The organism is Gloeocapsopsis crepidinum LEGE 06123, assembly GCF_015207655.1.
Lineage (GTDB): Bacteria > Cyanobacteriota > Cyanobacteriia > Cyanobacteriales > Chroococcidiopsidaceae > Gloeocapsopsis > Gloeocapsopsis crepidinum.
Map to the genome: position 1 here is coordinate 57,672 of NZ_JADEWN010000002.1, position 57,671 is coordinate 115,342.

Annotated in this window: 54 protein-coding genes (2 of these 54 cut by a window edge); 28 read left to right on the forward strand and 26 right to left on the reverse strand. The window is 41.3% G+C overall.

Features of this window, described 5'->3' with window-relative positions:
* Positions 1-106, forward strand: the 3' end of a protein-coding gene (locus IQ230_RS01180) for a serpin family protein (protein WP_193930048.1). Its footprint begins 1,178 nt before the window's first position; 106 of the gene's 1,284 nt are visible here — the last part of the coding sequence; the start codon falls outside the window, past its left edge; the stop codon is at positions 104-106.
* Positions 107-181: 75 nt separating this feature from the next.
* On the opposite strand, the gene IQ230_RS26320 is transcribed toward IQ230_RS01180, so the two are convergent.
* From IQ230_RS26320 to IQ230_RS01195, 4 genes are all read right to left on the reverse strand, one after another.
* Positions 182-541: a CAP domain-containing protein gene (locus IQ230_RS26320; RefSeq protein ID WP_228054480.1), complete on the reverse strand. Its 360-nt coding sequence runs from the start codon at positions 539-541 to the stop codon at positions 182-184.
* The gene (locus IQ230_RS26325) at positions 480-803 is read right to left on the reverse strand and encodes a hypothetical protein (RefSeq protein WP_228054493.1); all 324 of its coding nucleotides are present in this window, start codon (positions 801-803) and stop codon (positions 480-482) included. Before IQ230_RS26325 ends, IQ230_RS26320 begins: the two co-directional genes overlap by 62 nt.
* 166 nt (positions 804-969) lie before the next feature.
* Positions 970-1,128: a hypothetical protein gene (locus IQ230_RS01190; protein ID WP_193930051.1), complete on the reverse strand. Its 159-nt coding sequence runs from the start codon at positions 1,126-1,128 to the stop codon at positions 970-972.
* A gap of 6 nt (positions 1,129-1,134) precedes the next feature.
* Positions 1,135-1,395, reverse strand: a complete 261-nt coding sequence (locus IQ230_RS01195; protein WP_193930053.1) for a hypothetical protein — start codon at positions 1,393-1,395, stop codon at positions 1,135-1,137.
* A 264-nt stretch (positions 1,396-1,659) separates the two neighbouring features.
* Between IQ230_RS01195 and IQ230_RS01200 the strand changes: the two genes are divergently transcribed.
* A complete protein-coding gene (locus IQ230_RS01200) occupies positions 1,660-2,241 on the forward strand; it encodes a Uma2 family endonuclease (RefSeq protein ID WP_193930055.1) in 582 nt (193 codons plus the stop codon).
* 203 nt (positions 2,242-2,444) lie between these two features.
* On the opposite strand, the gene mnmE is transcribed toward IQ230_RS01200, so the two are convergent.
* A complete protein-coding gene (gene mnmE, locus IQ230_RS01205) occupies positions 2,445-3,821 on the reverse strand; it encodes a tRNA uridine-5-carboxymethylaminomethyl(34) synthesis GTPase MnmE (RefSeq protein WP_193930057.1) in 1,377 nt (458 codons plus the stop codon).
* 216 nt (positions 3,822-4,037) lie between these two features.
* Between mnmE and IQ230_RS01210 the strand changes: the two genes are divergently transcribed.
* The gene (locus IQ230_RS01210; RefSeq protein ID WP_193930060.1) at positions 4,038-6,194 is read left to right on the forward strand and encodes a Tex family protein; all 2,157 of its coding nucleotides are present in this window, start codon (positions 4,038-4,040) and stop codon (positions 6,192-6,194) included.
* A 1-nt stretch (position 6,195) separates the two neighbouring features.
* Here the strand turns inward: IQ230_RS01210 and IQ230_RS01215 are convergent, their stop codons facing one another.
* Positions 6,196-9,225, reverse strand: coding sequence for an EAL domain-containing protein (locus IQ230_RS01215; RefSeq protein ID WP_193930062.1), 3,030 nt, complete (start codon positions 9,223-9,225; stop codon positions 6,196-6,198).
* Positions 9,226-9,916: 691 nt separating this feature from the next.
* Here IQ230_RS01215 and IQ230_RS01220 point away from each other — a divergent pair.
* Positions 9,917-10,432 carry an SET domain-containing protein gene (locus IQ230_RS01220; protein WP_228054481.1) on the forward strand — a complete coding sequence of 172 codons (516 nt, stop codon included), beginning with the start codon at positions 9,917-9,919 and terminating at the stop codon, positions 10,430-10,432.
* A gap of 149 nt (positions 10,433-10,581) precedes the next feature.
* Positions 10,582-11,577 carry a UDP-glucose 4-epimerase GalE gene (gene galE / locus IQ230_RS01225; protein ID WP_193930066.1) on the forward strand — a complete coding sequence of 332 codons (996 nt, stop codon included), beginning with the start codon at positions 10,582-10,584 and terminating at the stop codon, positions 11,575-11,577.
* Positions 11,578-11,622: 45 nt separating this feature from the next.
* On the opposite strand, the gene IQ230_RS01230 is transcribed toward galE, so the two are convergent.
* On the reverse strand, positions 11,623-12,291 hold the full coding sequence (locus IQ230_RS01230; protein WP_193930179.1) for a sugar transferase: 669 nt from the start codon (positions 12,289-12,291) through the stop codon (positions 11,623-11,625).
* Between the two features lie 403 nt (positions 12,292-12,694).
* Here IQ230_RS01230 and pgsA point away from each other — a divergent pair, with 403 nt between their 5' ends.
* The gene (pgsA, locus tag IQ230_RS01235; RefSeq protein ID WP_193930068.1) at positions 12,695-13,270 is read left to right on the forward strand and encodes a CDP-diacylglycerol--glycerol-3-phosphate 3-phosphatidyltransferase; all 576 of its coding nucleotides are present in this window, start codon (positions 12,695-12,697) and stop codon (positions 13,268-13,270) included.
* On the opposite strand, the gene IQ230_RS01240 is transcribed toward pgsA, so the two are convergent.
* Positions 13,189-14,133, reverse strand: a complete 945-nt coding sequence (locus tag IQ230_RS01240) for an NAD-dependent epimerase/dehydratase family protein (RefSeq protein ID WP_193930071.1) — start codon at positions 14,131-14,133, stop codon at positions 13,189-13,191. The genes pgsA and IQ230_RS01240 overlap by 82 nt on opposite strands.
* Before the next feature lie 149 nt (positions 14,134-14,282).
* On the opposite strand from IQ230_RS01240, the gene IQ230_RS01245 reads away from it, so the two are divergent.
* The 6 genes from IQ230_RS01245 (at position 14,283) to IQ230_RS01270 (ending at position 21,045) form a co-directional block, all read left to right on the forward strand.
* Positions 14,283-15,440 (forward strand): glycosyltransferase, encoded by a 1,158-nt coding sequence (locus tag IQ230_RS01245; protein ID WP_193930073.1) that lies wholly within the window; start codon positions 14,283-14,285, stop codon positions 15,438-15,440.
* Between the two features lie 132 nt (positions 15,441-15,572).
* Positions 15,573-16,349 (forward strand): sugar transferase, encoded by a 777-nt coding sequence (locus IQ230_RS01250; RefSeq protein WP_193930075.1) that lies wholly within the window; start codon positions 15,573-15,575, stop codon positions 16,347-16,349.
* A 382-nt stretch (positions 16,350-16,731) separates the two neighbouring features.
* Positions 16,732-17,808 (forward strand): GDP-mannose 4,6-dehydratase, encoded by a 1,077-nt coding sequence (gene gmd, locus IQ230_RS01255; RefSeq protein WP_193930077.1) that lies wholly within the window; start codon positions 16,732-16,734, stop codon positions 17,806-17,808.
* A gap of 25 nt (positions 17,809-17,833) precedes the next feature.
* Positions 17,834-18,775 (forward strand): GDP-L-fucose synthase family protein, encoded by a 942-nt coding sequence (locus IQ230_RS01260; protein WP_193930079.1) that lies wholly within the window; start codon positions 17,834-17,836, stop codon positions 18,773-18,775.
* 426 nt (positions 18,776-19,201) lie between these two features.
* Complete coding sequence (locus IQ230_RS01265; protein ID WP_322742246.1) at positions 19,202-19,765, forward strand: 5-formyltetrahydrofolate cyclo-ligase; 564 nt, start codon at positions 19,202-19,204, stop codon at positions 19,763-19,765.
* Between the two features lie 482 nt (positions 19,766-20,247).
* A complete protein-coding gene (locus IQ230_RS01270; RefSeq protein WP_193930181.1) occupies positions 20,248-21,045 on the forward strand; it encodes a carbohydrate ABC transporter permease in 798 nt (265 codons plus the stop codon).
* A gap of 3 nt (positions 21,046-21,048) precedes the next feature.
* Here IQ230_RS01270 and IQ230_RS01275 read toward each other — a convergent pair whose 3' ends face one another.
* From IQ230_RS01275 to glyA, 6 genes are all read right to left on the reverse strand, one after another.
* Positions 21,049-21,882: an ADP-ribosylglycohydrolase family protein gene (locus tag IQ230_RS01275; protein ID WP_193930080.1), complete on the reverse strand. Its 834-nt coding sequence runs from the start codon at positions 21,880-21,882 to the stop codon at positions 21,049-21,051.
* 161 nt (positions 21,883-22,043) lie between these two features.
* On the reverse strand, positions 22,044-22,487 hold the full coding sequence (gene aroQ / locus IQ230_RS01280) for a type II 3-dehydroquinate dehydratase (protein WP_193930081.1): 444 nt from the start codon (positions 22,485-22,487) through the stop codon (positions 22,044-22,046).
* Between the two features lie 30 nt (positions 22,488-22,517).
* Positions 22,518-22,658, reverse strand: coding sequence for a hypothetical protein (locus IQ230_RS01285; protein WP_193930083.1), 141 nt, complete (start codon positions 22,656-22,658; stop codon positions 22,518-22,520).
* Positions 22,659-22,956: 298 nt separating this feature from the next.
* Positions 22,957-24,213 (reverse strand): competence/damage-inducible protein A, encoded by a 1,257-nt coding sequence (locus IQ230_RS01290; protein ID WP_193930085.1) that lies wholly within the window; start codon positions 24,211-24,213, stop codon positions 22,957-22,959.
* 63 nt (positions 24,214-24,276) lie between these two features.
* On the reverse strand, positions 24,277-25,320 hold the full coding sequence (locus tag IQ230_RS01295; protein WP_193930086.1) for a glycosyltransferase family 4 protein: 1,044 nt from the start codon (positions 25,318-25,320) through the stop codon (positions 24,277-24,279).
* 247 nt (positions 25,321-25,567) lie between these two features.
* Positions 25,568-26,851, reverse strand: coding sequence for a serine hydroxymethyltransferase (gene glyA / locus IQ230_RS01300; RefSeq protein ID WP_193930087.1), 1,284 nt, complete (start codon positions 26,849-26,851; stop codon positions 25,568-25,570).
* Between the two features lie 252 nt (positions 26,852-27,103).
* On the opposite strand from glyA, the gene IQ230_RS01305 reads away from it, so the two are divergent.
* Together IQ230_RS01305 and IQ230_RS01310 are read left to right on the forward strand one after the other, a co-directional pair.
* Complete coding sequence (locus tag IQ230_RS01305; RefSeq protein WP_099702592.1) at positions 27,104-27,301, forward strand: hypothetical protein; 198 nt, start codon at positions 27,104-27,106, stop codon at positions 27,299-27,301.
* 121 nt (positions 27,302-27,422) lie between these two features.
* Positions 27,423-27,917, forward strand: a complete 495-nt coding sequence (locus IQ230_RS01310) for a Tic20 family protein (RefSeq protein WP_099702593.1) — start codon at positions 27,423-27,425, stop codon at positions 27,915-27,917.
* On the opposite strand, the gene IQ230_RS01315 is transcribed toward IQ230_RS01310, so the two are convergent.
* A complete protein-coding gene (locus IQ230_RS01315; protein WP_193930088.1) occupies positions 27,914-28,720 on the reverse strand; it encodes a fumarylacetoacetate hydrolase family protein in 807 nt (268 codons plus the stop codon). The genes IQ230_RS01310 and IQ230_RS01315 overlap by 4 nt on opposite strands.
* Before the next feature lie 295 nt (positions 28,721-29,015).
* Between IQ230_RS01315 and rpsF the strand changes: the two genes are divergently transcribed.
* The gene (gene rpsF / locus IQ230_RS01320; RefSeq protein ID WP_193930089.1) at positions 29,016-29,360 is read left to right on the forward strand and encodes a 30S ribosomal protein S6; all 345 of its coding nucleotides are present in this window, start codon (positions 29,016-29,018) and stop codon (positions 29,358-29,360) included.
* 422 nt (positions 29,361-29,782) lie between these two features.
* Here rpsF and IQ230_RS01325 read toward each other — a convergent pair whose 3' ends face one another.
* Positions 29,783-30,157: an STAS domain-containing protein gene (locus IQ230_RS01325; RefSeq protein ID WP_228054482.1), complete on the reverse strand. Its 375-nt coding sequence runs from the start codon at positions 30,155-30,157 to the stop codon at positions 29,783-29,785.
* A gap of 760 nt (positions 30,158-30,917) precedes the next feature.
* Between IQ230_RS01325 and IQ230_RS01330 the strand changes: the two genes are divergently transcribed.
* Entirely contained in the window at positions 30,918-31,550 is a 633-nt protein-coding gene (locus IQ230_RS01330) for a DedA family protein (protein WP_193930090.1), read from the forward strand.
* A gap of 257 nt (positions 31,551-31,807) precedes the next feature.
* Here IQ230_RS01330 and IQ230_RS01335 read toward each other — a convergent pair whose 3' ends face one another.
* Positions 31,808-33,010, reverse strand: coding sequence for an argininosuccinate synthase (locus IQ230_RS01335; protein WP_193930091.1), 1,203 nt, complete (start codon positions 33,008-33,010; stop codon positions 31,808-31,810).
* Between the two features lie 250 nt (positions 33,011-33,260).
* On the opposite strand from IQ230_RS01335, the gene IQ230_RS01340 reads away from it, so the two are divergent.
* From IQ230_RS01340 to IQ230_RS01365, 6 genes are all read left to right on the forward strand, one after another.
* A complete protein-coding gene (locus tag IQ230_RS01340) occupies positions 33,261-34,211 on the forward strand; it encodes a glycosyltransferase family 2 protein (RefSeq protein WP_193930092.1) in 951 nt (316 codons plus the stop codon).
* Positions 34,212-34,327: 116 nt separating this feature from the next.
* Entirely contained in the window at positions 34,328-35,137 is an 810-nt protein-coding gene (rpsB, locus tag IQ230_RS01345) for a 30S ribosomal protein S2 (protein WP_099702599.1), read from the forward strand.
* A gap of 61 nt (positions 35,138-35,198) precedes the next feature.
* Positions 35,199-35,858: a translation elongation factor Ts gene (gene tsf / locus IQ230_RS01350; RefSeq protein ID WP_193930093.1), complete on the forward strand. Its 660-nt coding sequence runs from the start codon at positions 35,199-35,201 to the stop codon at positions 35,856-35,858.
* A gap of 228 nt (positions 35,859-36,086) precedes the next feature.
* On the forward strand, positions 36,087-36,935 hold the full coding sequence (locus IQ230_RS01355) for a hypothetical protein (RefSeq protein ID WP_193930095.1): 849 nt from the start codon (positions 36,087-36,089) through the stop codon (positions 36,933-36,935).
* Between the two features lie 140 nt (positions 36,936-37,075).
* Complete coding sequence (recG, locus tag IQ230_RS01360) at positions 37,076-39,571, forward strand: ATP-dependent DNA helicase RecG (protein ID WP_193930097.1); 2,496 nt, start codon at positions 37,076-37,078, stop codon at positions 39,569-39,571.
* A gap of 300 nt (positions 39,572-39,871) precedes the next feature.
* Positions 39,872-40,297: a hypothetical protein gene (locus IQ230_RS01365; protein WP_228054483.1), complete on the forward strand. Its 426-nt coding sequence runs from the start codon at positions 39,872-39,874 to the stop codon at positions 40,295-40,297.
* A gap of 150 nt (positions 40,298-40,447) precedes the next feature.
* Here IQ230_RS01365 and argB read toward each other — a convergent pair whose 3' ends face one another.
* From argB to IQ230_RS01380, 3 genes are all read right to left on the reverse strand, one after another.
* Positions 40,448-41,341, reverse strand: coding sequence for an acetylglutamate kinase (gene argB / locus IQ230_RS01370; protein WP_193930100.1), 894 nt, complete (start codon positions 41,339-41,341; stop codon positions 40,448-40,450).
* 86 nt (positions 41,342-41,427) lie between these two features.
* Positions 41,428-42,003, reverse strand: coding sequence for a shikimate kinase (locus IQ230_RS01375; protein ID WP_322742247.1), 576 nt, complete (start codon positions 42,001-42,003; stop codon positions 41,428-41,430).
* A 130-nt stretch (positions 42,004-42,133) separates the two neighbouring features.
* Positions 42,134-43,654: a helix-turn-helix transcriptional regulator gene (locus IQ230_RS01380; RefSeq protein WP_193930102.1), complete on the reverse strand. Its 1,521-nt coding sequence runs from the start codon at positions 43,652-43,654 to the stop codon at positions 42,134-42,136.
* Positions 43,655-44,001: 347 nt separating this feature from the next.
* Here IQ230_RS01380 and IQ230_RS01385 point away from each other — a divergent pair, with 347 nt between their 5' ends.
* Positions 44,002-44,214 (forward strand): hypothetical protein, encoded by a 213-nt coding sequence (locus IQ230_RS01385; RefSeq protein ID WP_193930104.1) that lies wholly within the window; start codon positions 44,002-44,004, stop codon positions 44,212-44,214.
* 92 nt (positions 44,215-44,306) lie between these two features.
* Here IQ230_RS01385 and IQ230_RS01390 read toward each other — a convergent pair whose 3' ends face one another.
* The 3 genes from IQ230_RS01390 to IQ230_RS01400 all read right to left on the reverse strand — a co-directional run bounded on the left by IQ230_RS01390 (position 44,307) and on the right by IQ230_RS01400 (position 48,110).
* Complete coding sequence (locus IQ230_RS01390; RefSeq protein ID WP_193930106.1) at positions 44,307-44,987, reverse strand: LapA family protein; 681 nt, start codon at positions 44,985-44,987, stop codon at positions 44,307-44,309.
* A 38-nt stretch (positions 44,988-45,025) separates the two neighbouring features.
* Positions 45,026-45,628 carry a flavin prenyltransferase UbiX gene (locus IQ230_RS01395; RefSeq protein WP_193930188.1) on the reverse strand — a complete coding sequence of 201 codons (603 nt, stop codon included), beginning with the start codon at positions 45,626-45,628 and terminating at the stop codon, positions 45,026-45,028.
* Between the two features lie 97 nt (positions 45,629-45,725).
* The gene (locus tag IQ230_RS01400; RefSeq protein WP_193930108.1) at positions 45,726-48,110 is read right to left on the reverse strand and encodes a ribonuclease R family protein; all 2,385 of its coding nucleotides are present in this window, start codon (positions 48,108-48,110) and stop codon (positions 45,726-45,728) included.
* 812 nt (positions 48,111-48,922) lie between these two features.
* Here IQ230_RS01400 and IQ230_RS26330 point away from each other — a divergent pair.
* Positions 48,923-49,756: a hypothetical protein gene (locus IQ230_RS26330; protein WP_228054484.1), complete on the forward strand. Its 834-nt coding sequence runs from the start codon at positions 48,923-48,925 to the stop codon at positions 49,754-49,756.
* A 1-nt stretch (position 49,757) separates the two neighbouring features.
* Here IQ230_RS26330 and clpP read toward each other — a convergent pair whose 3' ends face one another.
* Entirely contained in the window at positions 49,758-50,405 is a 648-nt protein-coding gene (clpP, locus tag IQ230_RS01410) for an ATP-dependent Clp endopeptidase proteolytic subunit ClpP (protein WP_322742250.1), read from the reverse strand.
* Positions 50,406-50,603: 198 nt separating this feature from the next.
* Between clpP and IQ230_RS01415 the strand changes: the two genes are divergently transcribed.
* Positions 50,604-52,694: a thioredoxin domain-containing protein gene (locus IQ230_RS01415; protein WP_193930112.1), complete on the forward strand. Its 2,091-nt coding sequence runs from the start codon at positions 50,604-50,606 to the stop codon at positions 52,692-52,694.
* Between the two features lie 30 nt (positions 52,695-52,724).
* Here IQ230_RS01415 and IQ230_RS01420 read toward each other — a convergent pair whose 3' ends face one another.
* Together IQ230_RS01420 and IQ230_RS01425 are read right to left on the reverse strand one after the other, a co-directional pair.
* Entirely contained in the window at positions 52,725-54,584 is a 1,860-nt protein-coding gene (locus tag IQ230_RS01420) for a peptidoglycan D,D-transpeptidase FtsI family protein (RefSeq protein ID WP_193930114.1), read from the reverse strand.
* 141 nt (positions 54,585-54,725) lie between these two features.
* On the reverse strand, positions 54,726-55,262 hold the full coding sequence (locus IQ230_RS01425) for a hypothetical protein (RefSeq protein ID WP_193930116.1): 537 nt from the start codon (positions 55,260-55,262) through the stop codon (positions 54,726-54,728).
* A gap of 434 nt (positions 55,263-55,696) precedes the next feature.
* Here IQ230_RS01425 and IQ230_RS01430 point away from each other — a divergent pair, with 434 nt between their 5' ends.
* From IQ230_RS01430 to glgB, 3 genes are all read left to right on the forward strand, one after another.
* The gene (locus IQ230_RS01430; protein ID WP_193930119.1) at positions 55,697-55,840 is read left to right on the forward strand and encodes a hypothetical protein; all 144 of its coding nucleotides are present in this window, start codon (positions 55,697-55,699) and stop codon (positions 55,838-55,840) included.
* 423 nt (positions 55,841-56,263) lie between these two features.
* The gene (locus tag IQ230_RS01435) at positions 56,264-56,575 is read left to right on the forward strand and encodes a hypothetical protein (protein ID WP_099702611.1); all 312 of its coding nucleotides are present in this window, start codon (positions 56,264-56,266) and stop codon (positions 56,573-56,575) included.
* A gap of 163 nt (positions 56,576-56,738) precedes the next feature.
* Positions 56,739-57,671, forward strand: the 5' end (the start) of a protein-coding gene (gene glgB, locus IQ230_RS01440; RefSeq protein WP_193930121.1) for a 1,4-alpha-glucan branching enzyme. Its footprint extends 1,359 nt past the window's final position; 933 of the gene's 2,292 nt are visible here — the first part of the coding sequence; the start codon lies at positions 56,739-56,741; its stop codon lies beyond the right edge, outside the window.

Below are 57,671 nucleotides of genomic sequence, written 5' to 3' on the forward strand. Positions count from 1 at the left end.
ACTTGAACCACCATTTCAGATGGTTGTGAATCGTCCTTTCTTTTGTGCCATCCGAGATAACCAAACAGGAACAATGCTGTTTATGGGTTCTATTATTGAACCATAATCATATTTTGATTAAGAGTCGCGATCGCTATTCTTGTTATCTAGATGCAGATGTTGGCTATCTAAAGTATGAAATCTACTGAAAATTTTGAACTGCGTAGACTTTACCAGTCATAGGATCTGATCCAATACCGTAACCAACTCGTGTATAGTGAGGATTTAGTAAGTTAGCACGATGTCCATTACTATACATCCAGCTTTTTTGAAAGTTTTCAACCAATCCCCAACTTAATATAGAACTAATGCCAATACTCTGAGACTGAAGCATAATGTTCTCACCAACACCTCCTTGCCCGCCAATATTAGCAAAGCGATCGGTAGGTGTTCTTCCTTCAGGAGTGAGATGAGCATAATAGTTTCGATCTTTCATATCCTCAGCATGACTTTGAGCAGATTGTGTTAATAACGAATCTTCCCCTAAGAGTGGTAAGCCCATTGAGTTGGCGATCGCGATTAATTAACTCTAGAGCAAATACTCTCAACTCAGTAAGAGAACGAGTATTATGAGCATTCCATAAATTGACTTTTGGTTTACCAATATTCCAATCGACAGCACCAAAGCCGTTATTAAAGTAAAAAGTATCTTTATAGGAATAAACCAAACATACTAAGAGTAGTATATAACCTGGAATATATTTGCGCCAGCACGGTTTTGCACGGTTGTAAAATCTTTTTGGATGTTGTATTGCTCTTCTCATTGTTAATCATATCAAATAGTGAATGAGTACTTTCTAAACAGCACAAAAAGAGGAGTTATAAGTTACCTGCACTGTTTGATATAAAAAGCATTTTGTTGCTTTAACCTCTTTTATGATTAGTTAGATTTTAAACAATAAAAAGCATGATAGTTACATAAAAATACTGTTACCAATCACCTAAAAGAGTTTCAATAAAAGTCGTCCAGGTGTGTCCTTTTCCTCGAACTACTTTTCCTTTTTCTTTCTCATTTTCTTGAAGTTGATTAAAAAAATCAACATCTTTTGTGTCTTTGCGATCTGTCTTATCAACTTTATCTCGATTCATATGAATTTAGACTTCCCGTTGCATAACCACAAAATAAGTATAGACACCTTCTTGTTCCATGCCTAATGGGCGTACTTCCCAGCCTTGTTGCCCCATTGCATTGTAAAATGCATCAATTGTTGGAAAATTTTTAACTTGTTGTCCATTTACGTATAAAGTTGAAATTTCTCCTGTAATTCCTCGACCAACTAATTGATACCGAACATTCATAAATTGAAATTTACGTTGTTTTGATTCAATAACGTTTTGTTGAATTGAATTCTGCATAACTATTTGTTTACAAAACTTTCTCATAATAGTACTTTTCATCTCAGCATAAGCTAAATTTAGAAAAGAGAGATTAGCACTACTGTATAAAATTATGTTTCTTGTCTCATCTAAGCACAATAGAGAAAATACGGACTTTAGCGATTATGAAAATTTATCTTTCCACAAAATGCAAACAGTGTCGTCTTGATAGTCGCTAAAAATAAACGTGAAGCGATCGCCTAAATTAAATCATTAGCTTAGAGCATTGGGAGTAACAATACCATGACACAGGCACTACAACGTACATGTACACCAGAAGAATACCTTGAGTTCGAGGTAAACTCAGACGAAAGACATGAGTACATTAATAAAGAAATTATCCCTATGACTGGTGGCACTCCTGCACATAATGAAATTGCTAGTATTCTCAATGCTGCCATAAGAGTAGGTTTGAAGGGTAAACCTTATGGTATCTTTGTTGCCGATCAGCGTCTTTGGATTCCCGATCGCAATCTCTACACTTATCCTGATGTTATGGTTGTTGAAAAGCCTTTGCAACTGCAATCAGGGCGCACTGATACCATTATCAATCCTGTAATGATTGCTGAAGTTCTATCTAAATCAACGCAAGATTACGATCGCGGCGAAAAGTTTGTCTCTTACCGTACTATTGATAGCTTTCGTGAATATTTATTGATCGATCAATATAACGTTCATGTTGAACACTATATCAAGACTGCTGCACATCAATGGCTGCTTTCAGAGTATGAAGATCTTACAATTACAATATCTTTTAAAGCTTTTGAATTTGAGATTCAAATTGCCGAACTTTATGAAAATATAGATTTTTCTAACGCTGAGTGATGCTAATATAAAATCCGGTTAATTACCCACAATGCGATCAGTAGCTAATGGCTAGTGACTAGTGGTTAATAACTCAAAGATATTCTAGTTATTCAACCGGAGATAATATAAAACAGAAAAAAGGCTAATGTTTATATTAATTATGGCTTATTACCGATTACCAATTACCACACTCACCAAGATTCAGTTGAAAAAACACTAAACTACTTCCCAATACAGAACCGACTAAAGATGCGATCGAGAACCGACTCAGTGACTTCTTCTCCAGTAATTTCTCCTAAAGATTGAATCGCCCCTCTCAAGTCAATTGTCCAAAAATCTAAAGGTAATTGTTGCGCGATTGTGTCTTGTACTTGCTCTAAAGAAGCTTTGGCACGAATAAGTGCGGCGGCTTGGCGCTGATTAATTGCTAAGTCGGTATTAGCTGAGTGAATTCCCGTTTGTACTGTCGTTAAAATAGCGTTTTCTAAATCTTCAATACCTTGATGTTTAGCAGCGGCGGTTGTCACTACGTAACTTATGCTATCTGGATACTTCACTGCTTCTGCTAAAGCTAAGTCGATTTTATTAATAACTAATATTAACGGGCGATGTTGCACTTGTTGGTAAATCTCAGCATCCGCAGCAGTCCATCCCGCAGTTGCATCAATCGTCAGTAAGACTAAATCAGCTGCAGCAGCACAAGCTTGCGATCGCTCAACGCCAATTTTCTCAACTTGATCTTCAGTCGCTCGAATTCCAGCAGTATCTAACACTTGGATAGGAATACCACCAACGACTAACTGCGACTCGACAACATCGCGAGTAGTTCCAGGTAAATCAGTCACGATCGCGCGATCGCTGCGACTCCAAGCATTGAGTAAGCTTGATTTTCCCACATTCGGACGCCCGACAATGGCAACTTTTAAGCCGCTGCGCAGCAGTTCACCGCGATCTGCTGTTGCTAAGATTTGCGTGACTTGTGCTAAAACTTCCGCAAGTTGTGTTATTATCTCACTACAATCCAGCGGCGGCAAATCTTCCTCAAAATCGATACGAGCTTCAATTTCTGCGAGAATATCTAAACATTTAGCACGTAAGTAACGAATTGGATGTGCTAACTTGCCTTGTAATCCAGCTAACGCAGTTTGAGCAGCTTGAGGCGATCGCGCTCCCACTAAATCGGCAATGCTTTCAGCTTGAGTCAGATCAAGTCTGCCATTCAAAAAGGCTCGTAGAGTAAATTCTCCAGGTTGCGCGAGTTTTGCACCTTGCATTAAACACAACTGCAATATCTGTTGCACTGCCATAATGCCCCCATGACAGTGAAACTCCACAACATCTTCGCGCGTGTAAGAACGCGGTGCTTGCATAATCAGTAAGAGTGCTTCATCTACGACTTGTTGTGTTTGAGGATGACGGATATAACCATAAAGAATGCGGTGGGAATCCCAAACTTGCTTTCCTGGGGCGTGGAATAAAGCTTGGGCAATAGCAAGGCTTTCCATACCAGATACCCGCACAATACCGACACTGCCTTGTTGTGGCACAATAGCAGTTGCGATCGCAGCGATCGTTGTTCCTAATCCCTCGTATGTCACGCTTTTATTGAACCTAAGTTCCTTTCCTATGCTAAACAATATAGGAGAGGTCGGAGGTTAGAGAATTACTTTAATACCTGATTTAGAGCAGGTTACGGGCTGACTTGAAATGGTGATTTTCAAGATCTCTTTATAGAGTAATTCACTATCACTTATTGCTAATCGCCGATCATCATCTCTTTATTTAGTTAATCTGCTATCAAAATTACACGCCTGATGTTAAATATTCCGCAATTTCTAGCACAAGAATTGTCTCTCAAACCTTTTCAGGTTCAAAATGCGCTTGATTTGTTTGCCGAAGGTGCGACGATTCCTTTTATTGCGCGTTACCGCAAGGAACGTACAGGAGAAATGAATGAGGTACAACTGCGGGATTTAGCAGAAAGATACACTTATTTAACCGAATTAGAAGCAAGAAAGACAACAATTCTAGATGCGATCGCCGCCTCAGGTAAGCTTACAGATGAACTCAAAGACAAAATAGAAACGTGTCTGCAAAAAACTGAATTAGAAGATCTCTATCTTCCCTATCGCCCGAAACGACGCACTAAGGCAACTATTGCGAGAGAAAAAGGGTTAGAACCGCTTGCGGAGTTGATTAAATCTTTAAATACTAAAAACGCATCATTAGTATCCCTCGAAAAGGAAGCAACAAAGTATTTATCCGAAGAAGTCAAAACCATAGCAGAAGCGCTGAGTGGCGCTGGAGACATTCTTGCGGAAGAAGTTTCAGAAAAAGCACATTTACGTGCCTATGTGCGAGATTACCTTATTCAGAATGGAGTATTTAAATCTCAAATTAAAAAAGAGTATCCTGAAGGTACAACTAAGTTTGAAACTTACCGAAATTTTAGTGTCTGCGTTCAAGATATTGCCCCGCACAACCTGCTAGCCTTACTACGAGGTGAGAATGAAAAAATCTTAGCTTTAGAATTAGCTTTTGATGAAACAGAGGTTTTATTTAACATAGCAGCACAAGAAATCAAAACTAAAGTTCCAGAAATTCGTGACTTCTATCGCGAAATGCTTAAAGACGCCTTCAACCGCTTGATGAAAAATTCTTTAATCGGTGAAGTTATTACTCAAAAGAAAGCTGAAGCAGATATTGAGTCAATTAAAACCTTTGAAACAAATTTGAGAGAATTATTGTTATCTCCACCCGCTGGAATGAAACCGACACTAGCGATCGATCCTGGATTTCGGACAGGTTGTAAAGTTGCTGTACTAGATGAAACAGGAAAGTTTTTAGATTATCACGCAGTATTTCCTCATGCTTCTGCAAACGAGCGATCGCAAGCCGCAAAAACAATTCAAAAATTGATTGAAGAATACAAAATTGAACTGATTGCGATCGGTAATGGGACAGCTAGCCGCGAAACTGATGAATTTGTTTCAGAAGTTTTAAAAACAGTAGAGCAAAAGCCAATTAAAGTAATTGTAAACGAGTCGGGTGCATCAATTTATTCAGCAAGTAAAGTTGCGATCGCAGAATTTCCCAATCTAGATATTACAGTACGCGGTGCAATTAGTATTGGTCGTCGGTTGCAAGACCCTTTAGCAGAATTAGTAAAAATCGATCCTAAATCAATCGGTGTTGGGCAATACCAACACGATGTCGAGCAAAAGTTGCTCAAAAAAAAGTTGGATGAAGTTGTAGAAAGCTGTGTTAATTACGTTGGTGTAGATTTGAATACTGCTTCTAAAGAATTACTAAATTTTGTGTCTGGAATTAGTTCTACAGTCGCAAATAATATTGTTGCTTATCGCAATCAAAACGGTGCTTTCAAGAGTCGCCAGGAGCTACTTAAAGTCGCTAAACTAGGACCAAAAGCTTTTGAACAAGCCGCAGGTTTTTTACGGATTCGTGGAGGAAAAAACCCTTTAGATAACACTGCAGTACATCCTGAAAGTTATAGTGTTGTAGAGGCGATCGCTGCGGACTTAAATATATCTCCAGTACAAATTACCCAAGCTGCCCAAAAACTCAAATCAATTTCTCTGAAAAAATATGTGACAGCGACGATTGGCGAACCAACATTACGCGATATCATCAACGAATTAGAAAAACCTGGAAGAGATCCTCGCGCAGAGTTTAAGTATGCTACTTTCAAAGAAGGAATTAAAGAAATAACTGACCTTCAAATTGGCATGGAATTAGAAGGTATTGTGACAAATGTTGCTAACTTTGGTGCATTCGTAGATATTGGAATTCACGAAAATGGCTTAATTCATATATCACAATTATCACATCGTTTTGTGAGCGATCCTAAACAAATTGTTAAGGTAGGACAAATTGTGCGAGTTAAAGTATTAGATATTAATGAAAAGCAAAAACGGATTAGCTTATCAATAAAGGCAGTCAAAAGTAACTAGTTTAAACAAAAACATTTTGTTGAATTAAGGCAGTTGCAGCTTCTTTGTGTAATGGTTGAGAAAAGAAGTATCCTTGCCCATATTCACATTCTAAAGCCTGAATTTGCGTAAGTTGCTCTGAAGTTTCAATTCCTTCAGCAACTACATTCATATTTAAGTTATGTGCCATTCTTGTAATTGTCTTTACAAGTTCTGGATTCTCATTATCTCTACCCATTCGTTTCACAAAAGAACGGTCAATTTTTAAGGCATCAATAGGAAAACTATGCAAATAACTGAGCGATGAATAACCAGTACCAAAGTCATCAATGTACACTTGAATACCTAGCTTTTTGAGCTGTGCGAGCATATTTGCTGCTAGGTCTGCATTTTCAATTAAAACACTTTCTGTAATTTCTATCTTCAAACTCTGCCCAGGCAAGCTAGTCTCCTGTAAAATTCGGTCAATTTGTTTAATTAAATCTGGTTGAGCAAATTGTTTGCCAGAAAAATTAATATTGATTGACAAAGGTGAAGCTGTGAATTGTTCTTGCCAAATATGTGTTTGATGACAAGCTTCGTGTAGCACCCAGTAGCCAATAGGAATAATTAAGCCAGTTTCTTCAGCTACAGGAATAAACTCTAGTGGTGAAACAATACCATGAACTGGGTGATTCCACCGCAGTAGTGCCTCAAATCCAGTAATTTGGTTGCTACGTAGTGAGACAATTGGTTGGTAGTAAATTTGCAACTCTTGGCGTTCTACAGCGCGTCGTAGGTCATTCTCTAATTGCAATAATGATACTGCTCGTGTATGCATTTCTTTATCAAACACTGCATGGCGGGCTTTACCAAGTGATTTAGCACGATACATAACAGTGTCAGCATCTCGGAGGATATCTTCGGGTTGATTGTATTCAGTTGTACTTAGAGCAATACCAATACTTGTTGTAATGAACACTTCGTAACCATTAAGATTAAACGGCGATGTCAGTTCTTTTTGAATTCGTTCTGCTATTAAAGTTGCATCTTTAACATCTTTTATATCGTCAAGTAAGATCACAAACTCATCGCCACCTAAACGGGCGACTGTATCTGTAGAACGTAAGCAAACTTCTAACCTACGAACAAAAGCAATCAGTAATTGATCTCCAACTAAATGCCCAAGACTGTCATTAACTAATTTGAAGCGATCTAAGTCTAAAAATAGGACAGCAAATAAATAACTATGACGCCTTTTAGTTCGTACTAAAGCATGCCCTAGTCGCTGCATAAATAGTGCTCGATTAGGTAAACCTGTCAGAGAGTCATGAAAAGCTTCGTAGAGTAATTTTTCTTCAGCTAAGGTTCGTTCAGTAATTTCTGCTTGCAACTCTTTATTAATTTGTGCTAGTTCTGCAGTTCTTTGTTTGACACGAATTTCCAAGTCATCGTGGGCTTTGCGTAATGCTTCTTGCGATCGCTTGCGTTCACAAGCCTCAATTGAGACAGAAACCAAGTCAGCAATTGAAGCTGCAAAATTCTTCTCCTCAATACTCCAATGACGGTTAGAGCTTAGGTGTTCGTGACAGACTACTCCTACCATAGAACCTCCTAGCCAAATTGGTGCATCCAACATTGATGTAATGTTATTAGCGTAAAGATACAGTTGGGCTAGTTCTTTTGTTCTAGGATCAGTGTGAGCATCATAAGCTGCAATGGTTCGTTCTTCTTGTAGTGCTTCAAAGTAGGTAGGATAGTGGGCTGCTGCTAATTCTGCACCTTGAGAATGCTCGTCTGTACTTTTGCGATACAAGTCAACACAAAGTAATTTTTTGTACAGTTCATCGTCGTATAACCATACTCCGACACGTTCTACTTCTAAAGTATGTGCTGCTGCTTCTGTAATTTCCTGTAAATTAGTGTGTAAATCGCTACAATCTAACATTTTATGTTTTGCTAGTTCAGCGAGGACTCTATTGTATGTGTGATAGCGTTCTTCGCTTTGGCGTTGCTCTTCAATCGAGTGTTCCAACGCTTCTAACATTTCATTAATTGTACCAGCTAAGCTAGAGAGTTCATCTTGTCCACTAATAGAAAATACTCTTGCTGCAAGATTGCCACTTCTACCAATTCCTTGGACATCAGCGCTTAATCGCGATAGTCGTGACAAAATGAGTTTTTCAATCAACAATAGCGTGGCAACAACAAACACAATACCCACAATCAACAAAGATGACAGCAAATGACGAATACTAGCTTGACCTTGTTGATAAATTAATCTTGGTGTATCTACGCGCAGTAGCAGCGCTGGTTTGTTATAAATATCCTCAATGACAGTGTATCCAGCAATTTGTTTATCTAACGATCTGACGATGATTGATCCTTGATCCGAAGAACTGAGGGCAAAACGCAGTCGTTGAATATCCTGTGGTAGTTGTGTATCATCAAAACGATACACCTTTACAGATAAATGAGTTTGTTCAGCAAGTTTGGCGATCGCTGAATCATTCAAATAACGACCCATGATCAATGTCCCTCGAATCGGACCACGACTCTCACTATTGAGAATTGGTCTTGAGGCAATCATCATCGGACCTTCTGGTAGCATTACCAAACCTGATATAGAACTTTTTATATTTGAGTGCTGTAAAACTGTTTTAGCTGTAAGATGCGTCTGAAAGTTAGGCAAAAGAGAAATTTCTTGTCCGCGTTCTAAGTCATAGCCTTTATCAAAAACAATCTTCCCAGAAGCACGAACATAAAGCATCAAATTTAACTTTAATCGATTAATGCTGACATTACTAAGATATGCGGTAATGTATTCTTGATTAGAATCTTCTACGAACGAATAAGTTTCATCCCATTCAGCCCAATCGCGTGTTGTTAATCTCAATTTGGCAATTTCATCAGACAAGGCCTCATGAACTCTTTTAACATTAGAACGACTATCTTCTTGCTCTAATTTCAAGAAACCACGTAACAAAATAGTTGACGAGGTAGCGTATATAACCCCAATTAAACTGATAAGAGTGACGCCGATGAGTAACAGTGTTTTCTTTCGCAGTGTCATGTGTGCAATCTCAGGGGTTAAATCAAACGCTGGTAAAACACATCCTCGTTTTCCAATATAATTTTGAAACTTCTAATACTCAAAGAACCATCGAACCTTCTTCTTTACTACCGTACATCCACTACAATTTTCTCAAGCTTGCATTTGAGCTTAATCATATTTCCGTAGAATTACGATTGTTCCCTTCAATACACGATTTGTTATACTTTTATGCCTTATAGTATTTAATAATATTTAAATATTTACATTACTTTATAGCTTACTCTGGCTTATATGTAGGTGAAGTAGGTACGAGTAGATCTGCATTATCACTCTGCGCAATAAATTAGACAAATCTTTATTAATCAACAGTAAATACACTGAACAGAGCTAATACTGAGTTCACCTCTATCAGTGAAACTACCATAGCACCTCAGTAAAGTTAGCGTTAAATTAAGCTTGTTTAGCAAAAATACTTTGTAAAGCATCCTAGCTAAATCTGAAGTATGGTTCTTTCCAACTTTTTTGGGTTGATGTAGAATCATTAATTTAAAGTATGAAAATATTTCTAGTGTTGCTTTTTAGTTAGTGAAAATCAGTAAAAAATTGATAACTACAAATCTGCAATCAAAGTACCTCATGAGGTTTGTATAAGCTGTTTTTGCTAAATAGGATACGCACATAGCTTAGAGTGTTTTTTGGAGGAAAAATGTTGGCATTATCTGCAGCTTCTTACTTATTAACTAATGAAAAATTTTACATAGCTAATAGTAAATTTGGTCAGGGTCTATTTGCCAAAAAAGATATTAGAGTAGGAGAAAATATTTTAATATTTACTGGTGGTATTATTGATTTTGACCAAGCAATCCTAAAGGCACCACCATATGAGGGTGATGCTTTGCAAATTGGTAAAAGTATTTATGTAAACTTAGAGCCTCCTGGTCGTTTTGTTAATCATTCTTGTGATCCTAATGCTGGTATTAAAAATGATATTGAATTAGTGGCGTTGAGAAACATTAAAGCAGGTGAAGAGATCTACTTCGATTATTCTACAACTATGGATGAGGATTACTGGAGCTTGCAGTGCGGTTGTGGAAGTATAAATTGCAGAAAAGTTATTAAAGATTTTAAGCATTTACCATATCATGTTAAACGCAAGTATTTAGATTTAAATATTGTGCAAAAGTTTATTGCTGTGCAGTACCCTACTACGGCTAAAGCTAAGTAATTACAACAAATGCTGTAGTGATATCTGTCAATCTATGTTGAAGTCTTTATCAATTTGCACAGATCCGCTGAAAATGTAATGTGTAATGACACTACTGTTTCAGGTATACTCACCATCAGCAAGAGGTAATTACCGAGTAAGAAAAACCAATGCCACCAGTCAAGCAGACAATTTTAGTTACTGGAGGAGCAGGGTACATTGGCTCCCACGCAGTCATGGCACTACAACATGCTGGATATGAAGTAGTCATTCTTGATAACTTGGTATATGGACATCGAGACTTAGTAGAAAAGTTAGAAGTAGAGCTAATCGTCGGAGATACTAGCGATCGAGTGCTACTAGACGAACTGTTTGCTACCAAGAAAATTGCAGCAGTCATGCACTTTTCTGCTTATGCTTACGTAGGGGAGTCGGTTACAGAACCTGCTAAGTATTATCGCAATAATGTGATTGGTACTTTAACTCTATTAGAGGCAATGGTTGCAGCATCAGTAAATAAGTTTGTGTTTTCCTCGACTTGTGCTACCTATGGTGTACCACATCAAATACCTATTACTGAAGAGCATCCCCAAAGTCCAATCAATCCTTATGGTGCTACCAAATTAATGGTGGAACGCATTCTGAAAGACTTTAGTCCAGCATATGGGTTGCAATCTGTATGTTTTCGCTATTTCAATGCTGCTGGTGCTGATCCCAATGGTTTGCTGGGAGAAGACCATAATCCAGAAACACACTTGATCCCACTAGTACTACAGACGGCTTTAGGTCAACGAGAGTCGGTGTCAATTTATGGTACAGATTATCCAACCCCTGATGGAACTTGTGTCCGAGACTATATCCATGTAACAGATCTTGCCGATGCACATATTCTTGGTTTGAAATATTTAATGCAAGGAGGAGAGACTACAGTATTCAACTTGGGGAACGGCAATGGATTTTCAGTCAAACAGGTCATTGATACTGCTCAAACTGTCACGGGTAAGGAGATTAAAGTCGAGAGTAGCGATCGCCGTCCTGGAGATCCGCCAATACTAGTTGGTAGTAGCGAGAAAGCTAGAAAAATTTTAGGTTGGGAACCGCAATATTCTGATTTAAAAGATATTATTACTCATGCTTGGCGTTGGCATCAGCAGCGACATGGGTAGTTGGTAATAGGTAGTAGGATGAAATTACTATAGGAGCTAACAGTTTTAACAAGCTCCTACTTTGGCAAATATTACGTATATTGTCTTGACAATTATTTCTAAATCATATAAGGGATACCATTGCTGTTGATAGCGAAGATCGAGGTTGACAACTTCTTCAAAATCTTTAACGCTGGAACGACCGCTCACTTGCCATTCACCAGTTATGCCTGGTTTGACATTTAATCTTTGCCAGTGACGTTCGTTGTATTGAGCGACCTCATCGCCGGTTGGCGGTCGAGTTCCTACTAAACTCATGTCGCCCACTAAAACATTCCAAAATTGAGGTAATTCATCTAAACTAGAGCTTCTTAAAAAACGTCCCACGCGCGTAATTCGGGGATCGCGTTGATTTTTAAAGATAAGACCTGAGGCTTCGTTACTTACAAGAGATTTTAACTGCTCAGCATTCACAACCATCGAACGAAATTTACGGATATGAAACTTACGTCCGTGGAGTCCGTAGCGTTCTTGGCGAAAAAAAATAGGACCTGGACTGTCTAGCTTAATAGCGATCGCCACTGGGACAAATACAATGGCTAAAATTAGCAGCCCAACAATACTGCCGATAATATCCAAGGAACGTTTAAAAACTGAGTTAACAGAGGGGTGAATTTCCTGTACTGACAGCGTGGATGTTGGCGGTTGACATGCAGGAGATTGGGCTTGATACATTGTCACAACTACTTTGTGCTCTACTTCAGTAGAATTACGTAAACTACTTTCAAATATAGTTGCTCGAAACTACTCTGCCGATGTTTTGAGAAAGCCTTTGGTGAATCTTCATTAATTAGTCAGGTAAATTCACCTAGTTTAAACTTTGCATGAAGCGAGCCTTATCTGAACTGATGGTTAGCTTTCTTCGTTTTCAAGAGATTTGAGTTAACCCCACAGGTAAGTAAGTGGGTAAAAACAAACGTAACTTAAGGGCTGTTATTGGTCAACACTCAACGATTAGTGGAGCAACAATTAACTATTAACCATCAACCAGCATAAATAGAAAAAATTGTATTTTTTGTACCTTTAGGCGAGCATCTTATACTACCCTAACCTTGACCTCTCATTCTTTACCTTTGTGATGACTTTGCCTAATTGGGTGACTCTATCTCGTTTATTGGTGTTACCAATATTACTATACTTTTTGGAAAATCCCACATCAGATCGCTGGCTGAGTGTAGTCATTTTTTTGATTGCAGCAATGACTGATTGGGTTGACGGCTACCTTGCCCGCCGACTGAATCAAATTACGGAACTGGGAAAATTTCTCGACCCCTTAGTCGATAAACTACTGATACTTGCGCCTTTGCTAGCTTTGAATAAACTAGGACAAATTCCTACATGGGGAGTATTTCTGATTTTGGCACGGGAGTTAACTATAGCAGGTTGGCGAGTAACTCCTAGTTTGACTGGTAATACCGCGATCGCTGGAGCCAATTTTTGGGGCAAACTGAAAACGGTGAGCCAAATAGCGGCGATCGCGCTTTTAATTGCGCCTTTACCTATGAGTTGGCAGCTTTTTTCCCTGATCGCCTTCTGGGTTGCGGTTGCCCTGACACTGATTTCTGGTGTTATCTACTTACTACCGACAACAGATAAAATTTCATCATCAACCGAAAAATCGACTTCTGCAGTATCGCGACCTGAGGTGAGGTAATCATTTTGAAACGAATCTTGTAAACCAGAAATCAAATTGTATTGTGGCTGCCAGTTGAGTTGAGCTTTTGCTTTATCTACTGCAGCAAAAAAGTGCTGTACGCGCATCGGAAAAGCTTTTCGCTTACCAAAATCGAACTTTTTAGGATCGTAATGCACAATTTGTAGTGCTTCACCTGATTTTCCAGCTGCCACAGCGCACGCCCGTGCCAGCCCATCAAAAGTTACATAGCGGTCGCCTGATACATTGTAAATTTCACCGATGGCTTGCGTAGAACCTAAGATTTGACACATCGCTTGTGCTAGATCGTAGACGTGACCGAATTGAGTTATGTGTAATCCATTGCCAGGAATAGGAATTGGGCGATCGCGAACGATGCGATCAAAAAACCAGCTTTCTAAGTCGTTGTAGTTTTGCGGACCATAAATATAAGTTGGACGAATGGCAGTAAAAGGTAAACTCATTTTGGCAAGAAAAGTTTCAGTCTCGTATTTACCCCGATGACGGCTTTTGGGATCGACAGCATCACCTTCTTGATGCGGCATTTGGTCAGCAGGCAAATACACTCCTGCTGAACTCATATAGACGAAATGCTGCACTCGGTTTTGAAAGATTTCTGCTAAGGGTTGAGTATCGCTGAGTTCTCGCCCATTGTTATCAAAAATGGCATCAAAATTTTCTGGAAAAAGTTTTTCCTTGAGGTCATTGGGTTGAGTGCGATCGCCCGTAATTTGGGCAACTCCGGAGACTGGTGCTGGTCGATTACCACGATTAAACAACACAACCTCATGCCCTTGGGCAACAAGTAGTTGTGTGAGGTATACACCAATAAATCGCGTACCACCCATAATTAAAATTCGCATTGTGATTGGTTCCTTGTTCTTCTAGGGTCATTTTCTATGAGATTATCAGGTTGCGTCATTTGCTTGGAACTTATTTTTGAGTAAGACGTCATGGCTTCGATTACTCAATACAAAGCAGACAAGCTCCTGTATTCTCCAATTAGTTATTAATGTCTTTACAATATGCACTTGTCCATGAGTGGTTAACGCCCAAAGCTACTGGTGGTTCAGAACTCGTAGTTAAAGAAATCCTCAAACACATTGATGCGGATTTGTATGCTTTGATTGACTTTGAATCAACTAACCCTAACAGCTATTTATTTCAGCGTTCGATTGGAACGACATTTTTGCAGCACCTACCTTTTGCTCGTCATGGCATACAGAAATATCTACCGTTGTTACCGCTAGCGATCGAACAGTTAGATTTACGTGCTTATGATGCGATCATTTCCTCTTCCCACACTGTCGCCAAAGGAGTTTTAACTAGTCCAGAACAGATGCACATTTGCTACTGTCATACTCCGATGCGGTTTGCCTGGGAACTGACATTTGATTATTTACGCAGTAGCCGTATTGGTCAGGGATTGCCAGGAGTTTTGACACGATACATACTCCACCGAATGCGCCAGTGGGATGCATTGAGTGCAAATCGAGTCGATTACTTTGTTGCCAACTCACAAAATACTGCACGTCGCATTTGGCGATGCTATCGCCGTCCTGCAACCGTGATTTACCCACCGGTAGACATCGAACGGTTTCCCTTTGTCAGTGAGAAACAAGACTTTTATGTAACGGTTTCCCGCTTAGTTAGTTACAAGCAAGTATCTTTGATTGTGCGTGCTTTTAACCAACTCAAAAAGCCTTTAGTCGTTATTGGTACTGGACCAGAACTCAAGCAAATTCGCAACTTAGCACAATCGAATGTTCAAGTACTAGGAGCACAGCCGAATGAAGTTGTTGAGCAGTATATGGCTGCCGCCAAAGCATTTGTTTATGCAGCTTGTGAAGATTTTGGTATAGCTCTTGTAGAAGCACAAGCTTGTGGTACTCCGGTCATTGCTTATGGAGCAGGCGGAGCGTTAGAAACTGTACGTTCGATTTGGCAATATCCAGACACAGGAACTGGTATATTTTTTTCAACCCAAACAGAAGCAGCCTTAATGGAAGCTATCGAAAAGTTTGAAGCCTATCACAAAGCATTTCAGCCTGAGTGGATTCGTACTCATGCTAATCAGTTTGCTGCTGATGTGTTTAGTGAGAAGTTTCTCGCGTTTTTGCACAACTCGTGGCAAGACCGCTTGACAAAAAAACAAAGTTTTTTGGATTGAAGTACTATGCTTGTTCTTGGTTTCCCGATCTCCCATTCCTATTTTAGGATTGTCGGGATCGCATTCGAGCTATCTTGCATCATCAGGCTTTAAAATCATGACTAAATGTGGTGTGGATTGTTAAGGAGTAAAATGACTGCCCATTCGCTCCTCTCAGGCAAAAGATTACGGGCTTTCGTGCAATCTGGTTTTCAGAAGCGATCGCCCAGCGATAAAAGTAGAACGTTGTTGCGATCCCTCTTATTCTTATCTGCTAAAAAGCTGTTCATCACAATATCGCTTGATTTTGTCAGTCGAGAGTTCATCAAAAGACTGTTTGACGTTATCTTCTCTCTGTCGGTTCTGATTTTATTTTCTCCGGTTTATCTACTGTTAGCATTACTCATTGCTTATAGTTCAGAAGGACCAGTGTTTTACATCCAGGAACGAGTTGGAAAAAACTATCAGTCGTTTGAGTGTATCAAGTTCCGAACAATGGTAACGAACGCTGATGAGATGTTACTAGAATTAATGGAAGCATCGCCTCATCTACGGCAAGAATTTGCCGACAATTTTAAGCTAAAACAGGATCCAAGAATTACAAAAATAGGTCGCTTTTTACGATTAACTAGCCTTGATGAATTTCCCCAATTTTGGAACGTTCTTAAAGGAGATATGAGTGTTGTTGGTCCTCGCCCTTTAGTAGCTCAGGAATTGTATATGTATGGTTCTCATATTGACAAGGTTTTGACAATCAAACCAGGAATTACCGGATTGTGGCAGGTATCAGGGCGTAACGATATTCCTTACAACCGGAGAATTCAGATAGATCTTTACTACGTCAAGTTCCACAACTTTTGGCTTGATTTATGGGTAATTGTGAAAACAATCGGAGTCGTTATTGTCCCAAAAAATAACGGTGCTTACTGAACATATGTATATAGAGAACTGTGCTACAGGACTATGCTAGCTATTGCTTAGTGGTTGGTAAGCCAAGCCAAAAGCCTTGCCTGTTATAAGTAAGCGAGATACTTACGACAATCTTGAGGCTAATGGCTAATTACAAGTTGATTTAATTTCCGCGAACTTAAAACCTGATTTGCACATCAATCCATATCTAGATTGTGCCAAACTAAACTGACACTTTGATTGTTTCTTGGCAACAGATGTTAGTTAGCGTAAAGTTTAATTTAACAATTATTGTAGTGTTCACCAAGCAACACCAAACAAGATATGGTGAACCGCTGGTGCCTATGTTAAGTTGTAGCAGTTTTACTGTACCCAATTTGAAACAGGTTATAAATCACCGAGTATGACGCAACGTAAACGAGCGCTAATTACAGGAATTACTGGTCAAGACGGCTCCTATTTGAGCGAGTTTTTACTAGAACAAGGCTACGAAGTTCATGGCATAATTCGGCGGACATCAACATTCAACACGGATCGGATTGACCATATCTACGAAGATCCCCACAAAGAAGGGGTGAGGTTATTGTTACACTACGGCGACCTCACCGATGGAACAACTCTACGTCGGATTTTAGAAGAAACCCAGCCGACAGAAATTTATAACCTTGGTGCGCAATCACACGTACGCGTAAGCTTTGACTCACCAGAATACACTGTAGATTCGGTTGCGATGGGAACACTAAGGCTACTTGAAGCTATTCGCGACTACCAGCGACGTACTGGTATTGAAGTCCGTTTCTATCAAGCAGGTTCGTCAGAAATGTTTGGCTTAGTACAAGAAGTTCCACAGAAAGAAACTACACCGTTTTATCCACGTAGTCCATACGCTTGCGCCAAAGTATACGCGCACTGGCAAACCCTCAACTATCGCGAATCTTATGACTTGTTTGCGTGTAATGGCATTTTATTTAATCACGAATCACCACGGCGTGGAGAAACCTTTGTGACACGCAAAATTACTCGGGCAGTCGCACGGATTGTTGCAGGAAAACAAAAGAACATTTACATGGGTAATCTTGATGCCAAGCGTGACTGGGGGTACGCGAAGGACTATGTACGTGCGATGTGGCTGATGCTACAACAACCCGAACCTGATGACTATGTCATTGCAACTGGAGAAACACACTCTGTAAAAGAATTCCTTAAATTAGCATTTAGTTATGTCAATCTTGACTGGCAAGATTATGTCGAATTCGACGAGCGTTATTTACGCCCAGCAGAAGTTGAATTATTGATTGGCGATCCTACAAAAGCTAAGCAAAAACTCGGTTGGCAACCGTCAGTTACGTTTGAGCAGTTGGTCGCACTCATGGTGGAAGCTGACTTAAGAGCTTTGGGTCAAGAATCACCTAATGGTAACGGTGCGCAAGTACATGATTTGGCTACAATTCGTCAAGAGCTGGGTAGTTTACACTTTTAGGCAAAACTGACAAGGAATTAAACAGATGGCAGCCTTAGATTTGAACGACAAACACATTCTTGTCACTGGTGGGGCTGGATTCTTGGGTCGTCAAGTGATTGAACAGCTGTGTCTAGCAGGAGCCGAACAGCAAAAAATTACTGTACCGCGATCGCACGAGTGTGACTTACGCAGTTTAGAGAATTGCCAACGCGCAGTCGATCAGCAAGACATCGTCATCCACTTGGCGGCTCATGTTGGTGGTATTGGTTTGAACCAAGTGAAACCTGCTGAACTTTTTTATGACAACCTGATGATGGGTGCACAATTGATTCATGCTGCCTATCAAGCTGGAGTAGAAAAATTTGTTTGTGTTGGCACAATTTGTGCCTATCCTAAATTCACACCAGTGCCCTTCAAAGAAGATGACCTTTGGAATGGATATCCAGAAGAAACAAATGCTCCTTATGGTGTCGCAAAAAAAGCCCTTTTAGTACAACTTCAAGCCTACAGGCAACAATATAATTTCAATGGTATTTATTTACTACCAGTAAACTTATACGGTCCAGAAGACAACTTTAATCCTCAAAGTTCTCATGTGATTCCTGCACTTATTCGTAAAGTCTACGAAGCTCAACAAAAAGGTGATAAGGAAATTCGAGTATGGGGCGATGGCAGTCCTACCCGTGAGTTTCTCTATTCGGAAGATGCAGCACGGGGCATAGTTATGGGAACATTATCTTATAACGAGCCTGAGCCTATTAACTTAGGTACGGGCTTTGAGATCTCCATCCGCGATTTGATTTCTTTAATCTGTGAATTGATGGAGTTTGATGGCAAAATTGTCTACGAAACCGATAAGCCAAATGGTCAGCCACGTCGTTGTTTAGATACAGAACGAGCGAAAAAATTTGGCTTTACTGCTCAAATTGATTTTAGGCGAGGATTAAAAAATACTATTGATTGGTATCGGCAACACGCAAACTAAAATGTGAGAGGGTGAGGTGATTTCGCCCTCTTTTTTAGAATCAAGCTCTTAGCTCTATTGGTTAAGTTATTCTAAATTCAGAACTTAATTGCGTTCATAGATACGAAATTAAGCTTATGAAAAAGGATTTTTTCCTTCGGAGAACAGTCAGCGCTTATAGGTGCTTTGGCTGTAGTAGCATTTCTTTTAGCTGCAGAACTCTGCAATTTTATAGTTAGAGATTTTAGGAGGAACTTACAGCTAAATGATGAGCAAATGAACCAACACAAAAATAGTGAAATAATCGCTCCTAACTTTAAATAAATAGTCTCACTTTTTTAATTAAGTTGACTTACTAGTTCAGTATTCGCTGAGACTAAGCCCATCATAATGACTGATGGTGGTTAACTTAATAAACACCAAAACATATACTTTACGAAGCTAATAGTGATTAGTCAGCCTGTAAAAGTAGAATTGCGCCGTTTACTGCTTCACAAGCGGCAATCTATGAACTTGAAAGAGTGGCAGGAAAAAAGTCGTCTTATCTGCTCTCACTTACAAGCATCATCACCATTTACTCAAGCAAAGACCATTCTGACCTATTTTAGTTTTCGTCAAGAACCAGATCTGAGTGCGTTATTTACAGCAAAAAAAAATTGGGGTTTCCCACGTTGTATCAATCAATCATTAAATTGGCATTTGTGGCACCCAGGGAACGATACTCGAATTGGAGATTATGGCATTCTAGAACCTCTCCCTTGTGCCCCACTAATCAAAGCTAATGAAGTAGATTTAATTTTGGTTCCTGCTGTTGCTTGTGATATTCGAGGCTATCGTTTAGGTTACGGAGGTGGTTTCTACGATCGCTTACTCAGTTCTGCCGAATGGAAGTCAAAGCCTACAATTGGCATTGTTTTTGACTTTGCTTACTTACCTCAGTTACCTATTGAGACTTGGGATATACCTTTGCATATTGTTTGCACAGAAACTGGCTTGAAAATGATGCAATAAAACTTCCTCAATTTGATTACGCCAGCGCAGAGGACTATTGTCCTCTGCGCTCTAACTGCATACTTTTAAGTAAGTATTTAGTTAGAAAAATACACTTACTATAATATTATATTTAAAATACAAAGTCAAGATTTCTTCTAAATATAATACTGAATTTGATAACAATTTTCTAAAATAAGTAAGTTCTTAAATTAAGAGAATAAAATTAAGATTATTATGTCCTAAATGTTGCTCATAAATCTTCTTTAAGTAGAATGAGATTTAAATCATAAAACCATACTCTGTTTAGATAAATAAAGAATAATGCACAACAATACCAAATTAAAGGCAATACTAAAATCTAATTCTTCTTTCCTTACCTAAAGGATGGTATTTTTATTTTCATGTGTCAGTAGAGTTACAGATTTTGACAGCAGATGAGTAAAGTTAAAACCCAAGGACGAGTTAAGAATCAACACATATGGGCGGGAAAGTATGTGTTGATGTATGGGTTATTAGGGGCGATCGCGCTCATCATGCTATTTCCCTTACTTTGGCTAATTAGCACTGCCTTCAAGTCATCAAGCGAAAACATATTTCAATTTCCGCCACAGCTGTTACCTAGTCAGCCTACAGTAGAAAATTTTGCACAGGTTTGGCAGACGAATCCTTTTGGACAATATTTATTTAACAGTACGTTAGTTGCTATCTTGACAGTCACGCTTAATTTGCTTTTTTGTGCATTAGCAGCATATCCGTTGGCAAGATTAGACTTTCGAGGCAGAGACTCAATGTTTACCGCGATTGTCGCGACGATTATGATTCCTTTTCAAATTGTCATGATTCCCTTGTATATTCTCACTGTGCAGTTAGGCATGAGAAACAGCTATTTAGGAATCATTTTTCCTGCACTTGCTTCAGCATTTGGCATCTTTCTACTACGACAGGCTTTTCAGGGCGTTCCCAAAGAGATGGAAGAGGCAGCACGCATTGATGGCTGTTCAGAATTAGGTTTATGGTGGTTTGTGATGCTTCCTGCGATTCGCCCTGCATTAGTCACTTTAGCGATTTTTGTTTTTATTGGCTCTTGGAGTGATTTCTTGTGGCCTTTAATTGTTATTGATCGACCAGAACTATACACTCTACCTTTAGGAGTCGCAACGTTAGCAGGGACGTTTTCTCTCGATTGGCGCTTAATTGCTGCAGGTTCTGTAATCTCGATTGCGCCTGTGTTGATAGTATTTTTACTGCTACAGCGCTACATTGTGCCAACCGAGACCGGAAGTGGAGTTAAAGGCTAGAAATTAACGCGGACGAATAACTTGAGGAGCTGCGATCGCCATTGCATCAAGAGTGCCAGTCTGGTTATATGCTCCTGACCATACTGCAACCAACGAATCACATAACTGTAGCATTTCAGCTTCACTGTGCATACCCCATAAGGCAAGTGGTTTGCGAGTAGAATGAGACAATGCTAGTCGCCAGTTAATAGGAATACTAGGAGCAGCGTTATAGGCACCTGATAAAGCACCAGTGATTGAGCTGACATGCGGTTGACACGCTGCTCGCTTTACAGAAAGCTGAAAGTCTTCTAGGCTACTTAAGAAACAGTAAAATGCCAAGGCGACCGCACTACGAGGTTGTCCTAACACTGAGACAGCTTTTGCTAGGCTAGCTTGATGTTCTAATAAACTTTTTACCTGCATCAACTGTTGAGTTAGTAATGATTGAGGCGCTTCTATAAAATGAACGACTAATGAAATTAAGCTAGCTACCTGGAGTTTTTCTTTCAAAGACAATGCGATCGCATATCCAACAGCTAAAACTCCAGCAACTATTTCTGGATCGTCCTGCCATGATACAAACTGCCGCAAATTGTGTTTCAACTGAGTTTCGTTGTCGTGATAGAAAAGTGCGATCGGTAATGCCGCAATAATAGCTTTAACTGGATTAATAGGTCTACTTTGGCTTGAGAAGTAGGAATGACCTGCACCCATATCCATTATCTCTTTTTGAATCAAACTTTGCGCTACTGCAGTTCCTAGACGTTCCCATAAAAAATCTTCTGCAGTGGAGCTTGAGGCATCTGAATTTATTTCGGTGTTGACGAGGGAAAATCGACTCACATGAGTTAGCATGCCTCCAACTGCCGCGCCTAATAAAGTGCCGCGGAATCGACTACAAAGTGAGTAACGCATTTCTGCAATTTTTTGAATATGACAACTGAGTCGTTTGTGATAGATAATTGCTCAGCTAATTTAATATTGTGTGTAATCCGTATCTCTAGCAAGTACAAGCCTCAGGATGACTTACTAAGATAATTAACTAACGCCTGTAGCCCCAAGCGATAGCTCTCTGCTCCAAAACCACTAATCTGCCCTAACACCACCGGCGCTATATAGGAATGATGACGGAAAGTTTCTCGTTGATAGATGTTGCTGATATGAACCTCTACTGTCGGTAGCATAACTGCAGTAAGTGCGTCTCGCAAAGCGACACTAGTATGCGTATATGCACCTGCGTTGATCAGTATACCTTGATGCTCATTCCTTGCTGCATGGATAGCATCTACTAAAACACCTTCGTGGTTTGACTGAAGGGCTACAATAACTACACTTAGCTTCTTGGCTTCTTCTTCTAAGAGGCTATTAATATCTTCTAGATTTGTGAAGCCATAAACCTCTGGCTCGCGTTGCCCTAAGAGATTTAAATTTGGTCCATGTAGTACAAGAATACTGCTCAATTGCTACATCTTAAAAAGAGGTTTTATGAACTACTGATAGCGACGTTGTCTATCATCAACTGGAATAGGAATTGGCTCTGGTTCTGGTTCAGCTTCTGGTCCCAACAAAGTTTCTATTAGCCTACGTGCCCATTCCTTTAATTTTTCCAGTACTTTTTCTAAGTAGTCCATTGAATCGATTGCTCCTAAAATACGACCTAGATTGCTTCGCTGACCTAAACGAGAAAATTTTGCCTATGGCTGAATTTTAAGCTTGTAACTTTTACTTAATATTAAACTTATCATATCAGCTGAAACTGGGTTCATGACACCATAGACAGATATCTTGCTAAACACGCCAAGTACTGGGAGTATTTATCCTAGGATTTTAATTATAGTGGCAAGCAATACAAATCTGTAAGCGTATAGCAACTCTTAATTTTTTCTTTATTAGTAGCATTAATTACATGCTCTGATATTTTGTTGTCTATTAATGATCTTTTTCAAGTAGCTTTCGCCGTAGCAAGTCGAGGGCTGTGCAAGCACTTAAGTGACGAATGAGCGATCGAGAACGATCTTGACCATAGCGGTGTTCAAAGACTTGCACTTTTTCATTTGATTGAGCCAATCCAATGTAAACAAGACCAACTGGTTTAGTAGAAGTACCGCCATCAGGTCCAGCGATACCAGTAATACTTAATCCCCAAGTTGTTCCTAGCAGCGATCGCACGCCTTCTGCCATTTGAGCTGCGACTGTTCTACTGACGGCTCCTTCTTGTTGGAGAGCTTGAAGATTTACACCTAACAAAGATACTTTGACTTGGTTATCGTAGGAGATAACTCCGCCCATAAAGTAGCGCGAACTTCCAGCAATATCAGTCATCATTTGTCCCAGTCCCCCACCAGTACAAGATTCAGCAACACTGAGTGTCGCATCTTCACGTTGTAACAATTGTCCTACCACAGAAGCTAACGAGTCCTCATCTTGACCGTAATAATTTAGCCCTGCAATTGCTTGGAGTTGTTGCTCGATGGGAGCTATGAGTTGTTCCGCTTCAGCTTGGGAATTGGCTTTAGCTGAGACGCGCAACTTTACTTCTCCACGGCTAGCATAAGGAGCTACTGTAGGATTTGGTAGGTTAAGAAATGCAGATACTTTTTCTGCCAAAGTAGACTCAGCAATTCCCCAAAACTTTAACGTTCGACTGTAGATAATTTCTTGACCAAATCCTAAGTTTTTGAGGTATGGTACGGCAGTTTCTTGCCACATTCGTTGCATTTCTGATGGCACACCAGGAAAAGTAAGGATATGCAAATTAGAAATTGGCGACCAGATAATGCCAGGTGCAGTACCGGAAGAATTAGGCAAAACTTCGGCTCCTTCAGGAATCAATGCTTGCTTGCGGTTACTCGGTGTCATAACACGACCGCGAACAGCATATTTTTGAGCAATATCTGCTAGAATTTCTGGTTTTTCGACAAGAGGAACACCAAAAAAATCTGCGAGGGTTTCAGTTGTCAAGTCATCAGGAGTTGGACCAAGACCGCCAGTGAAAATGAGAACATTTGAGCGATCGCTAGCAATTTTAATGACCTGTTTGAGTCGCTCTACGTTGTCTCCAACAACAGTTTGATAGTAATGAGGAATTCCTAAACTCGCGAGTTGCTGTGCTAGGTATTGGGCATTTTTGTTCAAAATATGGCCCAAGAGTAACTCGGTGCCAACACAAATAATTTCAGCAGTCATATGATGAGCTTTTAGCGATTAGCGATTAGCGATTAGCTATGAATTAGTTTTTACAGTTTACGCTTATTGTCGAGCGTGCTTCCAAACTTGCCAGCTGGTGTAACTCAAAAGTGAGGTTGCAGCACAGGCGTAAGCAATACCACTAGGTATACCTGCAAAAGCTAGTGCTAACGTTCCAACCCAGAGAGTTAATGAGTAAATGAACAAAACTGCTAATCTGTGTGACAGCCCAGCACGTAATAGCCTGTGATGTAAATGACGCTTATCTGCATTAAAAGGCGATTTTCCCTGTCGGAGTCGTGCCAAAATGACTGCAGACATATCCACAATTGGTACTGCTAAAATCAGATAAGGTAACACTACAGCGGTAACGGCTGTAGTTTTGGCAAGTCCAATAACACCCACGCCAGCTAAGGTAAAACCTATAAAATAAGCTCCGCCATCTCCCATGAAAATCTGAGCTGGATTAAAGTTATAGCGGAGAAACCCTAACGTACCACCGGCGAGAGCAGCTGCAATCAAAGCTGCTGCTGGTTGCTGCATAAACAGTGTCACGAATAGCATGACAGTGGCTGCTATTCCTGAAACTCCGGCAGCTAAGCCATCAAGTCCATCAATCCAATTAATTGCATTGACCATCCCAACTAGCCAAATCACCGTAAAAGGTAAACTCAGCCAGCCAAGTTGAATCAATCCAACAAAAGGAATACTCAAGAAGTCGATGTGTACGCCCATCTGCCAAACAACCCCCGCAATGATAACTTGCATCAGGAGGCGCAAGAAAGGCGATAAGCTAAACAAGTCATCTGCTAAACCAATCAAGAAGAATGCGATACCGCCAAGGGTAACACCCCATACTTCCCATTCTTTTGTTGGCGGTAAGATTCCAAAGCCACCAAGCGCCCAAACAATTAATAAAGCTACAACCGTCCCAGTAAAAATGGCAACTCCTCCTAGGCGTACCATAGGACGCTGATGCACTTTACGTTCGTTTGGTCGATCAACTCGCCCACTTTTGATTCCAAAAGTCTTAACAACAGGAGTCATCCAAAGAACGACTATGGCAGAGAAGAAAAAGGCAATTAGATGGTATAGCTGAATAGGCATCTGCAGATACTCAGTTGCAAGACAACGTCTCAGCCAAAGTTTACCTGCATTTGCTGTATTTGTGTGGACATTTAGTAGAGAAAAGTCAAAAAGGAGTGAGGGGCTAGTTTTAAGTTTTGAGTTTTGTTAGCGTAGCGGTGCGTTAGCACGTTTTGAATTACAAGAAATTTTTAACTCAACACTCAACATTCATAATTCATAACTCTCTAAGCTCAACACTCATAACTATTGACCCCTAACCCCTTAATTAGGCAAGTGCTGGTACTGAGATATTAAGATGTGGATAAAGCGGGAAGCGATTGCACAATTGTGCTACCCGTTGCCGACAAGTTTGTGCTATTGTGTCATCTTCTGGATGCAGTAGGCGATCGGCAATAATATTACCAATTTCAGTAAATTCAGCATTTCCCATACCTCGCGTTGTCATGGCTGGCGAACCAAGGCGTAAGCCACTCGTCACAAATGGTGACTCTGGATCAAAGGGAACTGTATTTTTATTAGCAGTGATGTTCACACCGCTGACTAACTGATCGGCTTGTTTACCTGTCATGCCGATGCTGCGTAAATCAACAAGCATCAAATGATTGTCTGTACCATCAGAAACAATCTTAAAGCCTCTCGATTGCAGCTGAGTTGCCAACACACGCGCGTTTTCAATAACTTGCGAGCTATAAATCTTAAATTCTGGTTTAAGTGCTTCTCCGAAAGCAACTGCCTTACCTGCAATGACATGTTCTAATGGTCCACCTTGACTACCAGGAAACACTGCCTTATCCAGCTTTTTCCCTAGTTCTGCGTCGTGGGTTAAAATCAATCCGCCGCGAGGACCGCGCAGCGTTTTGTGTGTAGTTGTAGTGACAACATCACAATAAGGAATTGGGCTAGGATGCAAGCCAGTCGCTACTAAACCAGCAATGTGGGCAATATCAGCTAATAAGTAAGCACCAATTTCATCGGCAATACTTCTAAATTTCTCAAAGTCAATAATTCGTGGATACGCTGAATAACCACAAATCAATAACTTAGGACGGTGTTGTCGTGCTAGGTCGCGAATTTGGTCGTAATCAAGTTGCTCGGTTTCTTGGCTAACACCATAATGACAAACTTTAAACCACTTACCAGAGACATTAACGGGAGAACCGTGAGTCAAGTGTCCTCCGTGGGATAAATCCATTCCCATAATTGTGTCCCCAGGTTCCAGCAGTGTCAGAAACACAGCAAAATTAGCTTGTGCGCCAGAATGTGGTTGGACATTGGCATGCGCCGCACCAAATAGTTGCTTAGCACGCTCAATTGCGAGTTGCTCAATTTCATCAATGTACTCACAACCACCGTAGTAACGTTTTCCTGGTAAACCTTCGGCGTATTTGTTAGTTAGTATTGAACCTTGTGCGGCTAAAACTGCTGTGGAAGTAAAGTTTTCGCTGGCAATTAACTCTAAATGATCGCGCTGGCGCTGCAGTTCTGAGTTAATCAAATCTGCAATAGCAGGATCTGTTTGTGCGAGAAAGTCTAAGTTAGTGCGAGTCACTTGCTGATATCCCTAAAAATAATTTAGAACAGTGGTTATCTACCATCATCAATAGATTTTGCTAGCTAATTTTAGCGTTGATTGCACTTGTCCTGTTTCTTCATGCGCGATCGCACCACCCTGTTCTTTGTAGTGGTCGATTACCTCAACTACTCATCAGTATATTAAGCTGTGTATGAATTCTTACAGTATTTCTGAACTCATACCATAAAATGGAATTAAGTCAATTGGGGGTTCTAAAGGAGGCAGCGGATGTTAGTGGTTTTGATAGAAGATCAAATCCTTGCCCCACATCAGGTTTGTCAAAGTTGTTTGCTTGCAGATCAAAGTGGACAACCCCGCTGGCGTCAAGGTCAACTACGCTGCGGTCAAGCACTTCATAAATTGGCAGCAAGTCAGCCAGATCAGTACCAATGTATAATGGGCTTCAGAATTGCCAATATTGAATAATCCATCAACCTTGTAGCGTGGAAATCTTCTCGTTCACGAAATTGATGTCAGTAATTTTAAGAGGACTATAGACCTGCGTTATCCTGTAGCTTAGTGACAGCACAAATTTAGGAGGAGAATAATGGCTTGGCGCGGGTCAACGACTGTTTGGGATAGAATTTTTGCTAGTCTTGCTTATTTATTACCATTAGTTGATGTTGTTGGGCTTCTACTACGTGTAGGTTTACAAAATACTATTTTTGGGGAATTTCCTGCACTGAGAATTGTTTTAGTGCCTTTGCTACCTTTGGTGCAAATCTACTTTGGTATACCATTTGTAGGGCTCATTGTTTTCTTTGTCTTGTTCTTACTAGTTGTCAGGAACGAACGGGTTAGTCACTTTATCCGCTTCAACACAATGCAGGCAATATTAATTACAATTGCGTTATTCTTGTGCAGTATTTTGGTGCAAATATTAGCACCTGTGCCTGGTACGACTTTCGCAGTTGCAACGCTCGCTAATACTATTTTTCTCGGTGTAGTTATAGCGGCTGCCTACGCAGTTGTGCAGTCTTTGCTTGGTCGTTATGCAGAAATTCCTGCGCTCTCTGATGCAGTTTATATGCAAGTCCGCTAGGACTTCTCGAATGGTTGCACTACAGTGTATTCTCTAGAAATCACTGTATTTTCCAATCGACCAATTCCCTCAATTTCTACGACAACAAGATCGCCTAATTGTAGTGGTCCTACACCAACAGGAGTTCCTGTCAACACGACATCACCAGGAAGAAGTGTCATGATCTGACTAATATACGACACCAGAACATCTGGTGAAAATACCATTTGATCAATACTGGCAGATTGTACTGGCTGCGCTTGTTCATTAATAAATGTCTGTAAACGCGCTCCAGGACTGAGTTCTCGGACAATCCAAGGTCCCAAGGGGCAAAAGGTATCAAATCCTTTGGCGCGCGTCCATTGACCATCGCGTTGCTGTAAATCGCGTGCAGTAACATCATTGGCGATGGTATAGCCCCAAATTTTGTTTTGCGCTTGCGCGGCTGTACAGCCGAAAGTGCGATCGCCAATAATTAATGCTAATTCTCCTTCGTAATCGACTCGCCGCGTTTGGGATGGATAAATAATCTCACCGCTAGTAGGAATAATTGCTGTAGATGGTTTGAGGAATAACAATGGCTCTCGCGGGACTTCTGTCCCCATTTCTGCAGCATGATCGGCATAATTTTTCCCAACTGCAACAATTTTAGAGGGAGAACACGGAGCTAGAATTTGGTAGCTTTCTGGTTCTAAATGTAACTCTGTAGGCTGACCTTGTAACCACGGAGGAGCATCAAGTACCTGAACGCTTTGGCTAGGTTTGAGTAACCCGTAGTAAATCCGTCCCTCTTGATTTTGAACTCGGACGTAGCGCTGCGCCATAAAGTGCCGTTATTCTAGGTTTTGAGCTTAACGACTGCCAACTGTTGAGGCAAATCGCAATCTATCATAATCACACCTCAGCATACATTGCATAGGTTGATTAAGTTTGTAAGATATCATCTCATCTGCAGTTAACTTAGTCTTTTTTAGCAGCGATCGCTCACTACATAGGTTATGGCATAAATGACTAACTTTGCTAGAATTATAATTCCTTGTTGCTTGGGAAATTGTTTGATGGCAATACAAACCATTAAAAGGCGCTCAAGCAGCCATGTTGTCCATAAGGAATATCGCTATGGCTTATACTTACGAAACAATGTACATTTTGCGTCCTGATCTAGGAGAAGATCAGGTGGCACAAGCTGTGACAAAATATCAGAACATGCTTGAAGAACAAGGAGCAACACAGCTTGAAGTTCAAAACCGTGGTAAACGTCGTCTTGCTTATGAAATCGCTAAGCATCGTGAAGGTATTTACGTTCAGATGAACTACCAATCTCCTGGACGTGTTATTGCCCAGCTAGAACGAGCAATGCGATTGAGTGATGAGGTCATTCGCTATCTCACTATTAAGCAAGAAGTTGAAGTTATAGAAAGTACAGATTCACAACAATTACCGGAAGAAGCAGTTGTTAGTTAGTATCTGACTAGAATACGGTATAAATCCCGCTTAACTGTATAGAAAGCGGGATTACTTTTTTATATATTTACATTCTGCGATCGCGCAATGCTGCTATTAGCCACTCAACTAAATAATAAGAAATCTTTTGCTAAAGGCTAATACAAGCTCATAAAAACTTATTTTAACTAAGTTAAATTCTGGACTCATCAACTGCATGGCGTTTTAACGCGCACTAAGAGTAGATTGATAAGTTAACGGATTCTCTCAAAATAGCCACATCTTATTTGCACGCATTCTTGATCCAAGGTTTTGTCATCAGGCGACGAGTTCAAATAATTGCAATTTAACACTCCTATTGCAATTGCTCATCTTAATAAGCAAGACTAAAAATTGTCTCTTTTTGGTTGGATTCCTGCACTGATTACCCTTAAAGAAAAATCTTAAGCTGCTAGGATAGCAGGCTCAGTCAAAGTCAAAACAGCATCATAACTTTCACAGATTTCAAAAACAGAATCAAGTTGAGTCAGTTCTAAAATTAACTTGATAGGCTCAGGCAAATGACATAACACTAAGCGACAATTGTTTCCTCGCGCAGCTTTTAACCCTGTAATTAAAGCTACTAAACCGGAGCTATCCATGAAATCAACTTGTGCAAGATCGACCACCCAAAGAGTACCGCGTTGTAGCATCAGCCTCATAAACTGAGCCTCTAATAGCTTGCTACCATCACAATCTAATCTTCCTTGTGGTTGAAGTACGAGCATTGGGCAATTTTCGTTTGTAATCGTCATATAGTTTGTGCGTGTAATTGACATTTGATAAAAACACAAAAATAGAAAATTTCATCTTCTAGAAAAGCAACTTGTAGAATTGCCCAAAAATATGGGTCTATTACACCTATGCAATCTTTAGATGAAACTGGTAATTACGTCTATTTATCTAAGTGGAAAAGACAAACCTTTGAATCAATCCAGTAATTAATCGACCTTAAAAGTCTGTAAGGTTCGATTGTATTAATCATGTTTTCTCTACAGTTTTATTAACTGATCAAAAAGCATGAGATACTGCTTAGACTGGATGAGAGGAAGTATGCCACTAAAAACCTATATTAATTTGTTGTTTTTGTAACATTACTTCAACTAATGCCTTTATTATTTGAACATATTGACTGTCTTCGTAGTTAAGTTCATAGCTTATGGTCGTTAATGAAGTACGATCCTAAAGCTATACGTTTTAATCCCCCTACTATAAAACACTGACACAGAATGATCTCAGTAGATTTTGGGAGCTTTACGGAATCTTTATTAGGTAGAGCTGCTTTTTTAAAGCTTTCATAAAGTAAAAACGAAAAATAAAATATTCAACGATAATAGAGGTTTATGTCTCTGAGCGATGTACCTAACTAAAAGTCCTTAATTGCCAGTTAGCAGCTTTTAGAATATGCATCCAAAAGGGATATATAACTTTAGATAGATTAACTAGAACCTTAAAACAAAAACCGTATTTCCTATTTGACAGCCCTAGCAAAACCAAGCCAAGATGGAGAAAACGTAAATCTTTGTAAAGGCTGCGGGAATGTCTCTGGAGTTTGTATCACTGGAGAAGATCCAGGAGTTTGCGCATTATTACGGCTACTGGGCAATATTTATCGGTATTTTGCTAGAGAACTTGGGAATTCCCATCCCAGGAGAAACTGTAACCTTAATTGGAGGTTTTCTAGCTGGTAGTCAAGAACTCAATTATTGGTTTGTTCTAGGTAGTGCAATCTTGGGCGCTGTTCTTGGTGGCACTTGCGGATATTGGATTGGCAGATATACGGGTTGGGAATTTATTCTTCGTACTGCTGGTTTTTTTCGTATTCCCGCAGTGCGGTTAGAGGAACTGAAAGACAAATTTAGTCAAAATGCAGCTAAAGCAGTATTCTTTGGGCGATTTATTGCTTTATTACGCATCTTTTCAGGGTTATTAGCTGGAATAGCTGGGATGTCTTTTGGCAAGTTTTTTGTATACAACTTAGCTGGGGCAGCCGTATGGGCATCTGTGATGGTTACTTTAGCTTTCTTTGTAGGACAGGTTGTGTCTTTAGAACAGTTAGTGTCCTGGGTAGGTGAATTTGCCATCTTAGCCTTAGCTATTGCTACTGCTTGGATTGTTGTTCCCTTGTGGTGGGAGTCACGCCAAGTTAAGAAAATTGCCAGTGAAGACTAAGAGCAGAGGTGCAGGGAAAGCAGGAGAGATAGAGGGTTTTGAGTTTTGAGTCGTGAAGTGTTGAGTTTAAGAGAGTTATGAGTTATGAAGAGTCTTTTAATTCAAAACGTGCTAACGCACCGCTACGCTAACAAAACTCATAACTTAAAATAATTGCCTCCAGCACCTTTGTTCGCTTTCCAAAACTCTTTCAACTCAAAACTCAAAACTAACCACTAGCTACTAATCACTCGCTCCTAGCCCCTAGCCTCTACCCTCTAGCCTCTGACTTGCTTTGACCAAATTCGAGTTGGTAGTCCCCAAACGTAGATGAATCCTTCTGCAGCTTTGTGATCAAATTGATCGTCAGCACCGTAAGTTGCTAAATCTGGAGTGTAGAGAGAATTATCAGACCAGCGCCCGACAATCGTTGCGTTCCCCTTGAAGAATTTAAGACGCACAGTACCAGATACACGCTCTTGGGTTTTTTGCACAAAGGCATCGAGTGCACCTTTGAGCGGACTGTACCACAACCCGTTATAAATCATTTGGCTGTAAGTTTCTTCAATACCACGCTTGTAGTGGGTGACATCTGCTGTTAAGGTGAGGCTTTCTAAGTCGCGGTGCGCTTGAATTAAAACCAGCAAAGCTGGTGTTTCGTAAATTTCCCGTGATTTGATCCCGACTAAGCGGTTTTCTACCATATCAATGCGCCCAACACCGTGATTACCAGCAATTTGGTTGAGTTGAGCGATCAGTTCTACAGGTGCGATCGCTTCTCCATTTAGTTTGGTAGGCAGACCTTGCTCAAAGCTGATTTCAATGTATTCTGGCGTGTCAGGAGTATCAGCGATCGCCTTTGTCATCAAATAAATTTCTTCAAGTGGTTCGGTGCGGGGATCTTCTAAAGGTCCAGCTTCAATGCTGCGACCGAGTAAGTTACGGTCAATACTATAAGGCGAGGATTTTTTGACTGGCGCTGGAATACCGAAGCGCTCGCCATACGCAATTGTTTCCTCACGACTCATTCCCCATTCGCGTGCTGGGGCTAGCACTTTCAAATTTGGGTTAAGTGCAGCAATAGAAACATCAAACCGGACTTGATCGTTACCTTTACCAGTACAGCCATGCGCAACCGCATCTGCACCGTACTTTTCTGCGGCTTCTACCAGAAGCTTCGCAATGAGGGGACGCGCCAAAGCTGTTGACAGCGGATAGCGATTTTCATACAAAGCATTTGCCTGAATTGCAGCAAAGGCATAATCTTTAACAAAGCTTTCTTGTGCATTGATGACAAGCGATTCGCTAGCACCTGATTGCAGCGCTTTTTGTTTAATTGGTTCTAACTCATCTCCCTGCCCTAAATCTGCGGCTAAGGTAATAACTTCTGCAACGCCCCACTCCTGTTTAAGATAGGGAATACAGACGGAGGTATCTACTCCACCGGAGTATGCTAGTACAACTTTGGTAGCACGACCCATTGATTCCTCGATTTAGCAAAACAACGAGTGATTATTATCTAACTAATTTATGCGCATTCTTGTCAGCCATGGCACAGATTTATTTATCATTCCGTCATAAGTCATGATGACTTACAAATTGACAACGATCTATGGCAATCGTGTTAATGGGTAAAATTCATGATGAATGCTGGTTGTTTACTTGCTCAGATTCAAGCCTGGCTAAAAGCTAATCGTATTATGACTTTTGTAGGTGGTGCTAGGGGGAAGCGTGTTTTTTAGTATTGTGATTCCAACTTACAATCGTCAGCCGATTTTAGCGAAATGTTTAATAGCCCTCGAACAGCAACTTTTAGCAGCTGATAGCGCCATCGAGGGTTACGAAGTTGTCTTGGTAGACGATGGTTCGACAGATGGCACTTTAGAGTGGTTGCAAGACAATGCTGCTGAGTTTCCTCACGTGCGATCGCATTTGCAAGATCACCAAGGACCAGCAGCCGCGCGGAATTTGGGTGTAGAGCGCGCGCAGGGAGATACGATTATTTTTATTGATAGCGACCTCGTTGTTACAGAAAATTTTCTCCAAGCTCACGCTGACGGGCTACAGCAAGGACAGCAAACCTACGGTAGCGATCGCGTTTTTACCTATGGTCTTGTAATCAATACTTGCAATTTTGCCGATCCTACGGCAGAACCGTACAAAATTACCGATTTTTCCGCGGCTTATTTTGCGACGGGAAATGTGGCGATCGCCCGTCAGTGGCTGGAGAAAGCAGGGTTATTTGATACTCGATTTCAACTTTATGGCTGGGAAGATTTGGAGTTGGGAGTACGCTTAAAACAATTAGGCTTAAAACTTGTCAAATGCCCTGCGGCAGTTGGCTATCACTGGCACCCTCCCTTTAACCTCAAGCAAATTCCCAACCTAATTGAAAAAGAAATTCAACGCGGGCGCATGGGAGTTCTATTTTATCAGAAACACCCCATTTGGGAAGTGCGCATGATGATTCAAATGACTTGGTTGCACCGTTTGCTTTGGGGACTGCTTTCACTAGGTGGTAATCTCAACGAACGTAGCTTGGCTCCTGTACTTCAGTGGTTAATCGATCAGGGTAAACCGCAGTTAGCCCTGGAAATTGCGCGGATTTTTCTAAATTGGTACAACGTTCAAGGTGTTTATTCGGCTTACTCTCAAATGCAGTCTGCTTCCCGCGCCAAGTAGGGATTTTGGTGTGATACACTAGTAGAGTTGACCAAAATCGCACATCCAGTTTTTTCGGGTGTTTCCTGTAAGGAAATACACCTGGATGGAGGATTAACCCGAAATTAGGAGAAAATATGCCGGTTGTCTCATTGGCGCAAATGATGGAGGCAGGAGTTCACTTTGGGCATCAAACCCGACGGTGGAATCCTAAAATGGCTCCATATATCTATACCTCCCGCAATGGAGTGCATATCATTGACTTGGTACAAACTGCCCAGTTAATGGACGATGCATATCAGTATACGCGTACTGCCGCAGAACAAGGTAAGAAGTTCCTCTTTGTCGGTACAAAAAGGCAAGCAGCCGGAATCATCGCCCAAGAAGCAGCACGTTGTGGTTCGTATTACGTTAACCAAAGGTGGTTGGGCGGAATGCTGACTAACTGGACAACAATCAAAACACGTGCAGAGCGGTTAAAAGAATTGGAGCGCCGCGAAGAAAATGGAGCACTAGATTTGCTACCAAAAAAAGAAGCTTCGGTACTGCGCCGCGAGATGGCAAAGCTACAGAAGTATTTGGGTGGAATTAAAACGATGCGTAAAATTCCTGATGTAGTCGTGATTGTAGACCAGCGTCGGGAGTACAACGCCGTACAAGAATGTCAAAAACTAGGGATTCAAATTGTGTCAATGTTAGATACTAACTGCGATCCCGATGTAGTCGATGTTCCCATTCCAGCCAACGATGACGCAATTCGCTCAATCAAGCTAATTGTCGGCAAATTAGCAGACGCAATCTATGAAGGACGTCACGGTCAGCTAGAAGCAGAAGAGGAATACGATTACGAAGGTGCAGAGGAAGATCTCGAATACGACGAAAGCGAAATCGAGTATACTGACTCATTGCTACCAGACGAAGAAGAGGAACAAACCGAAGAAGAATAGAATATAGCTTTCTGGAATTATCTGAAAGCTCCAATTTAGTTAAGTAGGAAATTGAGGCAAGATGGCGGAAATATCTGCACAAGTCGTCAAAGAGCTACGCGAAAGAACCGGCGCTGGCATGATGGACTGCAAAAAAGCGCTGAAAGAAAACGACGGTGATATGGACAAAGCCATTGAATGGCTGCGACAAAAAGGTATCACCTCTGCTGACAAAAAAGCTGGGCGCGTAGCAGCAGAAGGACTCGTAGGTAGCTACATTCACACTGGCGGTAGAGTTGGTGTATTAGTAGAAGTCAACTGCGAGACAGACTTCGTGGCTCGTCGTGAAGAATTTCAAACGCTGGTGCGGAACATCGCCATGCAAGTCGCGGCTTGCCCGAATGTCGAGTATGTCAAAGTAGAAGATATCCCAGCCGATATCGCCCAAAAAGAAAAAGAAATCGAAATGGGGCGGGACGATCTGGCGAAAAAGCCAGACAATATCAAAGAAAAAATCGTTCAAGGTCGAATTGAAAAACGCTTGAAAGAAATGACTTTGATGGATCAACCCTACATTCGCGATCAAAATATTTCTGTGGAAGATTTAGTGAAACAAGCGATCGCGCAATTAGGTGAAAATATCCAAGTGCGTCGCTTTGTCCGCTTTGTCTTAGGCGAAGGTATCGATAAGCAAGAAAGCAATTTCGCAGAAGAGGTCGCTGCGCAAATGGGCAGTAAGTAAAATTAGGGGCGAGGGGTGAGTGATTGGTGCGTGAATTTTTTTGAATCTTAAAGAGTTTTGGAAAGTGCAGCGTGCCGGAGGCAACTATTTTGAGTTTTGAATTACAAAGAAGTGTCTTAACTCATAATTCAACACTCATAACTTCCCCTCACTCCTCGACGCCACTTGCTACAACGGGGGACACCCCCGCAACGCAGTGGCTCCCCCTCACCCTTAGTTTTTGAGGCAATGGCAACGATTGAACAAATTAAACGAGAGATTGCAGCTTTAGAAGAAGCGTGTCGCGTTCTTGCAGAAGAACTTTATGCGGCTTACACTAGTTATTTCATAGCCTTAGCGAAAGCTGTACGGCAACAAGCAATCTTAGCTACTTATCACTTGTGTACACAGGGCTATCCAGAAGCGTTTTTGAGTTTATCTTTTAGCCAGCGACAGCAATTGCAGCAAGATGTACGTAGGGTAATACGGGAAGCAATTGATCAGTTATTGGCGATAACACAGGTTGAGGAAAAAGAAAACTTAGAACAAGAAATTAGAGAAGATATCAAACTGGAAGCTACAGAAGAGGCATTATTAGAATCTGTTAGTCCTCCTACGACAAGTTTTAGCACTCTGGTGAGATTTCCAACAAATCCGATAGATCTGCTCAAGTGGCAGCAAAATATCGAGCAGGCGATCGCCTCGCAACTGAAAACGATTTCGCGTGAAATTAACTATCTACTTCAGCAAGCAAAGATTTTGCCAGAGAAACTCCCCTTTCCATTACTCGATGCAGCATTAAACGCACCAGAACTTCCAGCTGAAGCGACTGCTGGACCGCCAAATTTATTAAACTTATTAGTAGAAGCAGAAAGCAATAGCAATCAAGAAGAATCCAGCGTCACTACGCTTGTTGCTATCTATCTACGGCTAGGCGAAATTGAGTTTGCTGATGCGACAATAAGAACTGAGCGCAACCACATTCGTCATCTAGAAACCCGAAGCCGCACTTTATTGAAAGAATATTACAAGAAACAGCGCGAGCAAGCCATTGCAGAAGCAGAAGCAGCGTGGCGTGCTAGCTGGTTTGAAGATTAGCATTGTATTACCGCTGCGCAGAGTTAAGAATAATGAATGAAGTTAACTCAAAATTCAAAACTTTGAAATTACCTAGTCCAAATTTAAGTATTAAAGTTATAAAGAGAACCGATCGCTCTCGGCTGACTTGCTAATCACTTATGACATCACTAGATTTAGGGCGATTGCAAAAAGCATTGGCAGTAGAAGCAGAACGCGGCTTTGCTGATTTAATAGGTAAGCAATATCGCTTTAGTGAATTTCTCTGTCTTAGTTTTGGTAAACCTCCAGTAGCTCTGCCGTTAGACGAGCGTCAGCGGTGGCAAGAAATAGCAGCACAATTTGCCAAATATCCAGAATTGCCATTAGAAGAACGACAACACCTGGTAGCTGAAGCACGGAGATGCGTGTATCATACACAACGATATCAGCGTGGGGACAATGTCACAAAGCAAAGTACAAAAGAGCGATCGCCCCACTCAACAAAAACGAAACTCCCGCCGACAACACCCTTAGTACAACCGCTACAGACAGAAGCCGCAATCCGTATTGCACCGTACCTAGAGCAACCCTTAAAAAGCTTACCCGAAGTAGGAGTGAGAAGAAGTGGTTACTTAGCAAAACTGGGGTTGTATACAGTACGCGACGTTCTATTTTATTATCCCCGCGACCACATTGATTATGCACGACAAGTCAATATCAAAGAATTGCAAGCAGGAGAGACAGTAACACTATTAGGAACAGTCAAGCGCTGTACTTGCTTTAATAGCCCGCGCAATCCTAAATTAACGATCCTGGAACTTGTCCTTAAAGATAATACTGGTCAAATTCGGATTAATCGTTTTTTTGCAGGAGCGCGATACGGTCATCGTGGTTGGCAAGAACAGCAAAAACGTCGCTATCCTGTAGGTGCAGTTGTTGCTGCTTCTGGATTAGTCAAAGAAAGCAAATATGGTTTAACCTTAGAAGACCCCGAAATTGAAGTTTTGGCACATCCAGGAGATACGATTGATTCGCTGACAATCGGTCGAGTAGTACCAGTTTATGCTTTGACTGAGGGCGTAGGTGCAGATATGGTACGCAAAGCGGTTACGGCGGCTTTACCTGCGTGCGTACATCTCAAAGACCCCTTGCCATTTCGCCTGCGCGACAAGTATGGTTTGATGGAACTAAAAGCGGCGATCGCTAATATTCACTTTCCCTCAGATAGCACTTCTTTGGAAGTTGCTCGACGTCGCCTTGTTTTCGATGAATTTTTCTATTTACAACTCGGTTTACTACAACGCCAACACAAAGCACGTCAAATTCAAAACGGTGCGATTTTAGCACGTACTGGAAAACTTATTCAAACATTTTACCAACTACTACCCTTTGAACTGACTAACGCTCAATCGCGAGTTGTTAACGATATCCTCGATGACTTACAAAAAACAGTACCGATGAATCGTTTGGTACAAGGAGATGTAGGTTCGGGAAAAACTGTTGTTGCTGTCATAGCAATCCTTGCAGCGATTCAATCAGGTTATCAAGCAGCGTTAATGGCTCCAACAGAAGTGTTAGCAGAACAACACTATCGCAAATTAGTTAGCTGGTTTAATCTGTTGCATTTACCCGTAGAACTGTTAACAGGTTCTACAAAAACTGCAAAACGCCGCCAAATTCATGCTCAACTAGAAACAGGTGAATTACCGCTATTGGTCGGTACTCATGCTTTGATTCAAGAAAAAGTCAATTTTCAACGTTTAGGTTTAGTTGTGATTGACGAACAACATCGTTTTGGTGTAGGACAACGGGCACAGTTACAGCAAAAAGGCGAATCTCCGCACGTCTTGACAATGACAGCTACTCCCATTCCCCGTACGCTAGCGCTAACATTACATGGCGATTTAGATGTTAGTCAAATTGACGAACTACCACCAGGAAGACAACAAATTCAGACAACAGTTCTATCAGCAAAAGAACGCAGTCACGCCTACGACTTAATTAACCGCGAAATTGCCCAAGGACGTCAAACTTATATCGTTTTACCTTTAGTAGAAGAATCAGAAAAGCTGGATGTCCGTGCTGCTGTCGAAGAACATCAACGACTCCAAGAAAGTATTTTTCCGCAATATCAAGTAGGCTTACTTCATGGTCGCATGAGTTCAGTTGATAAAGATACTGCTATTCATCAATTTCGTGACAATCAAACACAAATTTTAGTGTCAACAACCGTCATCGAAGTAGGAGTTGATGTACCCAATGCAACTGTGATGATGATTGAGAATGCTGAGCGTTTCGGTTTATCACAACTGCATCAATTACGCGGTCGTGTGGGTCGGGGTGCAGCGAAATCTTACTGTCTTTTGATGAGTAATTCTAAAGCAGAGACTGCACTATCGCGGTTAAAAGTCTTAGAACAATCGCAAGATGGCTTTTTCATTTCAGAGATGGATATGCGCTTTCGCGGTCCTGGAGAAGTCTTAGGGACAAGACAATCAGGATTACCAGACTTTACTTTAGCAAGTCTTGTAGAAGATCAAGAAGTTTTGGAATTAGCAAGAGCCGCCGCAGAAACAGTAATTGAACTTGATGCAACTTTAGAACGCTGGCGTTTGATGAAAGCTGAGTTGGAATATCGCTATCAAAAATTAATGGGTGGTGCTATCTTGACGTAGATTGTTAGCGATTAGTGATTAGCTGAGAATGCGAGTGGGAGTGAATTTGCTACTAAATAAATAAACATCCACCTCCGTAGACTACGGGTAAGGCATGCCTCACTCCAAAATCTCATCTTAATGTACGAAAGTACACTTTGCTTGAATAGCCTTGACTTTAGTCTAAGGGCATCTGTGATTTATGCAGAATGTCTATTGAGTTGGTAAAACAGATAGAATTTTAACAGAAGTATATAGTTAAACATTGCTACGGGTTGGCTATATCTACAACTCAGTAAAAATTTATTGGCAATGAAAGTTATGATTCAATTCAAAAGACTATTGAGTGCAACTAGCGTCTTAACAATTATGGTTTCTGGTGCAGCGCTGATGACGACACTATCACCGCCAGTCGCGGCTCAGTCAGCAATATTTGTTGGTCAAGAAGCTCCTTACAGAGTCAGTCAACCGCAGATGGTAGGTTCTTTTATCTACGGTAGTCCTATTCCAACTCCTATGCCTGTAGATCCTGTCACTGGATTTTCTGTTCGTCGGACTCCAATAAATTCATGGAATTCTACTCCTACGAGGAGAACAGGTACAGTTGTTAACTCTACGCTAGTCAATCCTGTTTTAGTGAATCCCACAATTCGAGATTCAACACTCATCAATCCAGTTATTCTCAATTCAGGGCATCGCCGTATTAATAGAGTTCCTTCACGCGTTATTATTATCCCCTCAAACTAGAACGGGGGAAGCAGAGGAGATCGAGAGTTATGACTAGAAGAAGTAGGAATGTTAAGTTATGAGAATTCTTGTCATTCAAAACGTGCTAACGCACCGCTACGCTAACAAAACTTAAAATTCAAAACTCTTTCACTCACTCCTCGCTCCTATCTACCCCATAAACTCAGAGGCTACAATCATTGAGCCAATACCACTATCGGTAAAGATTTCTAGCAGTAAAGCGTGAGGAATTCTCCCATCGATGATATGGGCAGCATGAACGCCTTGTGCGAGCGATCGCACGCAACAGTTAACTTTTGGAATCATTCCACCGCTCACAACGCCTTGTGAGATTAGTTCTCGCGCTTGTTGAATGTCTAGTTTATGCAGCAAGCTAGAAGGATCTTTATACTCTTTCAAAATTCCTGGCGTATCAGTCAGTAAAATTAATTTTTCCGCACCTAATGCGGCAGCAAGTTCACCTGCGGCAGTATCGGCATTGATATTATAAGCTTGACCTGTTTCGTCTGCTGCCACACTTGACACAACAGGAATATAACCACTCTTAACTAGCGCCTCCAAAATATTGACATCCATATTAGTGACTTCTCCGACAAAGCCAATACCCTCTTGACCTTGAGGACGTGCTTTGATCAAATTACCATCTTTACCACACAATCCAACCGCAGAGCCGCCAGCACGGTTAATTAGAGAGACAATTTCTTTGTTAACGCGACCAACTAACACCATTTCTACGACATCCATTGTTGCCGCATCCGTGACGCGCAAGCCATTTTTAAATTGTGGTTCAATTCCCAACTTATCTAACCAGCTATTAATTTCTGGTCCACCACCGTGGACAACGATTGGTCGTAGCCCTACATAAGATAAAAATACAATGTCGCGAATAACTTTATCTTTAAGCGAACTATCTTTCATTGCCGCACCGCCGTATTTTACAACAACGGTTCTTCCGGCAAACTGTTGAATATAAGGCAGTGCTTCACTCAGGACTCGAACACGGGTGGCTTCAGTTTCTCTAATATATTCGCTATCGTTGAACATAAGCAGCTTTTATAAAGCAAAAAGTATGCATTGCAGTTTAAAAGAATTTGCGTTTTTCAACAATCTCAATTGCAACAATTTCAAATCTAAAGTTGTGTTGTAGGTGTCTCGCCCTTCTTCAAGACTTGAGGAATTGCTGCTAATATTCGCGTAGCAAGTTGTTCTGGCGTTTCTTCCAAATTTACATTAACTCGGAGATCTGCTTGTGAATAAAGCGGTTGTCGTTGTTGCAATAGAGTTTCTAGCTGTGTGCGCAAGTCACCCGCTTGGAGTAATGGTCGAGTTTCATCAGTATTTAAACGGGTATAGAGCAATTCTATCGGTGCATCAAGCCAGACAATTAAACCGTGGTGCAAATAACTCCAATTTTCGCGTCGCAGGACAATACCACCACCCGTGGCGATCGCTAAATGTGTATAGGCACAAACTCTTGCTAAGACTTGAGTTTCTATCTGCCTGAATGCTGATTCACCACTTGTCGCAAATACTTCGCTTATTGATTGCTGTGTTACTTGAGTAATAATCTCATCTGTATCCACAAATTTATAGCCGAGTTTGGTTGCTAAAACACGCCCTACTGTTGTTTTACCAGTCCCCATCATGCCAACTAAGTATAAGTTGACTCCTTTCAATAAATTATTTTGCTCAACTGACTTGTTCACAACCTTATCGTTCAGTTACTTACTATTGATTAATATTAAAACTGTAATATAAAAATCTTAAACACTTCATAAATTTCTTTTTTCTCTATGCTTGCTGCACTGAAGTGGTTCATTAAAGAGTTGTTCTAACTCAAATAAATTTGCTATAAAAATTGTCAGTTTTGGTTACTGTGCTCAAATAGCTTTGAATATTTCCCTTTTTTAAAAAAGAGATATCTTGATGATTTTTGATACTTTGATAGATGCGATCGCTTAATTGTTCAACTATATAGGCAGTGAAACACTTTTTTTGAATAATCTGAGGGGCATTACTATCTATAATGTTTCGTCGTTGCAGAAAAGCGATCGCATCCAAAATTTCTAAGTTTGAAGCGTCGAGTGGTATTTCGCTTTGTAAATTTGAGACTAAATTAGACTGAGGGTTTAGTGTCAGCCAGTACAAGACTTGTTCTTCTAGCACAGATAAACGAGATAACTGCTGAGCGATAACTTCTCTCATATCGCTAAAAATAATATTTCCCTGCGCTATAAGTTTGGCGATATTATTAGCAAATACATCTTGAACTACTGTCGCAGCAATTTTAATAAATAAGGGATTACCAGAATAGTAATCAACAAGAAAGTGGCATTCTTCTTCGGAGAAATTGACAATTCCTTTAACTTGCAGAATTGAAGCAACCTCAGTACAACTGAGTCCTGAAATTTTTAATACTCGCACTGGTAAGGCGGCACCTTGGATAGCTGCAATCTCATGAGGCTGTTCTCGGCTAGTAAAAACTAAGCAGCTTTGATGTGAAGATTCTCCAAGACGTCGAATGAACTCGGCATAGCCTTGATAGCCTTCGATATATTTAAAAGAGCGATCGCCAGTATCTAAAAGATCCTCAAGACCATCAAGTACAATCAGGCAACGAAAAGCGCGGAGATATTGTAAAAGCTGCGAAATTTGAGCGTGGGTATCTTTAGCAGGGGAAATTGATTCAGTCGCAAAAAACTGCAGCAGTTGCTCTAATATATCTTCTATGCGTGGTGCGAAGCAGAGCGATCGCCAAATAACATATTGAAAATGTCCTTGAACTTGTTCAGCAATTTTTACTGATAAAGCTGTTTTACCAATACCACCCATGCCTAGTAGGGCAACAATGCGACACCGATCGTCAACAATCCATTGCTGTAGCGATCGCAGTTCTTGATTTCGTCCGTAAAAAATTTGAGCATCAATTGCTTCGCCCCAATCTTGTTTGGGCGTTGTCACGATATTATCCAAGTGTTGATTTGGCAGCGGAGTAGATGCATCATTTATCTTGGCAGTTAAATTTCTATATCCCGCCTTTTCTAGTAGTTGAGCGACGCGACTCCAATTTTGGATTTTAACAGAGTCTCCTGTTTGAAAACTCAACATCTCTTCTATATACTTATATAATCCATTTGATAAATAAACTCTGACTGTACTGCTACTACGGTTTTGATAAATAATGCTGGCTATCTCTGCTGGACTGTAGCCACACAGTAATCCTCTAAGCAATGATCTTTCTACAGCAGTCAAAGACTTTTCCTTTGCTTTGGCTAAATCCATGTACAGCTTGTCTAAATTCCAGAGTTCTTCTGCGGCTGTAAATTGTGACTCTACTAGCTTTGTTTTAGAGTGCATTTTTTCATTAACTTTTAATTTCTGTTGCTACACAATAACAATGTAGTTGATTTTTTTTAACGATTAACAGCGTTAAGCTAACGATTTACATAACGATTGTTAGGTGATAAATTACTTATAACTTAGTTATCTTTGGCTTAATTGATTATCTGATTATTGAAACTTTATCAATTCTTGTACGTCACAACATGATAGGGTTTGCCTTGCGCTCAAGCAAAGTCTAACTTTAATTACTTGTGTTGCTAACGCTACTATGCCTAACTTGAACTCCAACGATCAATAAGTACAAATCTTTGTTAGTTCGTAGGTAGTTCCACCCTTCAGGTGTTATGGATGAGGTTTAAAGCATGGCTTTGATTCGTGAACTAGTGCAGAAGACACTAAAAACTGGCTACTTAACTATTGAAGCAGAGGAACAACTGCGACAATTACTCACAACTCAATACGACCTAGAAGACTTCAATGCTTTCATGGCATTACAGGAAGCTGCCATGATGGGTCAAGTCAAGCAAGAATCTCGCGAACGGTTTCAATACACAGCACTTGAGCAATTCACTTAGTGCGCTATCTAGCTAAAATGAACATTAAATTAAGTAAAATTGTGTCCTAGTATGATTAGCGACGCAGTTAACTGCGTCTGATTTAGCATATTTTATTTCAAGGGTGAATTATTCTCATCCTCAAACTCGTCATCCTCAAAGCCCCAATCCTCATTTTCCTCCGTTGTATTTGTCCTACTACCATAAGGTGGCGTAATCACACGATAGTCAGCATCATAGATTGATTCAGTCTTACCGACACTGGAGTTTTTTGGTTCGTTAGAACTATATGAGTAAACAGAAGATTGATTGCTGCTAGGATTAGGTCTGACTTCGTAAGTTTTAGAGTCTTGGATAGTTGTGTCTGGGCGAGATCCTTGCGGCGTTGTGTTTTCTTCAAAATCCCAGTCATCGTCTGTAGAATTATCGCTACTCCAATCATCAATTGTGTCACTCGTTGTAGACGCGGATGCTGATGAAGATGTAGCACTCGCTGCTGTTGTGTATTCTTGCTTGACAGTACGTTGATTTTGACGTGGTGGGGTGCGATCGCCAAAACTACGCCGCTTTACTTGGCTTTGAGCGAAATAATTTGACGTTTTGAATAAACCTGCAATCAGTAATGCAGAAAAGGCTCCAGCAGCTATACTGAGCAAAATCCACACCGCTAGTGGTAGCGCTAGCGATCGCCCACCCAAAAAGACAAGTGGAAGGACGGGGGACCAGTTTTGCAACAGTAACAAAGTTAGTCCTCCCAACACCACCAATAGCAAAAGTAGTCGCAAAACAGGCATAGTTTTAGGTGATAGGGTACTACCCTTCTATTTTCGCTCTAATCACGTCCCTGCCATCGTTGAATAGGAATACAATCAATATCAAGCTGATCCAAAGCACGGGCAACAACAAAATCAACTAAATCTTCAATTGTTTGCGGTTTGTGGTACCAAGCCGGAATTGCAGGAACAATTCTTGCACCAGCTTCAGCAAGCATTGTTAAGTTTCTTAAGTGAATTAAACTAAAAGGAGTTTCACGCGGTACAAGAACCAATTTGCGTCCTTCTTTTAGTTGCACGTCTGATGCCCGCTCAAGCAAGTCTGAACTCAGCCCAGCCGCAAGCTTAGCTACAGTACTCATACTACAGGGAAGGACAACCATACCGAGAGTGCGGTAGGAGCCGCTGGCAATATTAGCTCCCACATCGCCCCAGTGGTGACAGCAGAGTTTTCCTTGTTCCACACCAACACCAGCTTGCTGCCGCCAGAACTGCTCTTGCTGCAAAGGTTCTACTGGCATCCGGATATTTTGCTCAGCTTGCCAAACCATGTACGTTGATTTAGAAGCAACGAGTTCGACTGCGTATTCAGCAGCTAAGAGAAACTTGAGCGCACGAACAGCATAAATTAACCCTGATGCTCCAGAAACTCCTAAGATCAGGGGTGAGGGGGAGCCAGTGTCGTGCGGAGGTGTCCTCCGTTGAGACGACTGGCGTTGAGTGGTGAGTGGTGAGTGATTAGACACAAGATTATTGGGTTTACTCCTCGTCAAGATAAAAATCAGAATCGGAATTAAGATCTTCCAAATCAGAATTAAAATCGTCGTCGTTATCTTCTAGCAAACCCTCATCTTGGAGCAGATCGCCTTCAGCGTCACCATTGACTGTGACTAAATCAATTTGTTGGCGGTAGTAGTCTACATTTTTCACTTGGACAGCAACGCGATCGCCTAAGCGGTAAGCAGTACGACTTTTACGACCAAAGAGTGCTTGTTGCCGCGCGCGATACTCATACCAATCATCTTTGAGCGAGCTAACATGAACTAACCCTTCAACGCGTAGTTGTTTGCCATTAGCATCTGGAACCGTAATTTCTACAAAAAAGCCGTAGGATTGAACACCAGTGATCAACCCTTGAAAAACTTCTCCAGTCCGCTGTTTCATTAATTGTGCTTTTTGCAACCCAGCGAGATCTTCTTCGGCTTCTTGGACTTCTTTTTCGCGATCGTTCAGTTGCACAACAAGTCTGGCAAGATCTGTTTCTAACTCTTGCTGAATATCTGGTGGTAAGACATTCCACGTGACATTACCGTGAGCAGAACTATGTCGTAGGTTCACCCGCTCTTTGGCTCGTGTTGTCCGGCGATCGCGTCCTTGTTCAAATAAGGTGTGTAATACGCGCTGCAATAGTAAATCAGCATAACGCCATAAAGGCGAATTTCCTCGAGCGTAAGTTGGCAAGGCTAAACCAAAGTGCCGTTGGGGAGCAACGCTGTAAACACTTGGCTTAAGTGTCGCTTGCAGAAGATATGTCAGTACTTGCTCAGAGTCAGGTACTTGCGCAAATTGCTCGGTAAACGCTTGAAAGTCAGCCGATGAAATATTGTCTTCTTGCTCAAGTTGCAGTTCTACACCTAGATTGCTTGCCAACTTGATCATCTCCTGCACATCTTCAGAATCAGGAGCAGGTTGACTGCGATAGATTGCAGGAATTTCCAAAGTTTGTAGATGTTGTGCGATCGCCTGATTTCCTAACAACAGCAACTCAGTTAGTAACGATTTCACTGGCGCGTCATCGGCAACAACCACTCCCAATGACCCCTCATCGTAGTAGGGGTAATCTTCTTGAGGTAGTTTTAGTTCAAAGCTACCACGTTGATGCCTTTGAGTTTGTGCTGCTTGGCTAATAGCAGATAGCTGGCGGATCAGTTCAACAACTGCGGTGGGTAACTCATCAGACGTCGGCTCAGTTGGTTCCTGTTGACCATTGAGTGCTGCTTGTTGTGCTTTGATAATGGCTTGTGTTTGTTGTTCGCTGATTTGTTGATCGACCGCGATTACCGTAGGTTGAATCTCAAACTCAACGATTTGTCCAGTATTAGAGTCAAGAATAAGCAGTACAGACATCGCTAATCTGTCGCTACCCGCTATCAATGAGCAGCGTTCTTGAACAGCTTCAGGAAACAGTGGTAATACTGTGTCTCTTAAGTAAACACTGCTACCTCGTTTGAGGGCTTCTTTATCTAAAGGTGAATCGGGTAAGATGTAATGAGCAACATCTGTGATGTGAATTCCTAAGCGCCATCTTCCTTCTGAAGTTTTTTCTAAAGTCAAAGCATTTTCAATGCAGGCAGCGTCTGCTCTTTCTTGGGTGACGATCGCTATTGTGAGGAGCGATCGCAAATCGAGTCGCTGTTTAATTTCAGTTTTGGTGATTTGACTTGGCAAGTTGGCAGCTGCAGCTAGTAAATTTTCACTAAAACTGCGTGGCAGATCGTGCTTACAGCAAACTAAGTCAATATCCGCAGCTGCTTCTGCACTTCCGCCCAGAACCTGTACCACTCGACCTAGTGGTGGCGACTGTCCTAACGGATAGCGCAAGATTTCGACATGAATGAGATGTTCAATTGCTTCTGTTAAGTTGATATCGCTCGGTACTAAATCAATTTCAAATAATAGTCTGTCATCTAGAGGAACTGCACGAAAGCCTTTTTCAGTTTGTTTTAACCGTGCGAGTAAGCTGTGGTTAGCACGTTCTAAAATTAAGCGAACTTCTCCTTCAGGACTGCGACGGCGGCTACCTTCTTTTGTCAGTCGCACCAAAACGCGATCGCCATTCCATGCCGTACTTAAATGGCTTTCGCGGATATAAATATCTTCTGCGCCCTCTTCGTCTTGGATGGCAAAGCAAAATCCCTTACTCGAACAGCGGAGTTTGGCTTCGATAACTCCTTCTTCGGGTAGGCGTCGATACTTACCGCGTTCTTTAGCTAAAATGCCAATTTTTTCGAGGACTTCCAAGGTAATATGTAGCTTCGTTAGACTAGTGTCTTCGAGACAATCTAATTTTTTCTCTAGTACCTTGGCAGCGACTAATTTATCATCATGAAAATTCGCAAGTAATGTAGCGATTGAAAATTCCATTGAGAAAACCGACCTTTGGTCAAAAAATTATTTGTGTTGTCCTTTGGTGTCATGTGTCGTTGCCTACGCAGCTGTAGCAGCGCTGAGGGAACTTAAGAACAAACTGCAGTTGTTTTACCTATTTGATAAATACAGGTTCTCTACCCACTTTCTGCAGCTTATGCCTTGATTTCGATTTGCTTGCGGCAGAGTAGCGTTGACATACGATATCAGTGTATTCCTCTTTGTGAGGAACAGCAGGTACTCCACACATTGGATGCTACAACAATATTAGTGTTATTCACATCCTCAATACCTACAGATGAACCATCGACAGATAGCAAGCAACACTAACTGCGATGTGAGTTGGCGATGCGCTTGCTGTCCTAGAAGTGAACGGTACACCGGAGTTAAACTCCGGCGGTTGCTAGCTTTACCAGATGTGACCTCCGGTAAGCTTTGCTGCAACCACTGCGTTCACCGCATTCCGCGGTCACTGTTCGTTAGACTGCAGTTATGAGTTTAATGATACTGCCGAGCATCGTTACCTGATTTGTAGGATTGGTAACACTAAATTCAGCAGCAAGCAGACACCTAAAGAGTGAACCCTACTATATTTTAGATAAGAAATGTACTTAGGCAAAGGATTTTTCCGGCGATCGCCAAAATAAAACCAAATAAAATAGTAAATAAGGTAATCCGTGCATACTTGGATGAGGTTAAAAGGAAAACCTACAGACTTCAAGTGAATTTTTAATCAGACTCAGTTCCAAAGCATGAATTTACTCTCACAAGTTAAACTCTCCTACCTCAAGCAGTAGTTAATCATACTTATGTTGGCGCAATTGTTTTTTGCTCGCTATCCTACGGGCAATCTCTTGTCTGAATTAGTCGAGATTTATCAAGGAAAATTTATCGTACAAGCAACCGTTCAAATAGATGGCACAACTCGTGTTACAGGTATGGCAGCCGCAGAAACAATTGAACTTGCGGAAGATCAAGCCCGCGAACGAGCTTTACTTGTATTGATGCAACCTGCTACTACGACACCAGTATCACCAAGCCTGCTGCAGACGACACCGGACACCGCATCCAAACATCAACCAGAAGCCAAATTAGAATTATCTAATTTACTACACTCCCCGCAGCACAAAACTGATCGCATTTCTGTAGACTCCCCTACTGCCGCAGCAAGAGAATCAGATCTAGACGTATTGAGCCTCTCAAATATTGACAGCGATCAAGCACATCCAGTGTGGAATAATGTTACACCACTGCGAACGCGCGACCAAGAATTTCAGGATGAAACAGCAGTTGCTACAGTCAGTTCGCCGATCGATTTATCAGACGCACTGTTAAAAATCGATGTTTTTCTGAAGCGCTTAGGCTGGAGTACGGAGCACGAAAGCGAGTATTTAGAAAGAACTTACAAAAAGCGATCGCGTCAATTCTTAACAGAGTCCGAAGTCGTAGAATTCCAAAACTATTTAGAATTACTGGCTAAAACAGGTGATGAAATGAAGCGTCTCAAGTGGAGTGTGCAACAAGGAAGAGATTATTTACTCCAAACATATAACAAGCGCAAGCGGACTTCATTGACGCATCAAGAGTTACTGGAATTCTTGCAATATTTAGAATCCCAGCCTTCTTTTCAAGATGTCACTTAAACTAACTCGCAACTGCTACAGGACGATTACCAACTGAAGTACGGTTAATGACTTGATCGATGAGTCCGTAGTTTTGAGCTTCATCGGGAGACATAAAAAAGTCCCGTTCTGTATCTTGCTCGATCCGCTCCATTGGCTGACCTGTGTGCGCTGCCAAATACTCATTAAGACGGCGCTTGTGGTACAAAATCTCTCTAGCTTGGATTTCAATATCAGTTGCTTGTCCTTGCGCACCTCCCAAGGGTTGGTGAATCATGATGCGAGCATTTGGTAAACTCATTCGCTTACCTTTAGTACCAGCACTGAGCAGAAAAGCCCCCATACTTGCTGCAAGTCCAGTACAAATCGTACAAACATCCGGTCGAATGTGATTCATCGTATCAAAAATTCCCATTCCTGCCATTACAGAACCACCAGGAGAGTTGATATACAGATAAATGTCTTTTTCTGAGTCCTCGGCATCAAGAAATAAGAGTTGGGCAACAATTAAGTTTGCTAAATTGGCATCGATTTGTTGTCCCAAAAAAATAATCCGCTCGCGCAACAATCGAGAGTAAATATCGAAGGCGCGTTCACCGCGACCTGATTGTTCAATAACAATAGGAATCATGCTAAATTTGCTCGTTGTCTTAGCTTTTCTTAATTTTATCGAGAAGATGTCTAGTTTGGGGCACAGGGGTGAGGGTAAGAGAGTTATGAGTTATGAGTTATGAGTTTTGAATTAAAAGAATTGTTTTAACTCACCCCTCACCCCTCTTAAACTCAAAACTTAAAACTTTTTCACTAGTCCCACGCTCCTCGCTCCTCTCCGCTAGACTAAGCAAAGACGGCAAATGCAAATAGAATTATGACTAATCGCCTTGCCCAAGCTCAAAGCCTTTACTTACGCAAACACGCAGAAAATCCGATTGACTGGTGGACTTGGTGTGATGAAGCTTTGGCAACAGCAAAAGCAGAAAACAAGCCTATTTTTCTTTCCATAGGCTATTCTAGTTGCCACTGGTGTACTGTCATGGAAGGGGAAGCCTTCTCAGATGCGGCGATCGCAGAGTATATGAATGCTCACTTTATCCCCATAAAAGTAGATCGCGAAGAACGACCTGACCTCGATAGCATCTACATGCAAGCTTTACAAATGATGGTAGGTCAAGGGGGATGGCCATTAAATATTTTTATTGCTCCTGATGATTTAGTACCGTTTTATGGAGGTACTTACTTCCCTGTAGAACCGCGCTATGGGCGTCCAGGTTTTTTACAAATATTACAAGCAATTCGCCGCTACTACGACACTGAAAAACAAGACTTACTAGCGCGTAAAGCTGCGATCTTAGAAGCAATTCAAAAAAGTGCGGTCTTACCTCAAACTCAACAATCTGCTGAAGATCTCCTGCGCAAAGGAATAGAAACCAATACTGGTGTTATTACACCGCATGATTATGGCACGCAATTTCCGATGATTCCCTATGCCGAGTTAGCGCTACGTGGTACTCGGTTTAATTATTCTTGGCGTTATGACATTAAACAAGTGTGTCAACAGCGTGGCTTAGATTTAGCCACAGGCGGAATTTTCGATCATGTTGGTGGTGGATTTCATCGTTACACCGTCGATCCGACATGGACAGTACCGCATTTTGAAAAGATGCTCTACGACAATGGTCAAATTGTGGAGTATCTCGCGAATTTATGGGCTGCTGGAGTTCAAGAACCAGCAATTGAGCGAGCGATCGCATTAACTGTGCAATGGCTCAAGCGGGAAATGACAGCTTCTGAAGGTTACTTTTATGCAGCGCAAGATGCTGATAGTTTCACTCATCCAAACGAAACTGAGCCAGAAGAAGGAGCTTTCTACGTTTGGACTTATCATGAGTTGCAACAGATCCTCTCGCCAGTAGAATTAGCGGAGGTGGAGCAACAATTTACCGTAACTCCCCAAGGCAATTTTGAAGGGCAAAATGTCTTACAACGACGACACTCCGCTCAGTTGAGCGAAAGCTTAACACAGGCTTTATCAAAGCTATTTATTGTACGTTATGGTGCAGCACCAGAGTCGTTGGATGTGTTTCCACCAGCGCGAAATAATCAAGAAGCAAAAACTCAAAATTGGTCTGGTCGTATTCCTGTAGTAACAGATACAAAAATGATTGTTGCTTGGAACAGCTTAATGATTTCTGGGCTAGCAAGGGCGTATGCAGTTTTCAAAAAAGCGGAGTATTTAGAGGTGGCGCTCGAAGCGGCTCACTTTATTTTGAATCATCAGAGTGTGAATGGACGCTTTCACCGTCTGAATTACGAGGGACAAACAAGTGTGATTGCTCAATCTGAGGATTATGCTTTGTTTATTAAAGCTTTGCTAGATTTGCACCAAGTCATGCAGGAAAAAGACGAACCAACTGCTTGGCAATTTTGGTTAGAGAAGGCGATCGCGCTGCAAGCCGAATTTGATGAGTATTTGTGGAGCGTAGAGCTAGGAGGATATTACAACACCGCGAGTGATGCAAGTCAAGATCTCATTGTCCGCGAACGAAGCTATGCTGATAATGCAACTCCAGCAGCTAACGGAGTGGCGATCGCAAATTTAATGCAGCTAGCCTTATTAACCGAAGACCTGACTTATCTTGACAAAGCTGAGCAAGGGTTACAAGCTTTTAGTAGTATCATGGATTCTGCTCCGCAAGCCTGCCCAAGTTTATTTTCAGCTTTAGATTGGTATCGCAACTGCACTCTCATTCGCAGTATTCCAAAGCAGTTAGAGAGTCTCTTGGGTGAGTATCTACCAACAAGTGTCCTTGCTGTAGCAACAGATTTACCAACCAATGCTTTAGCACTAGTCTGTCAAGGACTATCTTGTTTACCTCCGATCTCCAGTCAAGCTGAACTATTAGAGCAAGTTTGGCAAAGTCAAATTAGGGGTGAGGAGCGAGGGGCGTGGGGCGAGTGAAAGAGTGGTTAGTGGTTAGTCGTTTCTTAATTAAGGACTGGGGGATACTTTAGGAATTGGTTGACTAGGGGGAATGCGTTCAATAGAAATTAGCGAATCCATGACTGACTTAACAATGGGGGCTGCAACTGTAGAACCGTAGGCAATTCCTTTTGGTTCGTCTACAATTGCTAGGACAACGTAACGCGGAGCTTCTATCGGCATCATTCCCACAAAACTGGTAATGACAGCACCACTATGATAGCCGCGACTACTTGTGTTAGCTTTTTGCGCTGTACCAGTTTTGCCACCAATGCGGTATCCTAGCACTTGCGATGCTTTGCCGCTTCCTTGAAGCACTACTGTTTCTAGCATCTCAACCAGAGTTTGTGTTGTTTTTGGAGAGAAAACTGTTCTGGGTTGTGGTAAACTAGGTTGTTGAAGCTGACCTTGGCTATCTATTAATCCCCTTACAACATGAGGTGTGACTAACTTACCACCATTAGCTAAAGCAGCATGAAGTTGTACAAGCTGAATTGGTGTGAGTGAAAATCCTTGACCGAAAGACGCAGTTGCCGGTTCAATTGGGGAAGAAACAAATTTCGCTTGATTTTTTAACTGACCTCGTGCTTCAAAGGGGAGATCTATGCCTACAGTTTTTCCTATCCCCAGCTTTTGCAGCCAGTTATAGTAAACATCGGGTTTGAGGCGTTGCATAACTTGCACCATGCCGACGTTGCTGGAGTGTTGCAAGATACCAGTAATAGAGAGAGAGAGATTGTCTTCTTTTTCTGCATTGCGGATCGACCAACCGCCAACTTTAATGGTGTCAGGATCGGGGAAGACATCATTGGGTTGAATGACTTGCTCTTCTAGAGCGATCGCGATATTTATTGGCTTAAAGGTAGAGCCAGGTTCATAAAGATCTGCCAGTAACCAATTTCTAAAGGAGTTGACGTCAGAGTTGAAATACTCATTAGGATTATAAGAAGGCTCAGAAACTAAACTCAAGATCGAACCATCTTGAACATCCATTACAATCACGCCACCACGCTGGGCACTAAACTTTTGCATTTGTTCTCTCAACGCAACTCGTGCAGCGCGCTGCAATCGGGTGTCGAGTGTGAGTTGCAATTTCCAATCCTCACCATGAACAAAGCCCTCAGGAATGCGATCGCTGAGTAATGCCCCGTTACCAGTTTTCCTAAACTTGATTGTTTGTGCTGAGCGCTCAAGTAATTGTTCCTGGCTGTACTCTATCCCTGCCTGACCGCGACGGTCGATATCAACATAGCCAACTACATCTGCAACGACATTCTCTTGAGGATACAGACGCGAGTACTCTCGAACTAAATCTAAGCCATTTGCCCGTAACTTTTTGAGCTTGTCTGCAATTTCTTCTGACAAAGCTGGGGCTAGCCGAATACCACTTTTCTTGTTCTTAAATCCATCGATGAACAAATCCGTGATATCCGCTGTCGGACGAGCCAAAATTTTAGCAACATCAGTGGCAACAGTTTCTGCTTCTGAGTCACTTTTAAATTGATTGGGATGAACGTATAGCGTGTATACCTGACGATCAATCGCTAAGACGTTATCGTTCCGATCAACAACTTGACGGCGAGGAATATACGGATTTACATAGGTGGTCTGTTGCTGTCGCGCCCTTCTCAACAGTTCTGATGAATGCACAACTTGGAGATGATACAAGTTGCCCGCAAGTACCAAACTACTAGCAAACAATACACCCCACACAAGTATCAAGCGAAAGTAAGGTGTTGTTCCACCACGTTTTGGGTGTTTATTCAGCGTCTTCCTGGCTTTTTTTTGAGGTTTTGTGCGCTGAGTGTCCATTGTTACTACCGTACGATGCCTGCGGTCAAAGCTACCAGGAGGGACTGAAGTAGGCATATGGCAAGATTCTTAAAGTTATGAGTGTTGAGTCATGAAGTGTTGAGTTTAAGCAAGTTTTGAGTGTTGAGTTAAGAAAATTTTTAATTCAAATTTCTTTCACTAGCCACTAGTCACTCATCACTCACCCCTCACGCTTGTTTAATAACCGACAGGGATCGTATCAGACTTAGAATTTTTACGAGTCATAGTTGCCGAAGCAATCGTTTCATCAGGGCGTGCTGGGCGTTGAGGCGCTGGTTTGAGGAAAATTGCCTGCGTGGGATCGGCAGGAGATAAGCCTGTTTCTGGTTGTTCGGCTTGCTGTGCAATTTTATTTTTAAGCACTTCACTTGCTGTCGTAAGCTGCCTTTCTTGACGTTGTAAATTTTCTAGTTGGCGATACGCTTGGTTCCATGCCCGTTGAGAATAAACTGTTCCACTGTAAAGTCCTAGCACTACTGCTATTAAGCAGAAAATGAGTACATTAGAACTCCGTTGTAAAAGACTCAGGCGGAGCAACCATAATGGTTTCCTAGCACTGGGCAGAATCGGCACGCTATAGTTGCGAGTTCTATCTTGAGGTATTTTATTTTGCTTCGCTCGCTTGTCAGAATAACTTGCGGGAACAGCATATGTTGATTTCACAGCATCTTTCCGCTGATAGTTGGTTTCACTAGATTTATAAGCAACACTCATAGACTTTATTGCTTAATAGAGTTATTTAGATATCAAATCAGTCGATTCTGTCTGTAACTAGCAACTGAGTAGCGCTAGCGACTCATATCAGAATCGCCCCTATCCTATCACCTAGATAGCTTTCAGTTGTCCACTTTCCTAAGGAAGATCTCTACGCAGTAGCTACAAATGTCTATTGCTGATAACATCGACTACTACTCCAGGTTTGTTCGTGTTTGGTAGTTGGATATTAACATCCTCACTGACACCAGCAATTTTCTGAAAGTAGCATTGGTTAAAAACCTCTGTCTTAAGAAGGAAGACGGTACATCACTGATGTGATAGGTTATCAAGCTAATACAGTCACGATCGCACTTTTGTAAAAAAAGTCAACAAATGCGGTATCGTAATCAACGAGTAGATTGTTTCTATCGCAATTGGTGAAAAGAGGAGTTATGAACAAAAAAATCCTTGGTTTTGCTTTATTTCTAGGCTTGCTTGCCACCTTGGGAGCATGTGATACAACTGGTACTGGTGGTGATACAACACCTACAGTATCTCCTGTAGAACCTACAGTGACTCCAACAACATCTCCATAGCTATGAAGGAATAGCTTAACGGCATCTCACGGTTGGTCTGTTTAAATAGCTTTTTTCTCTCCTACAAAGCTAAAAGTCTGTTTCCGGTAGCAGTGCTATTTACTGCCTGCGCTACATAACACGACTTCTTTGCAGGAGAGTACTTTTTTTGAGTTACTGATAGCTAGTTCGTGGGAGAAAAGCGGTGCATATCCGACTAAATTGCTTTTGATTAATAAAATCAAACAATTAAGAGACTTTTTAATAGAAAAAGTTATTAATTATAAATTATACTCTATGAGTGACGACTCAAATATCTAAACATTGAAATACGACAAGAAACCCTACAATCCTACTGAGTCCGTTTTGCTAAATTTCCTCATATTATTGACAATAAGAACAAGTCAGCCAAAGATGCATCATCCTGCAAACAGTTAATGGGTTATGCTCAAAGTTATCAGTAGATTAAGTCTGAGTACTAGCGTGGGTCTTGTGCTGGGATGGCAAGCTGCGTCAGTTTTGGCATTACCACCTCCAGAAGACATACCAGAAGAGGTGCTGCGTACAGAAATTATCACGGATGCGCGATCGCCTATTGATGGCAAACAACTCACAGCAGCAGAATATGCAGATTTGCAAGCTCAGTTGCAAAGCCGCCCAGTGACTCCCCCGCTTTCACCTCAGGTGAGAGAAACGATTACCCTTCTGCGTCTGCGGCGCTTAATTCGGACATTAATTCCTTTTTTACCAATTTAAATATAAAAAGCTCTTGTGCTGTAGTTATGATGAGTACGGTTATTGAGGACTACTGAGCAGTTAGTTGCTGATCTTGATACAGCAAAAGATTGCAAATAAATGTAAAGAATATGTATAAATATGACGATAGAAATAACAAATTTGTTTTAGGTAAGGTAGTTTCATGTCTATAACCATCGCCCCAGATCAGGTTGAGCGCATTGTTTGGAACCAACATCACGATCCATTTGAAGTGCTTGGTTCTCATACAGTAGAACAAGATGGCAAAACCGTGTGGGTGGTGCGAGCTTATTTACCGAGTGCAAGTGCAGCCTGGGTAATTCGTCCTGAAGAGCGAATTGAATATCCAATGCATCCGGTGCATCATCCCCATTTCTTTGAGTGTACGATCGACGTTCCTGAATTAGCAAACTACCAGTTAAAAATCAAAGAAGGCGAATACGAACGAGTCATTTACGATCCTTATGCTTTTCGTTCGCCACGGTTAACCGATTTTGACCTGCATTTGTTTTCTGAGGGCAATCACCATCGCATTTATGAAAAACTAGGGGCGCATCCGACAAGTATTGATGGCGTTCAAGGAGTTTATTTTGCAGTTTGGGCACCAAATGCGCGTAACGTTTCTATCTTGGGAGATTTTAATGAATGGGATGGGCGCAAGCATCAGATGCGTAAAGGCGCTACAGGAATTTGGGAATTGTTTATTCCAGAAATAGGAGTAGGCGATCGCTACAAATACGAAATTAAAAACTTTGACGGTCACATTTACGAAAAATCAGATCCCTACGGTTTTCAACAAGAGGTCCGCCCCAAAACCGCATCAATTGTTGCCGATCTCAATGCTTACTCCTGGAACGATGCACAATGGATGGAGCATCGACGTCATAGTGATGCTTTAACCCAGCCGATTTCGGTTTACGAAGTTCACTTGGGTTCTTGGTTACACGCTGCTTCGGCAGAACCTGCAATATTACCTGATGGAGCAACTGAAGCTGTTGTTCCCGTTTCCGAACTACAACCAGGAGCGCGGTTTTTGACTTACCGCGAACTTGCAGCTAAACTGATTGCTTACGTCAAGGACTTGGGCTATACTCAC

Excerpts from the sequence above, each read along its gene's own strand:
- IQ230_RS26320 (WP_228054480.1), bottom strand. The coding sequence starts at position 541 with ATGGGCTTACCACTCTTAGGGGAAGATTCGTTATTAACACAATCTGCT.
- IQ230_RS26325 (WP_228054493.1), bottom strand. The coding sequence starts at position 803 with ATGAGAAGAGCAATACAACATCCAAAAAGATTTTACAACCGTGCAAAA.
- IQ230_RS01190 (WP_193930051.1), bottom strand. The coding sequence starts at position 1,128 with ATGAATCGAGATAAAGTTGATAAGACAGATCGCAAAGACACAAAAGAT.
- IQ230_RS01195 (WP_193930053.1), bottom strand. The coding sequence starts at position 1,395 with ATGCAGAATTCAATTCAACAAAACGTTATTGAATCAAAACAACGTAAA.
- IQ230_RS01200 (WP_193930055.1), top strand. The coding sequence starts at position 1,660 with ATGACACAGGCACTACAACGTACATGTACACCAGAAGAATACCTTGAG.
- IQ230_RS01210 (WP_193930060.1), top strand. The coding sequence starts at position 4,038 with ATGTTAAATATTCCGCAATTTCTAGCACAAGAATTGTCTCTCAAACCT.
- IQ230_RS01215 (WP_193930062.1), bottom strand. The coding sequence starts at position 9,225 with ATGACACTGCGAAAGAAAACACTGTTACTCATCGGCGTCACTCTTATC.
- galE (WP_193930066.1), top strand. The coding sequence starts at position 10,582 with ATGCCACCAGTCAAGCAGACAATTTTAGTTACTGGAGGAGCAGGGTAC.
- IQ230_RS01230 (WP_193930179.1), bottom strand. The coding sequence starts at position 12,291 with ATGTATCAAGCCCAATCTCCTGCATGTCAACCGCCAACATCCACGCTG.
- pgsA (WP_193930068.1), top strand. The coding sequence starts at position 12,695 with ATGACTTTGCCTAATTGGGTGACTCTATCTCGTTTATTGGTGTTACCA.
- IQ230_RS01240 (WP_193930071.1), bottom strand. The coding sequence starts at position 14,133 with ATGCGAATTTTAATTATGGGTGGTACGCGATTTATTGGTGTATACCTC.
- IQ230_RS01245 (WP_193930073.1), top strand. The coding sequence starts at position 14,283 with ATGTCTTTACAATATGCACTTGTCCATGAGTGGTTAACGCCCAAAGCT.
- IQ230_RS01250 (WP_193930075.1), top strand. The coding sequence starts at position 15,573 with ATGACTGCCCATTCGCTCCTCTCAGGCAAAAGATTACGGGCTTTCGTG.
- gmd (WP_193930077.1), top strand. The coding sequence starts at position 16,732 with ATGACGCAACGTAAACGAGCGCTAATTACAGGAATTACTGGTCAAGAC.
- IQ230_RS01260 (WP_193930079.1), top strand. The coding sequence starts at position 17,834 with ATGGCAGCCTTAGATTTGAACGACAAACACATTCTTGTCACTGGTGGG.
- IQ230_RS01270 (WP_193930181.1), top strand. The coding sequence starts at position 20,248 with ATGTATGGGTTATTAGGGGCGATCGCGCTCATCATGCTATTTCCCTTA.
- IQ230_RS01275 (WP_193930080.1), bottom strand. The coding sequence starts at position 21,882 with ATGCTAACTCATGTGAGTCGATTTTCCCTCGTCAACACCGAAATAAAT.
- IQ230_RS01285 (WP_193930083.1), bottom strand. The coding sequence starts at position 22,658 with ATGGACTACTTAGAAAAAGTACTGGAAAAATTAAAGGAATGGGCACGT.
- IQ230_RS01290 (WP_193930085.1), bottom strand. The coding sequence starts at position 24,213 with ATGACTGCTGAAATTATTTGTGTTGGCACCGAGTTACTCTTGGGCCAT.
- IQ230_RS01295 (WP_193930086.1), bottom strand. The coding sequence starts at position 25,320 with ATGCCTATTCAGCTATACCATCTAATTGCCTTTTTCTTCTCTGCCATA.
- IQ230_RS01305 (WP_099702592.1), top strand. The coding sequence starts at position 27,104 with ATGTTAGTGGTTTTGATAGAAGATCAAATCCTTGCCCCACATCAGGTT.
- IQ230_RS01310 (WP_099702593.1), top strand. The coding sequence starts at position 27,423 with ATGGCTTGGCGCGGGTCAACGACTGTTTGGGATAGAATTTTTGCTAGT.
- IQ230_RS01315 (WP_193930088.1), bottom strand. The coding sequence starts at position 28,720 with ATGGCGCAGCGCTACGTCCGAGTTCAAAATCAAGAGGGACGGATTTAC.
- rpsF (WP_193930089.1), top strand. The coding sequence starts at position 29,016 with ATGGCTTATACTTACGAAACAATGTACATTTTGCGTCCTGATCTAGGA.
- IQ230_RS01325 (WP_228054482.1), bottom strand. The coding sequence starts at position 30,157 with ATGTCAATTACACGCACAAACTATATGACGATTACAAACGAAAATTGC.
- IQ230_RS01330 (WP_193930090.1), top strand. The coding sequence starts at position 30,918 with ATGTCTCTGGAGTTTGTATCACTGGAGAAGATCCAGGAGTTTGCGCAT.
- IQ230_RS01335 (WP_193930091.1), bottom strand. The coding sequence starts at position 33,010 with ATGGGTCGTGCTACCAAAGTTGTACTAGCATACTCCGGTGGAGTAGAT.
- rpsB (WP_099702599.1), top strand. The coding sequence starts at position 34,328 with ATGCCGGTTGTCTCATTGGCGCAAATGATGGAGGCAGGAGTTCACTTT.
- tsf (WP_193930093.1), top strand. The coding sequence starts at position 35,199 with ATGGCGGAAATATCTGCACAAGTCGTCAAAGAGCTACGCGAAAGAACC.
- IQ230_RS01355 (WP_193930095.1), top strand. The coding sequence starts at position 36,087 with ATGGCAACGATTGAACAAATTAAACGAGAGATTGCAGCTTTAGAAGAA.
- recG (WP_193930097.1), top strand. The coding sequence starts at position 37,076 with ATGACATCACTAGATTTAGGGCGATTGCAAAAAGCATTGGCAGTAGAA.
- IQ230_RS01365 (WP_228054483.1), top strand. The coding sequence starts at position 39,872 with ATGATTCAATTCAAAAGACTATTGAGTGCAACTAGCGTCTTAACAATT.
- argB (WP_193930100.1), bottom strand. The coding sequence starts at position 41,341 with ATGTTCAACGATAGCGAATATATTAGAGAAACTGAAGCCACCCGTGTT.
- IQ230_RS01380 (WP_193930102.1), bottom strand. The coding sequence starts at position 43,654 with ATGCACTCTAAAACAAAGCTAGTAGAGTCACAATTTACAGCCGCAGAA.
- IQ230_RS01385 (WP_193930104.1), top strand. The coding sequence starts at position 44,002 with ATGGCTTTGATTCGTGAACTAGTGCAGAAGACACTAAAAACTGGCTAC.
- IQ230_RS01390 (WP_193930106.1), bottom strand. The coding sequence starts at position 44,987 with ATGCCTGTTTTGCGACTACTTTTGCTATTGGTGGTGTTGGGAGGACTA.
- IQ230_RS01400 (WP_193930108.1), bottom strand. The coding sequence starts at position 48,110 with ATGGAATTTTCAATCGCTACATTACTTGCGAATTTTCATGATGATAAA.
- IQ230_RS26330 (WP_228054484.1), top strand. The coding sequence starts at position 48,923 with ATGTTGGCGCAATTGTTTTTTGCTCGCTATCCTACGGGCAATCTCTTG.
- IQ230_RS01415 (WP_193930112.1), top strand. The coding sequence starts at position 50,604 with ATGACTAATCGCCTTGCCCAAGCTCAAAGCCTTTACTTACGCAAACAC.
- IQ230_RS01420 (WP_193930114.1), bottom strand. The coding sequence starts at position 54,584 with ATGCCTACTTCAGTCCCTCCTGGTAGCTTTGACCGCAGGCATCGTACG.
- IQ230_RS01425 (WP_193930116.1), bottom strand. The coding sequence starts at position 55,262 with ATGAGTGTTGCTTATAAATCTAGTGAAACCAACTATCAGCGGAAAGAT.
- IQ230_RS01430 (WP_193930119.1), top strand. The coding sequence starts at position 55,697 with ATGAACAAAAAAATCCTTGGTTTTGCTTTATTTCTAGGCTTGCTTGCC.
- IQ230_RS01435 (WP_099702611.1), top strand. The coding sequence starts at position 56,264 with ATGCTCAAAGTTATCAGTAGATTAAGTCTGAGTACTAGCGTGGGTCTT.